General features: G+C 50.7%; 55 protein-coding genes (2 of these 55 running past the window's edge). 39 read left to right on the forward strand and 16 right to left on the reverse strand.

The features are described 5' to 3' along the window. From BN2106_RS01385 to BN2106_RS01460, 16 genes are all read left to right on the forward strand, one after another. On the forward strand, positions 1-154 hold the final stretch of the coding sequence (locus BN2106_RS01385; protein ID WP_050696781.1) for a DUF7768 domain-containing protein. 413 nt of this gene lie to the left of the window's left edge; the window shows 154 of its 567 coding nt (coding positions 414-567); its start codon lies beyond the left edge, outside the window; it ends in the stop codon at positions 152-154. Positions 155-166: 12 nt separating this feature from the next. Then, on the forward strand, positions 167-436 hold the full coding sequence (locus tag BN2106_RS01390) for a hypothetical protein (RefSeq protein ID WP_050696782.1): 270 nt from the start codon (positions 167-169) through the stop codon (positions 434-436). Beyond that, positions 429-1,019, forward strand: coding sequence for a hypothetical protein (locus BN2106_RS01395; RefSeq protein ID WP_050696783.1), 591 nt, complete (start codon positions 429-431; stop codon positions 1,017-1,019). Before BN2106_RS01390 ends, BN2106_RS01395 begins: the two co-directional genes overlap by 8 nt. Further along, the gene (locus tag BN2106_RS01400; protein ID WP_050696784.1) at positions 1,012-2,844 is read left to right on the forward strand and encodes a VirB4 family type IV secretion system protein; all 1,833 of its coding nucleotides are present in this window, start codon (positions 1,012-1,014) and stop codon (positions 2,842-2,844) included. Before BN2106_RS01395 ends, BN2106_RS01400 begins: the two co-directional genes overlap by 8 nt. A gap of 15 nt (positions 2,845-2,859) precedes the next feature. Beyond that, positions 2,860-3,903 (forward strand): amidoligase family protein, encoded by a 1,044-nt coding sequence (locus tag BN2106_RS01405; RefSeq protein ID WP_050696785.1) that lies wholly within the window; start codon positions 2,860-2,862, stop codon positions 3,901-3,903. Between the two features lie 17 nt (positions 3,904-3,920). Next, positions 3,921-4,424 (forward strand): gamma-glutamylcyclotransferase family protein, encoded by a 504-nt coding sequence (locus BN2106_RS01410; protein WP_050696786.1) that lies wholly within the window; start codon positions 3,921-3,923, stop codon positions 4,422-4,424. 4 nt (positions 4,425-4,428) lie between these two features. After that, complete coding sequence (locus BN2106_RS01415; protein ID WP_050696787.1) at positions 4,429-5,520, forward strand: M23 family metallopeptidase; 1,092 nt, start codon at positions 4,429-4,431, stop codon at positions 5,518-5,520. A 15-nt stretch (positions 5,521-5,535) separates the two neighbouring features. Continuing rightward, positions 5,536-6,465, forward strand: coding sequence for a DUF6329 domain-containing protein (locus BN2106_RS01420; RefSeq protein ID WP_050696788.1), 930 nt, complete (start codon positions 5,536-5,538; stop codon positions 6,463-6,465). Positions 6,466-6,481: 16 nt separating this feature from the next. Continuing rightward, complete coding sequence (locus tag BN2106_RS01425) at positions 6,482-6,736, forward strand: DUF6103 family protein (protein ID WP_050696789.1); 255 nt, start codon at positions 6,482-6,484, stop codon at positions 6,734-6,736. Positions 6,737-7,134: 398 nt separating this feature from the next. Then, positions 7,135-7,548 (forward strand): ribbon-helix-helix domain-containing protein, encoded by a 414-nt coding sequence (locus tag BN2106_RS01430; protein WP_195891748.1) that lies wholly within the window; start codon positions 7,135-7,137, stop codon positions 7,546-7,548. Between the two features lie 87 nt (positions 7,549-7,635). After that, entirely contained in the window at positions 7,636-7,923 is a 288-nt protein-coding gene (locus tag BN2106_RS01435; RefSeq protein WP_050696791.1) for a hypothetical protein, read from the forward strand. 122 nt (positions 7,924-8,045) lie between these two features. Next, the gene (locus BN2106_RS01440) at positions 8,046-9,800 is read left to right on the forward strand and encodes a hypothetical protein (protein ID WP_050696792.1); all 1,755 of its coding nucleotides are present in this window, start codon (positions 8,046-8,048) and stop codon (positions 9,798-9,800) included. Positions 9,801-9,870: 70 nt separating this feature from the next. Continuing rightward, entirely contained in the window at positions 9,871-12,663 is a 2,793-nt protein-coding gene (mobP3, locus tag BN2106_RS01445; protein WP_050696793.1) for a MobP3 family relaxase, read from the forward strand. A 14-nt stretch (positions 12,664-12,677) separates the two neighbouring features. Beyond that, positions 12,678-14,081, forward strand: coding sequence for a DUF3991 and toprim domain-containing protein (locus BN2106_RS01450; RefSeq protein WP_050696794.1), 1,404 nt, complete (start codon positions 12,678-12,680; stop codon positions 14,079-14,081). Between the two features lie 26 nt (positions 14,082-14,107). After that, positions 14,108-15,916, forward strand: coding sequence for a VirD4-like conjugal transfer protein, CD1115 family (locus tag BN2106_RS01455; RefSeq protein WP_050696795.1), 1,809 nt, complete (start codon positions 14,108-14,110; stop codon positions 15,914-15,916). A 14-nt stretch (positions 15,917-15,930) separates the two neighbouring features. Continuing rightward, the gene (locus BN2106_RS01460) at positions 15,931-16,185 is read left to right on the forward strand and encodes a helix-turn-helix domain-containing protein (RefSeq protein ID WP_050696796.1); all 255 of its coding nucleotides are present in this window, start codon (positions 15,931-15,933) and stop codon (positions 16,183-16,185) included. Between the two features lie 173 nt (positions 16,186-16,358). Here the strand turns inward: BN2106_RS01460 and BN2106_RS01465 are convergent, their stop codons facing one another. From BN2106_RS01465 to tet, 3 genes are all read right to left on the reverse strand, one after another. Continuing rightward, entirely contained in the window at positions 16,359-16,682 is a 324-nt protein-coding gene (locus BN2106_RS01465; RefSeq protein ID WP_050696797.1) for a helix-turn-helix domain-containing protein, read from the reverse strand. 62 nt (positions 16,683-16,744) lie between these two features. Beyond that, the gene (locus tag BN2106_RS01470) at positions 16,745-17,077 is read right to left on the reverse strand and encodes a winged helix-turn-helix domain-containing protein (protein WP_050696798.1); all 333 of its coding nucleotides are present in this window, start codon (positions 17,075-17,077) and stop codon (positions 16,745-16,747) included. A gap of 18 nt (positions 17,078-17,095) precedes the next feature. Continuing rightward, positions 17,096-19,066 carry a tetracycline resistance ribosomal protection protein gene (gene tet / locus BN2106_RS01475; protein WP_050696799.1) on the reverse strand — a complete coding sequence of 657 codons (1,971 nt, stop codon included), beginning with the start codon at positions 19,064-19,066 and terminating at the stop codon, positions 17,096-17,098. Positions 19,067-19,838: 772 nt separating this feature from the next. On the opposite strand from tet, the gene BN2106_RS01480 reads away from it, so the two are divergent. The 16 genes from BN2106_RS01480 (at position 19,839) to putP (ending at position 35,638) form a co-directional block, all read left to right on the forward strand. After that, on the forward strand, positions 19,839-20,252 hold the full coding sequence (locus BN2106_RS01480; RefSeq protein ID WP_050696800.1) for a sigma-70 family RNA polymerase sigma factor: 414 nt from the start codon (positions 19,839-19,841) through the stop codon (positions 20,250-20,252). Positions 20,253-20,843: 591 nt separating this feature from the next. Beyond that, a complete protein-coding gene (locus BN2106_RS01485) occupies positions 20,844-21,245 on the forward strand; it encodes a type II toxin-antitoxin system PemK/MazF family toxin (RefSeq protein ID WP_050696801.1) in 402 nt (133 codons plus the stop codon). Positions 21,246-21,258: 13 nt separating this feature from the next. Then, on the forward strand, positions 21,259-21,633 hold the full coding sequence (locus BN2106_RS01490; protein ID WP_050696802.1) for a recombinase family protein: 375 nt from the start codon (positions 21,259-21,261) through the stop codon (positions 21,631-21,633). An 11-nt stretch (positions 21,634-21,644) separates the two neighbouring features. Next, entirely contained in the window at positions 21,645-21,800 is a 156-nt protein-coding gene (locus tag BN2106_RS16370) for an SHOCT domain-containing protein (protein WP_195891749.1), read from the forward strand. Between the two features lie 91 nt (positions 21,801-21,891). Continuing rightward, on the forward strand, positions 21,892-22,056 hold the full coding sequence (locus BN2106_RS15945) for a hypothetical protein (protein ID WP_154666379.1): 165 nt from the start codon (positions 21,892-21,894) through the stop codon (positions 22,054-22,056). Beyond that, complete coding sequence (locus BN2106_RS01495) at positions 22,026-23,600, forward strand: recombinase family protein (RefSeq protein WP_050696803.1); 1,575 nt, start codon at positions 22,026-22,028, stop codon at positions 23,598-23,600. The genes BN2106_RS15945 and BN2106_RS01495 overlap by 31 nt, the downstream gene beginning before the upstream one ends. Continuing rightward, the gene (locus tag BN2106_RS01500) at positions 23,597-24,460 is read left to right on the forward strand and encodes a recombinase family protein (protein WP_050696804.1); all 864 of its coding nucleotides are present in this window, start codon (positions 23,597-23,599) and stop codon (positions 24,458-24,460) included. The genes BN2106_RS01495 and BN2106_RS01500 overlap by 4 nt, the downstream gene beginning before the upstream one ends. 5 nt (positions 24,461-24,465) lie before the next feature. Beyond that, the gene (locus BN2106_RS01505; protein ID WP_050696805.1) at positions 24,466-26,115 is read left to right on the forward strand and encodes a recombinase family protein; all 1,650 of its coding nucleotides are present in this window, start codon (positions 24,466-24,468) and stop codon (positions 26,113-26,115) included. Between the two features lie 183 nt (positions 26,116-26,298). Next, the gene (locus tag BN2106_RS16655) at positions 26,299-26,478 is read left to right on the forward strand and encodes a helix-turn-helix domain-containing protein (protein WP_050696806.1); all 180 of its coding nucleotides are present in this window, start codon (positions 26,299-26,301) and stop codon (positions 26,476-26,478) included. Positions 26,479-26,533: 55 nt separating this feature from the next. After that, on the forward strand, positions 26,534-27,721 hold the full coding sequence (locus BN2106_RS01515) for an ABC-three component system protein (RefSeq protein ID WP_050696807.1): 1,188 nt from the start codon (positions 26,534-26,536) through the stop codon (positions 27,719-27,721). A gap of 10 nt (positions 27,722-27,731) precedes the next feature. Continuing rightward, complete coding sequence (locus BN2106_RS15950; RefSeq protein WP_207641685.1) at positions 27,732-28,220, forward strand: three component ABC system middle component; 489 nt, start codon at positions 27,732-27,734, stop codon at positions 28,218-28,220. Continuing rightward, a complete protein-coding gene (locus BN2106_RS01525; RefSeq protein WP_050696809.1) occupies positions 28,217-30,133 on the forward strand; it encodes a DUF3732 domain-containing protein in 1,917 nt (638 codons plus the stop codon). Before BN2106_RS15950 ends, BN2106_RS01525 begins: the two co-directional genes overlap by 4 nt. 265 nt (positions 30,134-30,398) lie before the next feature. Continuing rightward, positions 30,399-31,157, forward strand: a complete 759-nt coding sequence (locus BN2106_RS01530; RefSeq protein ID WP_050696810.1) for a carboxymuconolactone decarboxylase family protein — start codon at positions 30,399-30,401, stop codon at positions 31,155-31,157. Between the two features lie 284 nt (positions 31,158-31,441). Beyond that, positions 31,442-33,154, forward strand: coding sequence for an ATP-binding protein (locus BN2106_RS01535; RefSeq protein WP_050696811.1), 1,713 nt, complete (start codon positions 31,442-31,444; stop codon positions 33,152-33,154). 33 nt (positions 33,155-33,187) lie between these two features. Then, on the forward strand, positions 33,188-33,799 hold the full coding sequence (locus BN2106_RS01540; RefSeq protein WP_050696812.1) for a TetR/AcrR family transcriptional regulator: 612 nt from the start codon (positions 33,188-33,190) through the stop codon (positions 33,797-33,799). A gap of 300 nt (positions 33,800-34,099) precedes the next feature. Further along, positions 34,100-35,638 (forward strand): sodium/proline symporter PutP, encoded by a 1,539-nt coding sequence (putP, locus tag BN2106_RS01545; RefSeq protein WP_050696813.1) that lies wholly within the window; start codon positions 34,100-34,102, stop codon positions 35,636-35,638. Between the two features lie 184 nt (positions 35,639-35,822). Here putP and BN2106_RS01550 read toward each other — a convergent pair whose 3' ends face one another. Further along, positions 35,823-36,053, reverse strand: coding sequence for a hypothetical protein (locus BN2106_RS01550; protein ID WP_050696814.1), 231 nt, complete (start codon positions 36,051-36,053; stop codon positions 35,823-35,825). A gap of 219 nt (positions 36,054-36,272) precedes the next feature. Between BN2106_RS01550 and BN2106_RS01555 the strand changes: the two genes are divergently transcribed. From BN2106_RS01555 to BN2106_RS01565, 3 genes are read left to right on the forward strand one after another with little or no spacing between them, the layout of a single operon-like run. Continuing rightward, the gene (locus BN2106_RS01555) at positions 36,273-36,839 is read left to right on the forward strand and encodes a hypothetical protein (RefSeq protein WP_050696815.1); all 567 of its coding nucleotides are present in this window, start codon (positions 36,273-36,275) and stop codon (positions 36,837-36,839) included. Continuing rightward, on the forward strand, positions 36,814-37,341 hold the full coding sequence (locus tag BN2106_RS01560; RefSeq protein ID WP_074017368.1) for a DsbA family oxidoreductase: 528 nt from the start codon (positions 36,814-36,816) through the stop codon (positions 37,339-37,341). The genes BN2106_RS01555 and BN2106_RS01560 overlap by 26 nt, the downstream gene beginning before the upstream one ends. A 41-nt stretch (positions 37,342-37,382) precedes the next feature. Beyond that, positions 37,383-37,577, forward strand: a complete 195-nt coding sequence (locus BN2106_RS01565) for a YwbE family protein (protein WP_050696817.1) — start codon at positions 37,383-37,385, stop codon at positions 37,575-37,577. 697 nt (positions 37,578-38,274) lie between these two features. On the opposite strand, the gene BN2106_RS01570 is transcribed toward BN2106_RS01565, so the two are convergent. From BN2106_RS01570 to BN2106_RS01610, 8 genes are all read right to left on the reverse strand, one after another. Next, positions 38,275-39,318: an aldose epimerase family protein gene (locus BN2106_RS01570; RefSeq protein ID WP_050696818.1), complete on the reverse strand. Its 1,044-nt coding sequence runs from the start codon at positions 39,316-39,318 to the stop codon at positions 38,275-38,277. Between the two features lie 39 nt (positions 39,319-39,357). Then, on the reverse strand, positions 39,358-41,244 hold the full coding sequence (locus tag BN2106_RS15485; protein ID WP_074017369.1) for a substrate-binding domain-containing protein: 1,887 nt from the start codon (positions 41,242-41,244) through the stop codon (positions 39,358-39,360). A 23-nt stretch (positions 41,245-41,267) separates the two neighbouring features. Continuing rightward, positions 41,268-42,470: a response regulator gene (locus tag BN2106_RS01580; RefSeq protein WP_050696819.1), complete on the reverse strand. Its 1,203-nt coding sequence runs from the start codon at positions 42,468-42,470 to the stop codon at positions 41,268-41,270. Between the two features lie 6 nt (positions 42,471-42,476). Further along, on the reverse strand, positions 42,477-44,270 hold the full coding sequence (locus tag BN2106_RS01585; RefSeq protein WP_242846226.1) for a cache domain-containing sensor histidine kinase: 1,794 nt from the start codon (positions 44,268-44,270) through the stop codon (positions 42,477-42,479). 1,292 nt (positions 44,271-45,562) lie between these two features. Next, positions 45,563-46,549 (reverse strand): galactofuranose ABC transporter, permease protein YjfF, encoded by a 987-nt coding sequence (gene yjfF, locus BN2106_RS01595; protein WP_050696821.1) that lies wholly within the window; start codon positions 46,547-46,549, stop codon positions 45,563-45,565. After that, a complete protein-coding gene (locus BN2106_RS01600) occupies positions 46,546-47,559 on the reverse strand; it encodes an ABC transporter permease (RefSeq protein ID WP_050696822.1) in 1,014 nt (337 codons plus the stop codon). Before BN2106_RS01600 ends, yjfF begins: the two co-directional genes overlap by 4 nt. Further along, positions 47,546-49,069: a sugar ABC transporter ATP-binding protein gene (locus BN2106_RS01605; protein ID WP_050696823.1), complete on the reverse strand. Its 1,524-nt coding sequence runs from the start codon at positions 49,067-49,069 to the stop codon at positions 47,546-47,548. The genes BN2106_RS01600 and BN2106_RS01605 overlap by 14 nt, the downstream gene beginning before the upstream one ends. 142 nt (positions 49,070-49,211) lie before the next feature. Next, positions 49,212-50,261 (reverse strand): ABC transporter substrate-binding protein, encoded by a 1,050-nt coding sequence (locus BN2106_RS01610; protein WP_082236312.1) that lies wholly within the window; start codon positions 50,259-50,261, stop codon positions 49,212-49,214. Between the two features lie 686 nt (positions 50,262-50,947). Here BN2106_RS01610 and BN2106_RS01620 point away from each other — a divergent pair. Together BN2106_RS01620 and BN2106_RS01625 are read left to right on the forward strand one after the other, a co-directional pair. Beyond that, positions 50,948-52,897, forward strand: a complete 1,950-nt coding sequence (locus BN2106_RS01620; protein WP_050696825.1) for an HD-GYP domain-containing protein — start codon at positions 50,948-50,950, stop codon at positions 52,895-52,897. 60 nt (positions 52,898-52,957) lie between these two features. Next, positions 52,958-53,437 (forward strand): YbhB/YbcL family Raf kinase inhibitor-like protein, encoded by a 480-nt coding sequence (locus BN2106_RS01625; protein WP_050696826.1) that lies wholly within the window; start codon positions 52,958-52,960, stop codon positions 53,435-53,437. Between the two features lie 267 nt (positions 53,438-53,704). Here the strand turns inward: BN2106_RS01625 and BN2106_RS01630 are convergent, their stop codons facing one another. Together BN2106_RS01630 and BN2106_RS01635 are read right to left on the reverse strand one after the other, a co-directional pair. Further along, a complete protein-coding gene (locus tag BN2106_RS01630) occupies positions 53,705-54,445 on the reverse strand; it encodes a class I SAM-dependent methyltransferase (protein ID WP_050696827.1) in 741 nt (246 codons plus the stop codon). Continuing rightward, a complete protein-coding gene (locus BN2106_RS01635; RefSeq protein ID WP_207641686.1) occupies positions 54,432-55,349 on the reverse strand; it encodes a LysR family transcriptional regulator in 918 nt (305 codons plus the stop codon). The genes BN2106_RS01630 and BN2106_RS01635 overlap by 14 nt, the downstream gene beginning before the upstream one ends. An 80-nt stretch (positions 55,350-55,429) precedes the next feature. Here BN2106_RS01635 and BN2106_RS01640 point away from each other — a divergent pair, with 80 nt between their 5' ends. Beyond that, a complete protein-coding gene (locus BN2106_RS01640) occupies positions 55,430-56,005 on the forward strand; it encodes a chromate transporter (protein WP_050696829.1) in 576 nt (191 codons plus the stop codon). Further along, positions 56,002-56,565, forward strand: coding sequence for a chromate transporter (locus BN2106_RS01645; RefSeq protein WP_278275340.1), 564 nt, complete (start codon positions 56,002-56,004; stop codon positions 56,563-56,565). The genes BN2106_RS01640 and BN2106_RS01645 overlap by 4 nt, the downstream gene beginning before the upstream one ends. Positions 56,566-56,607: 42 nt before the next feature. Here the strand turns inward: BN2106_RS01645 and BN2106_RS01650 are convergent, their stop codons facing one another. Next, positions 56,608-57,333 carry a MerR family transcriptional regulator gene (locus BN2106_RS01650; RefSeq protein ID WP_050696830.1) on the reverse strand — a complete coding sequence of 242 codons (726 nt, stop codon included), beginning with the start codon at positions 57,331-57,333 and terminating at the stop codon, positions 56,608-56,610. A gap of 189 nt (positions 57,334-57,522) precedes the next feature. Further along, positions 57,523-57,671, reverse strand: partial view of a hypothetical protein gene (locus BN2106_RS01655; RefSeq protein WP_195891750.1) — the 3' portion only. 235 nt of this gene lie beyond the right edge of the window; 149 of the gene's 384 nt are visible here — the last part of the coding sequence; the start codon falls outside the window, past its right edge — the gene reads right to left on this strand; it ends in the stop codon at positions 57,523-57,525.

Genomic DNA, 57,671 nt, shown 5'->3' on the forward strand with positions numbered 1-57,671 from the left:
AGGCGGCAAGCCGATGGAGTTTGATATGATGGAGCAGGCCGTCGAGTATGCTGACCAGCTCAATAAAAACCTCGCTACCATGAATGTACATTATTACCCCAAGGAAATGGAGCCGAAGCTGAGTCAAGGTTCCGGTTTTTCTATGCGGATGTAAAGGAGGTGCCTCATGTATATCTACCCCGACCACTTAAGGGCAAAGGCAACCCTCTGGCTGTGGCAGCTTCGGGATATCGGCATCATCGGCGTGGCGCTTCTTCTCTCTGTGCTTGCAATTTCCCAGCTTGGACTGGCGCTTCCCATCGTGATGACCGCCGTCTACGCCTTTTTAACCATACAATTTGAGGACACAAGTATTCTGGATTTTCTCCGGTATGCCTGTGCTTTTTTTATGACCAAGCAGCAATTCTACGAATGGAGGTATACGCCAAGTGAGTAAAAAAGCAAAGCAGGAGGCAAAACAGCGAGCCTCCACCCGTCAGCTCATCGGTACCAAGGCTGTCACCGATTACAGCCTGCAGACCTACGGTCATGGCGAGCTGGTGTATTTTATCATCAAGCCCAGCAACATCTCGGTGCTGTCCGAGGCCAGCATTAGCACCCGAATCTATGCGTTGATGAACGTGCTTAAAGGCATCGCCGAGATTGAACTGATGTGTTTAAATAGCCGGGAAAACTTCGAGGACAACAAACGGTTTCTCCGCAGCCGCATTGAACAGGAGCAGAATCCTGTGGTGCGAAAGCTGCTGGAGCAAGACCTGTCCTTCCTTGACAGGATACAGGTACAGATGGCGACCGCAAGGGAGTTTCTCATTCTCATTCGCCTGCGGGATGAAAAAGAAAAAGAGGTGTTTCCGTATCTGTCCCGCATCGAAAAGTCCTTGAAAGAGCAGGGCTTTTCCGTAAAGCGAGCCGATAAGGAGGACATCAAGCGCATCCTTGCGGTCTATTTCGAGCAGAACGTCACGACCGAAAAATTTGAGGACTTTGACGGCGAAAGGTGGGTGATTTTTAATGAGTAAAAACAGAAGAAAAACAGCAATGCAGGAACCGGAGGATGTGCGCATCCAAGGATTTCTGGATATGATCGCCCCTTCGGTCATCAAATTCAACACCGACCACTTTATCTGCGGGAACACCTACCGCTGTGTGTGGGCGCTCAGAGAATACCCCACTGCCACTGAGGAACAGGCAATCCTACGGCATTTGGGGGAAAAGGATGGCGTTACCCTGCGCATCTACACCCGCCATGTCACCCCGGTGGAGGAAAAGAAAATTATCAGCAACGCTGCCAATAAGAACCGGCTGAACAAATCCAACACCAACGATTTACAGCAGACGGTTATGGCCGAAAGCAATCTGCAGGATGTGGCCACCATTGTGGCACAGGCGCACCGGAACCGGGAACCCTTCATCCACTCGGCTGTATATATTGAGCTGTCCGCACACGATTTGGATCAGCTGAAGCTCCTCCAGACAGAGGTGATGACCGAACTGATCCGCAGCAAGCTCAATGTGGACAGGCTGATGCTCCGACAGCAGCAAGGCTTCCAATGCGTGATGCCAAGCGGCTTTAATGTGTTTCGTGACCAATTTGAACGGGTGCTGCCTGCCTCCAGTGTGGCCAACCTCTATCCCTTCAATTATTCGGGCAAAACCGATGCCAATGGTTTTTATATTGGCCGTGATAAGTTCGGCAGCAATGTGCTGGCAGACTTTAATAAGCGAGCCGATGACAAAACCAACGCCAATATCTTAATTCTCGGAAACAGCGGTCAGGGTAAATCTCATCTGCTCAAGCTCATTCTCACCAATCTCCGGGAATCCGGCATGAATGTGTGCGCCCTCGATCCGGAAATGGAGTACGAGGATCTGACCAATAACCTCGGCGGCTGCTTTATCGACCTTATGTCCGGTGAGTTTATCATCAATGTGCTGGAACCGAAAACATGGGATGAAAACGGCAGCCCGGAGGATAAGGATGCGCCGCAGACCTTCCGGATCAGCAGCAGACTCAGTCAGCATATTTCCTTTCTCAAGGATTTTTTCCGCACCTACAAGGACTTTTCCGACCGGGAGATCGACACCATTGAAATCATGCTGCAGAAGCTGTACGCCAAGTTCGGCATCAGCGATGGGGCTGATTTTGACCGGCTGACAGCTACCGATTATCCTATTCTGTCCGATTTGTATGGGCTGATTGATGACGAGTACAAGGCCTATGATGAGAGCCAGCGGCAGCTGTATACCGCCGAGCTGCTCCAGAATATCCTGCTGGGGCTGCATTCCATCTGCAAGGGTGCGGAAAGTAAATTCTTTGACGGACACACCAATATCACCGATTCCAGCTTTGTCACCTTTGGTGTGAAAGGACTCTTGCAGGCCAGCAGGAGCCTGAAAAACGCCCTGCTGTTTAACATTCTGTCCTACATGAGCAACGAGCTGCTGACCAATGGCAATACCGCCGCCAGCATTGATGAGTTTTACCTGTTCCTCACCAACCTCACCGCCGTGGAATATGTCCGAAACTTCTCCAAGCGTGTGCGTAAAAAGGACTCGGCGGTGATCATCGCCAGTCAAAATCTGGAGGACTTCAATATCGAGGGCATCCGGGAATACACCAAGCCCCTATTCAGCATCCCAACTCATCAATTCCTGTTCAATGCCGGGAATATTGATGCCAAGTTCTACATCGATACCCTGCAGCTGGAGCAGAGCGAGTACAACCTGATTCGCTACCCCCAGCGTGGCGTGTGCCTCTACAAATGCGGCAATGAGCGCTACAATTTGATGGTTCACGCTCCGGAGCATAAATCTAAGCTGTTCGGAAAGGCGGGCGGGCGTTGATGGGAGGTGAAAGTAATGGACATGAAAGCCCAGCGCTTCGGCATCGAGGTGGAGCTGACCGGCATCACCCGCAAGGAGGCTGCCGATATTGCCGCTGCCTATTTCGGTACCAGCAGCCGCTATCTGGGTGCAGGGTACGACACTTATGCAGCGCTGGATAATCAGGGCAGGCAGTGGAAATTCATGAGCGATGCCAGCATTACACCACAGAGAAAAAACGGCAGGCAGACCATATCCGCTTCGGATGAATACAAAACTGAGATGGTCAGCCCCATCTGTTATTGGGATGATATTGAAAAAGTGCAGGAATTAGTGCGCAAGCTGCGGGAGGCCGGTGCCATCTCCAACAAATCCTGCGGCATCCATGTTCATGTGGATGCTTCACCCTTTGATGCCAATACGCTGCGCAACATTACCAATATCATGGCGGCAAAGGAGGATTTGATTTACAAGGCTTTGGAGGTATCGGTGGCAAGGCAGCATCGCTGGTGCCGCCCGGTGGACAACCGTTTCTTAGAGGAACTCAACAGCAGGAAACCCCGGACACTGAATCAGGTCAGCCGTATCTGGTATAACGGCGAGAGCCGAAGTCATTATCACTATGATGACAGCCGGTACCACTGCCTCAACCTCCACTCGGTGTTCCAGAAAGGTACGGTGGAGTTTCGCCTGTTTAACGGCACAACCCATGCCGGAAAAATCAAGGCCTATATCCAGCTCTGCATGGCCATTTCCGCACAGGCGCTCAATCAGCGCTGTGCCAGCCGAACCAAGACTCAGACCACCAACGAAAAGTACACCTTCCGGACATGGCTGCTGCGTTTGGGGCTGATCGGCGATGAATTTAAGACCGCCCGTGAGCATTTGCTTAAGGCGCTGCCCGGTTGCATCGCTTGGCGTGACCCGGCGCAGGCCGAGCAGCAAAAGGAACGAATGCGGCAGAAAAAAGAAAAAGAGCTGGAGCAGGCACGGCAGGCTGCTGGCGAAGCTGATCCGACTGCTCCCGAACCGATCGAAGCCGAGGCAGAAGATGCCCCGGCTTTTACTATGCGAATGTGAATGTCAGGAGGATGAACATGAGTAAAACCCGTCTATATATCGCCTACGGCAGCAACCTCAATCTGCCGCAGATGGAGTACCGATGCCCCACCGCCAAGGTGGTGGGAGCCGGTGAAGTCAAAGGGTATGAGCTGCTGTTCCGGGGCGGCAGCCGAGGTGCGGTGGCTACCATTGAACCACTGGAGGGCAGTTCTGTGCCTGTGCTTTTGTGGAAGATCAGGCCGCAGGATGAGCTTGCCCTCGACCGCTATGAGGGATACCCCAATTTTTACCGCAAGGAAAGGATGGAGGTGGAGCTGAACGGCAAGCCGGTGGGGGCAATGGTTTACATCATGAATGACGGCAGAGAGTTCGGCACACCATCGGACTTCTATCTCCATACCATCGCCGAGGGCTATGAAACCGCAGGCTTTGATACGGATTTTCTGGATCAGGCGGTGGAGAAATCCATCCGGCTGGCGCAGGAGAAGCAGGCTATAGAGGATGCGCAGTTTAATCTTTGGGAGCAGAAATGGTGGTGATTCAATGGCTGTACCTGTAGCGGCAATCGCAAAAGCTGCGGCTGCCCTATTGTCCAATGAGAAAACACGCAAGGCTGTAGGCTGGGTGATTGCCGCCATCCTGTCCCCGGTCATTTTAATTGTTGTGCTGGTCTGTTCTCTCCTGTCCGGCACAGCCGACCACAACAATTCTGCTGTGGATTTGACCTTTTATGGAGGAACGATCAGCTCACAGATGCCAGCTGACTACAGAAATTACATTGAGGATATGCGAGGCAGCTTCTCCGATTTGGACAGCGCCGTGTCGGAGATTGCGCCAATGATAGAAAGCGGCAGCATCGACAGCACCCGCATGAAAGCTATTTTTTACTCTCTGTTTTTCGGCGCTGAAAATCTCCGAATGAACCAAAATGACTACCGGGAATTTGCAGATGCCTTTGTCCGTTACGAGGAACGCACCCGTACCGTCACCGATGGGGATGGCAATGAAACGGAAGAAACCTACATGGTAGCCATCCCCCTTTCCAACCTCAATGCGATTTATGGGAACCTTGAAAGTGCTCTTGGCAGAACCATTACAGAGGAAAACCGCATCAATGCGGCTCAGATTTACAGTCGTGTGCTTTACGGTTATGGCCTGCCGAGGGATGGAAGCATCGGCGAGGACGAATGGCTTGGTGGTGTGTTTGACGGCGAAATCTACACCGGTGGCGGCGACTTCGCCAGCCCCCTTGGAGCAGGCTGGCGCAGTATGGTCACCTCGGAATTTGGCTGGAGGCCGAATCCCTTTGGCGGTGGCGGCGGTGAGGGTCACTCCGGGCTGGATATGGGCGCACCAAAAGGCACACCCATACAGGCAGCCCGCACCGGCGTGGTCAGCTATGTAAAGGACTCCGGCAGCAGCGGCTACGGCTATCACCTCGCCATTGATCATGGCGATGGCATGGTCACCCTTTACGCCCATTGCTCCAAGGTCTATATTCGTTCCGGGCAGACTGTGCAGCAGGGCGATGTCATTGCCGCCGTAGGCAGCACCGGTCGAAGCACCGGCAATCACCTTCATCTGGAGGTGCGCATTGGCGGCAAGAAAGTAAATCCAAGACAATTTTTGCCGTAAAGGAGGCGGTAGGATATGCAAGCTATTTTTGAAAGAAAACCCTCAGACTTCTGTTTGCAGGACTTTGAGGTATCAAAGACCATTCGGCTTCCCGTTGAAGTCTTTGAAGATGTGCTGAAAAATCCCATTCGGGATTACGATTTTATTCGGGAAAATATAGACCTCATGCACAGTGATAATAACGGCGTATATCACTGTCTGCTGCTCATCGGCGAGGGCAAAAATGACGGTCTGCTGGTGGAATCGGAGGGCTACGGCTACTGTCGGTACGCCTCTTATGTTCCGGATGCTTCGGCGCTGACTTCCCCGGCATTGCAGCAACTGAACGAGCTGATGACAGCCACAGTGGATTACATCGTGGAAACCGGAACACAGAATACTACCGAGGGAAACTGGATTATCAGCTTTGATGAGCTGGCGCAACAAACCGGCTTTGAGCATGACTTTAATAGTATGGATACAATCATGGATATGCTCCATGAGCGAGAGGAAGTGGCCGATGTAGCGTTGGGTGACAGCAGCATTGATGTGTGCTATTACCTCGACTTCTGCCCCAATTACAGTGGCCAACCGGAGGAAACTGTGCCGGAGCCTGCACTGGCAGCGCCAGTCACCACCCTGCGGGATTTACTTCGCACTCGCTGGGAGGACATTCACCTCATGCATAAGGAAGTAGAGTTAGAGGTGCCGCATACCATTGTGGAACTGGATGAACGCACCCTAACCGCTGCCGGTAAAGAGGCGTGGCAGGATGTGCTGAACGCCGAGGTGGCCAAAGTATATACCGGATACTACGGTTTGCAGATTGAGCTGGACAAGGTAAAGCCCTCTCGTTTAGAGGAATTCTCAGCCATGCTCGCCGGGTATTGTCCGGTATCGGATTATGAAAAATGGGTAGCAGAAGAAGCCGAATCGCCTACCCAATCACCTGAAATGAAACTGTGAAACGGAGGAAAGTACGATGAAAAAGGCAACACTGACCGTCAGCTTTGACTGCGAAAAGCTGGATGCCCTAACTTTTCACATGGGCAAAAAGGATGCGGATTTGCAAACAGAGCTGGAGGATACCGTCCAGAAACTCTATGAAAAGCACGTTCCGCAGGCCACCCGTGAATACATTGATGACAAATTGTCTCGTGAAGCTGCTGCCAAATCCAAGCCCAAAAGACCGGTGCGCCCTGCCACTATAGGCAGTTCTGAAAACAGCATGGGATAGGAAGGCGATGCTGTCCCGGCGTGTGGGCGGCTGTGTCGCCCTGTGTGGCCTTTTGGCAGGCCGGGTGGCATCCTTATGCCCCCACCCCGGTGAAAGCGCCCTGTTGCCCCCGTGTGCAGAGCATCTGAAAAGCACCAAATACGGTGATGGAACACTCAAAGCAGGGGCGTTCCGGTTGGGTCGAAAGTGGTGCAGGTTAAAGGGTTTATGCTGCTTTGGCAGCATAAACTCCCTGAACACCGACCGGCAAAGCCGTTCGGGGATTGCGAAGTGACATAACTTTCTGCCCGAAACCCTGATTTGTTATGCCGGTTTCAGAAAAATCCAAGGGGAACCGGGCATTTGTGAGGATTATTCTGCATACCGGGGCAAGAAACCACAGGAAAAGGAGGTCTTGCATGGCAAAGGAACCGGAAAAGGTGCGCACCGGCTTTTACATCGAAAAGGAAGTACTGGATCGGTGCGATGAGCTGCTCACGCAGGCCAATGTGAAATCCCGAAATGAATTTGTCACCGAGGCTCTGCGGTTTTACTGCGGCTACCTCACCTCGAAACAGAACGAAAATTATCTCCTGCAGAGCCTGTCCTCCGTCCTCATCAGCACCATCCGTGATACCGAAAACCGTCTGGCGCGAATGGATTTCAAAATCGCCACCGAGCTGTCCAAGCTCTCTCATGTGGTAGCACATACCCATGCGATTGACGAGCAGGCACTTTCAAGTCTACACTTAAAATGTGTGGAGGAAGTCAAGCGGATCAACGGTGCGGTTGATTTCGAGGATGCCTACAACTACCAAAAGCGGCGGGTCTAAAATACATGATTTCTTTGTTTCTTTTGGGTATGGACTAAGGCGAATTATTCGTTTATGGTGTGTTGCGAAAGGAGATGAAAATGCACAATGGAAAAAAGTAAAATCTTTGAAATGGCAATCCGTGAACTGACGGAAACAGCAATCAACAAACGCAAAGAAACACTGGAGGACAATGAGCTGCAGCTTTATACCGAGGTAAAGACTCTCAGCGCTCAGGCTCGTGATATTGTCAAAATGCTACCGGAGGAACAGCAGAAAATCCTTACCGATTACTTTGAAAAAACCAATCTGATTGCCGACCATGAATGCCAGCACCTCTATGTGCAGGGCGCAAAGGACTGTGTGGAGCTGCTCAAACAGCTTGGTGCGCTTTAAGGAAACATAGGTGGACGGCCTCTGCGGAGCAGGGGCTGTTTTACATATTAGGGATGAATTTTTTCGTGAGGAGTGGTACAATATGTATTACTTAGTTTGAAAGCCCAAAGGAGGTATTGTTTGTGGTCAACATGGTTAATTTTTTAATGATTAACGGCAACATTCAGCCTGTTGATATGTTTGGATATATCGAAAATGTTGTAACAGAGCTGCAAAAAAAAGGATTAATAACCAAAATTGAATACAGTCCTGCACAATGCGACTTTGGTGATGATTCTTGCTTAATTGAAGTTGAAGATACATTTTATGTGGCAAACTTTATTTATTCAAAAGACGACAAGGAGAATCATTGGCAAATAGCATTTGAGTATGGAACATATAATTCATGCAGCCAACTTCAAATTAAAATTTTGTCTGCAGATTATGAATTAAATGTTGCAGATAATTATTTAGAGCAATTGAAGTTTGCCATCAAACTATTAGTAAAGCCAAATTGGGAGAAGATTATTTGGTTGATGGACAAGGATTCGGAACAATTATCAATCGCTCTTTATCCACGCATTTATAGAGTTGAAAATTTGGCCAGACAACTTATAAGTGAAATAATGACGAAAGAATACGGGTTTGAATGGTGGGATACTTACGTTCCTCTCACGATTAAAAATAAGCATATGGGGCGATTGGGTGGCTACAAATCAATTACGCCGGGCTTTGCAAATGTTGATGAAAGACTGATGTCTATTGACATTGGCGATTTAAATTCAATTATTACTCTGAAAGAGAAGAAATGGAACCCTGCTTTCATTCCGGAGATAAGCAGTTTTCTAAATGAGCAATCAGATATGAAGCTGGAACGGATGAAAACACTTTTATCAGCCCAAATGATTGTGTCTATTGATTTGTGGGTAGAGCAATTTTCTAAGTACTTGTCTGAAGATTTTATAAAAGACTTTAAAACATTTGAACTGAATCGCAATCATATTGTGCATAACAAATTGATTGATCGTTCTGCCTATGGCAGCATCTCTAATTCGATTTCTACTGTCGAAGCAGAGCTTATTAAAGCACTTGCAAAAATTGAACAAGTGGTAGTTTCAAAGGAACAGCGAGAGGCAAGAGAACAACAACGGGCAATAGAGCAAGAAGAAATGGAAGTCGCTTTAAAAGATATCATGGAATCGGAAGCAGGAGTAAAAATAAGGAATTCTCAAGAAATTATCGAAGTATATGAAGAACAACTTTTTATTTTTCATTCGGAGCTTCAAGAATATTTGAGATTCCGAAACGATTTGGAGATTGGGGAATATAAATCAATCGAAAATGATACTGGAATCTTATTTGAAATACGTTATAAAGTTAATGATGAGAGTGCTATTGTTAGCTATTCGATTGAGTGTATGGATGACTCTCAAGGTTCCGAGAGTGTAGTGGCAGTTAATATTATGGTAGGAGAAAATGTCTTTTCTAAAGACATCGCATACACAAATGGTGAAATATCATTTAATTCACATCAAAGTTGCTATATGCCAGAAACTCAAGACTCAATTTCAATGGAAGATTTGTCAGCACTCAAAGAAGGGGCTGTAGATTTCCTCAATGAACAGTTTGAAAATCTGCGTGAAAAGGTTGATTCTGAGATGTTCTCCATAATCAAGGATGGAGGTAGTAGTCCTTTAGCAGAATTTTCATGTTGGGAATGTGGAGAGGAATACATTTGTATAGATGAAAACTATGGAGCACTTGGTCAGTGCTTAAACTGTGGCGAGATGAATGATATCTGTTTTTGTGACAGATGTGAGTCTTATTTTGAAGGAACGGCAGATGAAGATGGGCCAAATTTCTGCGAAAATTGTTTAGAGGACTTTAATAAAGAGTGAAATTATTTTTAGGGCGATCACAACCGTGGTCGCTCTTTTCTTTTGCCCAAAACACAGAAAGGAGGCCGCCATGCCAAAGATCATCTTCACCTCGCAATATATGCGGGATGCTCCGCCAGCCCAGCTTGAAAACTATGTGAAGTACATCGGAACCCGTGATGGCGTAGAAAAGATTGATGAGAGCAAGCTGCTGCTTCCGGCTACGGTAAAACAGCAACAGCTCATCAATCAGCTCATCCGGGATATTCCCTCTGCCAAGGAAATGCTGGAGTATGCCGACTACTGCGAGAACCCTACCATCGGCAACGCTACTGAGTTTATTTCTCTGGCACTGGAGCAGAACCGGGGCCTCATCGGCAAACGGGAAAACTATGTGGATTACATCGCAGGCCGCCCTCGTGTGGAGCGCATCGGCGAGCATGGCCTCTTCACCGATGCAGGCGTTCCGGTGGTGCTGGCACAAGTGCAGGAGGATGTGTGTGGTAACAAAGGTGCTGTCTGGACTCATGTTATCAGTCTGCGCCGGGAGGATGCCGCAAGGCTTGGGTATGACAGCGGAAAACAGTGGCAGGATTTGCTCCGCAGTAAAAAAGCCATGCTTGCCAAGCACATGAAGATCGACAGCGAGAATCTCCGCTGGTATGCCGCCTTTCACAATGAAAGCCACCATCCCCATGTGCATCTCATGGTCTACTCCGCCAAGGACAATGACGGCTTTCTCACCCAGCCAGCTATCGAAGCCATGCGCTCAGAGATGGCGCATGATATCTTCCGTCAAGACTTCGCTCACATTTATGAGCACCAGAATGCCGCCAGAAGCGATCTCAAGCAAGGTGCTGCCGATGTAATGACCGAACTGCTTTCACAGATGCAAAATCATGTCGGTGAAAACAAAGCCATAGAAGCGGATCTGCTGTTGTTATCAAGACGGCTTCAAAACACGGGGGGCAAAAAGGTGTATGGTTATCTCAAAGCAGATGTAAAAGCCATTATCGACCGCATTGTGGATGAGCTTGCCAAGGAGGAACGAATCGACAAGCTGTACCGGGCATGGAACGACTGGCAGAATGAAATCCTAAAGACTTATTCAAATAAGCTGCCGCCCCTGCCGCCTCTATCCCAGCAGAAACAATTTAAGAGCATTAAAAACATGGTGATTGCCGAAGCGTTGAAGCTGGGTGGTCACCATGTTTCATTTGAGGATGAGGCAATGCCGGAACCGGAGCTGCCGGAGCCTGCCGATGTTCATGTGGATGATGCTTTTATGGAGCCTCCCGATGCGGCCTTTCATGCTGAGTGGAGCGAGCAATACAAACTGGCGAGGCAATATCTCTATGGCAGTGGGGATGTTCCGCAGGATTTTAGTGAGGCATACCAGCTGTTCCTTTTGGAAGCGGAATCCGGCAATGCCCTTGCCATGCATGATCTCGGCAGAATGTTTGCGGATGGCTTGGGGCGTGATATTGATTTACAGTCATCTCATGCTTGGTACGAAAAAACTCTGACTGCTTTTTTATCCGCAGAGGAAGAAAAGCCCAAGACCTATCTGGAATATCGCATCGGAAAAATGCACGCCTCCGGTCTTGGCACTGTGCAGGACTATGAGCAGGCAGCCTCATGGTTTCAGGAAGCGGTGGATAAGAACCACAAGTATGCCCAATATTCTCTCGGCTCTTTGTATTACCGTGGTCAGGGTGTTCCGCAGGATTATGTAAAAGCGCTGCAGCTCTACAGTCTGTCTGCCGCACAGGGCAACCCTTATGCGGATTATGAATTGGCGAAGATGTATCGGGATGGCGTTGGTACCACAGTGCGCCCTGAACTTTCCTCCCAGCATTTCAAGTCTGCCTTTACCGGGTTTTATCGTCTGGAACAGGAAAGCCATGATGATAGGCTGCAATACCGCCTCGGTCAAATGCTCTACACCGGAACCGGTACGGACAAGGATGTGCAGGCGGCGGTTTCCTATCTGGAGAAATCGGCGCAGCTTGGAAATGTCAATGCACAGTATCTGCTGGGTAAGGTGTGTCTGGAAACCGGCATCGGTGATCCGGCACAGGCGATAGTTTGGATGAGCAAGGCAGCGGAAGCCGGAAACGCCGGAGCGCAATATGCCCTTGGCAAGCTGTACCGGGATGGCGCTCATGTGGAAAAAGATATTCAAAAGGCAGTGGCCATGTTCACAGCCGCCGCAGAACAAAAAAATGAGTACGCCGCCTATCAGCTTGGCAGGCTGTATCTCGCCGGTACAGATACCCCTAAGAATGTTCCGGAAGCGGTCAAGTGGTTCACGCTCTCCTCTGATCTCGGCAATGCCTATGCGCAGTATGCTCTGGCAAAGCTGCATCTTGCCGGTGAGGATATGCCCAAGGACGTCAGTGAGGCAATTCGGCTGTTCACCTTATCGGCAGAGCAACAAAATGAGTTTGCGGCTTACCAACTCGGCAAGCTCTATCTGGGGGGCGAGGATGTGCCAAAGGATGCGAAGGCTGCGATCCGCTGGCTGACCGCCTCCGCCGAAATGGGAAACCAGTTTTCGCAGTATGCCCTGGGCAAGTTGTATTTCTATGATGGCGATGTTCCTCGTGATAAGGAAAAGAGTTTGTACTGGCTGGGACTATCTGCAGCGCAGGGCAATGCTTATGCGCAGTTTCTCATCGACAATATCAATGCCCAGAGCAATCCATCGGTGCTGTTGGCAGCCACCAGACTGTTTCGCCAGTTGGAGAACCTGTTTCATGAGGACTATCGCAGAAGCGCCGGTGTCGATCACATCGACCGCAAGCGCAGAGGTCAGCTGCAGGAGAAAAAACAGGCGCAGGGTCACAAGCGTGATGACCATGCACCGCAAATTCATTTATGATGGGAGGTTTTATTTTGTCAGGCTATATCTATTTTACAGACGAGCAAAAGGAGCGAGCGAACTCAGTGGATTTGGTGGACTTCCTCCAGCGGCAGGGTGAAAAGCTCCTGCCCTCCGGCAGAGATAAGCGGCTGGTCAGTGACCACAGCATTACTGTTCGTGGTAATCGCTGGTACGATCATTCCGCTGAACAGGGCAGCTATGCCATTGACCTTGTGAAACGGCTCTACAATCTGCCCTTTCCGGAGGCGGTCAGCCTTCTGCTGGGCGGCGAGCAAGGAGTGGAATACCGACAGCACAGCGGGAACAGAGAACAGGAGCAGCGAAAACCCTTTGCCCTTCCGCCAGTGCACACCGATATGCGCCGGGTATTTGCCTATCTCATCAAGCAGCGCTGTATCAGCCGGGAGGTGCTGTCTGAGTTTGCCAGAGAAAAGCTGCTGTTTGAGGACGGTGAGTATCACAATGCTGTGTTTGTCGGCGTGGATGAAAATGGTGTGGCTCGCCATGCTCATAAAAAAAGCACCGCCACCGGCAGCAGCTTTCGCATCAATGTAGAGGGCAGTGATCCGGCTTATAGCTTCCACTACCTCTCGAAAAATCCCTATCCACACCGGCTGTTGGTATTCGAGGCTCCCATAGATATGCTTTCATACATCAGCTTGCATCCGCACAACTGGAAAAGCGCCAGCTATGTGGCGCTGAACGGTGTGTCGGAAAAGCCCATCCTCAAACTGCTGGAGTTATATCCGCAGCTCGACCATGTGGTGCTGTGCCTCGACCATGATACCGCAGGCATCGAAGCTGCCGAGCGCATCTACGACACTTTGATAGAGCAGGGTCAGCCTGCAGTAGGTCAGGCACAATCCAAATATAAGGACTGGAATGAGGATTTAAAGGCAAAAAGTGGATTTACTCCTATTCCTGCTGAAGAACATCCTCAACTGTTACTCCGGGACGAGATATGTAAAGAAATCAATCGGTATGCACGAGAGCATCCAAGTGCTGACTGCTCCGCTATTGTGTTCCGAAATATCCTGCAAAACTGCAAAGATAATCCTCAGCATATAAAAGATTCACTGATAGAGCTGGCCAGTCTTTCTGTGCTGGCCGCTTCTAAGGAATACAAAAGCATCGGTCACAGCCGGGATTTATCTACTGTGAACAGCCGCTTGAACTATGGATTTAAACCTTACCAAAATCGTGGCAGGCTGGAAAACAAATTGAGCGACATCAGAAATACTCTGGTGCCGCTTTTTTCATGCTCCCAAATAGAAACACAGTATGAAAAACAAAGCCGTGCGGAGCACTATGAACAGCTGGCATCCGAATGCTTAAAGGGCGCTGTCCTTGCGGAGCTTTCCATTCAGCAAGCGGCAGAGAAAAAACAAGAGCAGTGCGGCCTGTGTTTGTCATGAGCCGTCTGCCGGAAAGGAGAACCCCTATGCCCTCACAAGTAACTATCCTAATAGCAGTGGTCGCCGTGATGTTCTCCGTCATCGGCGGCCTTTCTCTTTTAGCACACTATTACACCCTCAGTGGCATCAAGTCCAAGACGGTGGGTGACGGTCAGCACGGTACCGCCCGTTTCGCCACCGAGGGCGAGATTAAAAAGACATACACACATGTACCCTATGAACCGGAGAAATGGCGGCGTGGGCAAAATCTGCCCGCTTTGCAGGGGCTTGTGGTAGGCTGCAAGCAAAAGGCAGGCGCCACTATCGCCCTCATTGATGACGGCGACATTCACTGCCTCATGATCGGTGCTGCCGGTGTCGGCAAAACCGCCAACTTTTTATACCCCAATATCGAATATGCCTGTGCTTCCGGTATGAGTTTCCTCTGCACCGACACCAAGGGCGATCTGTTCCGCAACTACGCAGGTATCGCCAAAGATTACTATGGCTTCAAAATTTCCGTATTGGATCTGCGCAATCCCACACGCTCGGACGGCGACAACAATCTGCAGCTGGTCAACCGCTATATGGATGCCTACATGAAGAATCCCGATAACCTCGCTCTGAAAGCGAAAGCTGAGAGGTATGCCAAAATCACCGCAAAGACCATCATCACCAGCAACGGTGAGGATGCCAGCAGCTACGGTCAAAACGCCTTCTTCTACGATGCCGCCGAGGGATTGCTAACATCCGTCATCCTGCTGATTGCGGAATACTGCCCTCCGGAGAAGCGGCATATCATATCGGTGTTTAAGATGATACAGGATTTGCTCGCTCCCTCACCGGTGAAGAACAAAAGCCAGTTCCAGCTGCTGATGGACAAACTGCCCTCCGACCATAAGGCAAAATGGTTTGCCGGTGCAGCCCTCAACACCGCCGACCAAGCAATGGCCTCGGTGCTGTCCACCGCCATGTCCCGCCTCAATGCGTTTTTGGATTCGGAAATGGAGCAAATTCTCTGTTTTGACAGCTCGCTGGACACCGAAACCTTCTGTAAGGAGAAGTGCGCCATTTTCATTATTCTGCCGGAGGAAGATAACACGAAATATTTTATGGTGTCTCTGTTCCTGCAGCAGCTCTATCGGGAGATGCTGACGGTGGCTGATGAATACGGCGGCAAGCTCCCCAACCGGGTGATGATCTTCGCTGATGAGATCGGAACCATTCCAAAAATTCAATCGATGGAAATGATGTTCTCAGCCGGACGTTCTCGCCGGATTTCTATGGTACCGATCATTCAATCCTTTGCACAGCTTGAGAAAAACTACGGCAAAGAGGGCAGTGCCATCATCATCGATAACTGCCAAGACATTCTGTTCGGCGGCTTTGCCCCAAACTCTGAGAGTGCAGATATCCTCTCAAGGGCGCTGGGCAACAAGACCGTCATGTCCGGGTCTATCAGCAGAGGAAAAAATGATCCCAGCCAAAGCCTGCAGATGATCCAAAGACCGCTGATGACACCGGATGAGCTTAAAACACTTTCCAAGGGTAATTTTATTCTGGCCAAGACCGGCTGCTACCCTATGCGCACCAAGCTGCCGCTGTTCCTCAAATGGGGCATCCGCTTTGAGAAACCCTTTGAGGTTGAGGAACGTGCAGCCCGAAAGGTTGCCTACGCCGACCGCTTCGAGCTGGAACAGGAAATCATGAACCGTCGCTGTGCCTATGATGAGGATGACTTTGCGGAATTTCCCGAACCACCCGGTGGTGACCGCAGCGGTGGTACGCTGTATACGCCGGTGCAGGAGCATGAGTCGGAGACGGAGCCTCCTGCCATGCCTCTGCGCACCGATTAAGGAGGTGTTCATGGTTGAACTATCTTTCCTCACTCTATGCACAGGATGTCCCGCATCGTGCTGTTGCGGTCTATCGCTATTTGAAAGACCGGACAAATAAGGATGGAACCTGTTATCCTTCCATCGGCACTATCGCCAAGGACTTAAAGCTGTCTCGCCGCACCGTTCAGCGAGCCATCGCTGATCTTGAAAAGACCGGCCATCTACAAAAGGAACAGCGTTGGCGGGAAAACGGCGGCAAGAGCAGCCTGCTGTTTACGGTGAAATGAAAAAACACATACCCTGCCGCCAAGGGAGCAGTGTGCTCTCTTGATGGCATGAGGTATGTGTCATCATGGCCTATGCAGTGAACTTTTCACTCTAAGGATTTCTTTAAACACAGAGAAAGAACAATCTATCTTTATGGGATTATAAGCTACCTAAAGATAGAAGATGTGTCAAATTATTTAGCATCCAATAATGCTTTGATGATTACGATAGCCACTTTAATCTCCCTTTCATCGCACATATGAATCAGGTGGATGAGTTGTTCTTTTTCCCTGGTTTTATGCTGCATTTCAGGATAAAAGATTGTATCTGCTGATATTTTCAATGTGCATATGATCTTAGACAACACTTGGATGCTTGGGTATTTATTTTCGTTTTCAATAGCCATGATATACCGTGATGTAACCCCAACCCGTGTGGCAAGGTTGTCCTGCGTTAATCCTGCCTCTAACCGTGCGCTCTTAATTAATTTTCCTAAAGTTATAGGTGATTCACCCATCGGCACTTCACCTCCGAACAGTTGCCTGTTTATTATTAAAATGAACCCTCTTGATATTTTTACTAAGGTGCTAAAAATTTGTAGCCATAACCAACTAATGTTTGAATGTAGTTTATACTTGTAGAATTTATAGCCATCTTGCGCCGCAAATTGTATATAATATTTTCCACAGCGTGTTGATTACACACATACTCTTCTCCCCATACGGTCTCATAAATTTGGGATTTTGTAAATGCCCATCCCGGATGGATAGCCAAAAAGTACAAGAGATCAAATTCTTTCGTGGTGAGGTCTATGCGGTTGTTATTTATTAAAACACTGCGATGGCAAGGATTGATTACTAAATCCTTAAAACGCAGCTCTGATTGTAATGTTGCTTCTTTTAAGTTATCCACTTTCTCATTCCTCCTTGGCTACATGAATTTCATGCCAGATTGATGTCCCTCATTGCCTATCTCGCCATACGACTTATCAAAAAAGTGACGAGTTTTATCCAATCGATCATCCGGTTTTCTGGCCTGAGTAAAAGTTTCACCGGTGTTCTGCTGATACCCTGCCCGTTCTGTTAAAAAGACTCCACGACCTTTTGTAAGTTCCGAAAGCTGCTCTTTATAAAATTGTGATGTGCGAGCCGGAATTTTTCCTGATACTACGACTTCGTTGTGCTGTGTCTTTATTGATACAATATCTGCATGAAATTTTTTCAGATCATTGTAAACACGCGCGTTGCAATCTTGGGGAACATAAAGCTCAAATGACAGGCAGGGCTCTAACAACTCCGTACCTGACTGTTTTAGGGCTTGCTCAAATACAATAGGAGCTAAGTGCCGAAAGTCAGCAGGGGTGCTTACCGGACTGTAGTATACGCCATATTCAAAACAGACTTTAAGATCTGTTACTTCCCATCCATATAACCCCTGCTCACAACCATATCGAACACCTTCTTCAACGGCGTTCTGAAATGATTTATTTAAATATCCATAGGACACTTTGCTTTCATAGCGCAGTCCAGTTCCAATGGGAAGCGGTTCGATTGACAATCCTATGGATGCCCAAAAAGGATTAGGGGTGACCTCAATATGGGCAGTAAAGTCTGCCTTTTTCAAAGGGCGTTCTTTATAAATGGTTGTTACATTCTCGATATTGACCTGAAGATGGTATCGGTTTTGTAACAAAGAAACGATGACTTCCATTTGTACTTTTCCGAGGAATTCCATAATAATATCGTTGCTTCTGGAATCCAATTTATATTGCAAAAGAGGATCTGTTTCCGCCAGTTCCGATAAGGCTTCTAACAGAAAAGTTCTGTCGGAAGAAAGGACAGGGGAAATGTTCGCCTGCATGATCAGATTATTGTTGTGTAGAATCAAATTCCTTTCAGGAATTGTTCCTATGGAGTCCCCAATCTTTAGTCGCATTTCATTTGGAAAAATAGCAATATCACCGCATTCGACTTTTTCGGTTTCTACCATTTTTCCATTGCTTGAGGTCTCTAATTTTTTAATTTTTATACTGTCAGAATGATCTTGCAGGGTTAGTACGTCACGTGATTTAATGGAACCTCCAAAAATGCGCATATATGTGCGTTTGTTTCGATTATCATCTCTTTCAACTTTGTATACCAATGCAGCAAGATTAGAGTTGGGTGGAGACATAAATGGAGTGAATTCCATGAGAATCGCATCCATGAGTTCTTTCGTGCCAATATGTTTCAGAGCACTGCCGTGGTAAACAGGCAAAAGAGTACCATCATTTATATTTTTTCTTCTGCTCTCTAACAGTTCCTCCGCCGTAATGGGCTGATCCATAACATATTTTTTTAGCAAAGCATCATCCGTTTCAATAATCGTGTCTTTAAATTCTTCAGACAACGGATTCAGAGTTTTGGGCAAAAGAGAGATTCTATTTGTAATGCTCTGCATGATAAGAATATGAGAGGACAATTTAGCTCTGATATCCTCATAGAGGGAATCAAAATCAATATCCGGTTGATCGATCTTATTAATAAAAATCAAAGCAGGAAGTTTCCTTTTTCGTATTGCATCGAAAAGGATACGTGTTTGTGCCTGAATGCCGTCTTTGGCAGAGATCAGCAAGATAGCGCCATCCAACACATTCAATGAGCGCTCTACCTCTGAATAAAAATCGATATGTCCAGGCGTATCAATCAAATTGACTTTGACATGGCCCCATTGATAAGATGCTATGGATGCCTGAATTGTAATGCCCCTTTGCTTTTCAAGTGCCATAGAATCTGTAATCGTTGAACCCCTGTCAACACGCCCGGACTCAGTAATGGTACCGCTGGCATAGAGAATACTCTCTGTTAATGTTGTTTTTCCAGCATCTACATGAGCCAAGATGCCGATATTCATTATTTTCATAAGTCACACCTCATATGATCGTTAAAAGATAAAAGTCCCCTGTGATTGAAATACTTTCATCACAGGGGACTGCTATCATAACAATTATGAGCACGACATTAAAAGCTGTTAGAAAGAGAATTCTACAGCAAGGCGGCATCCATAAAATATGAAAGTATTCTTAAATTAAGGTACAAAAATCAAACCTATTACAGATGTAATAAGGCCAAATCATTCGTACCTACCATCATTCAGTTGATTGTTATTTAAGAATACCTTGCCGCATAGTAGTTAATCTCCTTTTAGTGCTTTTCTCATATTACCCTATGAACACTGGATTTGTCAAGTTCACTTACAGCTACCAAAGTGACTATAAGCAAAAAGGATATAAAAAAGATGTTAATGTGAAACAAAATAGAATCAGACATGAAAAGTACTCAATAAAATGGACTTATGGATATAAATCACATTTAAAAGGATGGTGATCTTATGTGCTGGTCAATCCAGATTGCACCGCTGCTAATTTATTGCAGCGATATTAGGTCGATTATGTAGCTGCTTTATATAGCTGCTATCAATTAAAAAAAGGCAATGGCTTTCATCGGAGCCATGTGCCTATCAACACGAACCAGTAGAACAGGTTTGCTACGAATTAACATATAAGAGTATACAAGCGGACTTTCACGTTCGTAAGTATACTCTTTTTTTACTGCACAAAATTATTTCCCGGTGTCGGTCACCGCCTCTTGTCCTTCGTTTTCGCCACTCAACGAAAATCAAGGAGGACAAGAGAATGTCAGAGAATAAAAAATACACCATTATCGTAAAAAAGCAGCGTGTAGAGGTCAGCGAGGCCGTCTACCGTGCCTACCATAAAGAGCGTGAGGCAGAGCGCTATCAGAACAAACTGATCCGCCAGAATGAGCTGTCATTGGAACGGTTCCATGAGGACGGTGTCAATATCGATTATCTCATTGTTTGTGTTCAAGCAGATATTGTGGACAAGCTCATTCATCAGGAGCAGCTGGAGTCGCTGTGGTCAGCGCTACAGTACCTGCCGGAGGATGAGCGCCGCCTCATTGATGAACTGTTTTTCAACGAGAAAAGCGAGCGTAAGCTGGCTTCAGAGCTTGGTGTTCCTCGCATGACACTCAGCGATAAAAAGCATCGGATACTCGGAAAGCTGAAGAAATTTATGGACAAGTAAAATTTATTCCGTCCACCCCCCTTACTTTTTCCTTTATAGAAGTGAGGGGGATTTTTTTATCTCTCCCATGCTCTTTGAAAAACACCGGCCTCGCCGGTCATATCCAGCAGCTTAAATACGTTAGCTGTTCATCCCGAAAGGGAAAAGCGGCTCCGGAGGACACGCCAAGACCATCTGCGGATAGGTCAGAGCTATCCGTCAACACGATAGCATCAAAGGTGTCGAGCGAGAACTGTCCGTCCGAAAAGCAATCTGTGGTAGATTGCCCCGCCATGACCTGAACAGCCTATCATGATACTTCTGCACAGCCTCAGCCTCACGCAAAGGGTGCAGCCGCCGGAGAACCCGGCGGGGGTGAAATTCCCATGACAGCCACCAACCAAGGCTGGTTTAAGCTGACTGCCCATGCAGGACAAGCCCGTTCTGCGCTCCGGGAAGTCGTGTCGAATAGGAGCAAGCGAAAACGAAGAACAAGACGGCTTTATGCCGGAAAATATGAGGGCAGCCGCCCTGCCGGTACAACCGATTACACTCGGCGGCTGTCCTTATCCTTCTGGTATAAAACAAATTCACGCAAAGGAGGAATGTGAAATGCGTATTTACAAAGGCGATATTTTCTATGCAGACCTAACTCCAGTCGTTGGATGCGAACAGGGTGGGGTAAGGCCTATTTTGGTAGTTCAAAACAACACCGGAAACCGCTACAGCCCCACTGTCATCGTAGCCGCTATCACCAGCCGCACCGGGAAGCAGCATCTCCCTACCCACATCAGGTTGGGCGAACCGCAAAACGGTCTGCGGCAAAATTCATTGGTGCTTTTGGAGCAGGTGCGAACCATTGACCGTTCCCGCCTGCGTGACTACATAGGCACACTGACCGACCGGCAGCTCAGGGAGGTGGATGAAGCCTTGGCTGTCAGCTTCGGGCTGGGGCTTGCTGAAGAACCGGTGCAGAAAACAGAGGTAGCGCCGGTATTAACCGCCAGTATGTAAAGGAGGATTTTAGATGGAACAGAAAAACGCTTGGATTTATTGCCGCATTGATGCGCCGGAGGATACACATGGCGCTTTGAAAGGCCAGTATGAGCAGTTGGAGCGCTATGCTTCACAAATGGGATTTGCCGTTGTCGGCTCCTCGCAGGATTTAGGCAGCGGCCTTGCGATGGATCGCCCCGGCCTGCTGGCTGTTCGGGAGGCTGTAAAGGATAAGGATACTCAGGTTTTGCTGGTGACATCCATCAGCCGGATCGGACGGGATGCCGCAGGGGTTATGGAATTCATCGGAGATCTGAGCAGTTGTGGTGTTCGTATCTTTTCTCCGATGGAGGGAGAAATCAGGCCGCAGCCTTTCAGCTTTTTGTCACAGTTCAATTTGAATTAGGAGGGATCGCCATGAAGAGTACAGCCCCTGTCAATGAAGTCCGCTATCTGATGGCGCATAACTTCCTGTCCTATCTTTTGGAGCATGGGAAAATCACCTTAAAGGAATTCCATATCGCCGACCAATATGCAGTGGAAAAATACCGACCCAAGCTGCGGATTATTTAGTGAATTTTGTGATAGCTTTCGGTGCATCTCTGTGGTAGTGTATGTGCTAATACCCACAGGGTATTGAACTCACACGAAAGGAGAATTCACAATGAAAAAGCAAGAAACCATGAGGATTGCTGTTTACTGCCGTGTGGCAACAGAGGCACAGCTGACAGACCAAAGCTCAGAGAAAGAGCAGATCAAGCGGCTGCAGCAATTCCTGAAAGAACAGGAGGTGCAGCCATGCCGCAGGTACAGGTTATTGAACCGGTAAACGCCATTTTTCAGTATGCCCCGCCCAAGCTGCGTGTCTGCGCCTATGCCAGAGTCAGCAGCGACTCCGCCGATCAGCTGAACTCCTTTTCGGTACAGATGGATCACTACCAGAACCTCATCGCCAAAAATGAGGAATGGGAGCTGGCGGATGTTTACGCCGATGAGGGCATCACCGGAACCCGGTCGGATAAGCGGGAGGAATTCCAGCGGATGCTGTCCGACTGCAGAAAGGGCAAAATCGACCTCATCCTCGTCAAATCGGTCTCCCGGTTTGCACGAAATATCCACGACTGCCTCGCCGCTGTCCGGGAACTGAAAGCCCTCGGCATTGAGGTGGAATTTGAGGAAGATGGCCTGAAAACCGCCGATATGCACGATGAGATGATCATCGGCGCATTCAGCGCCATCGCACAGGAGGAATCCACCTCAATCTCCAACAATATGCGCTGGAGCTACGCCCGGAGAATGCAAAACGGCAGCTTCACCTGTTGCTGCGCCCCTTACGGCTACGACCTTATCGATGGCATCCTGATCCCCAACCCCAAGGAAGCCCCTGTGGTGCGCCGGATTTTCGCAGGCTATCTCTCCGGCAAAAGCATGGAGCAGATTGCAGATCAGCTGAATGCCGATGGCATCCCCTGCAAAAACGGAGAAGTAAAATGGCTCTACACCGCCATCAGCTATATTCTTAAAAGTGAGCGCTACATCGGCGATGCCCTGCTGCAAAAATCCTACACCACCGACACGATGCCCTTCAGGACGGTACGCAACAAGGGTGAGAAAGACCGCTATTACATTACCGGCTCCCATGAAGCAATGATCAGCCGCACTGTGTTTGAGCAGGCGCAGCAGCTCATGAAAGCCCGAAACGCCCTCTGTCCCCACAAAGGATACGGCAGGCAGTATGTGTTTTCTCAGAAAATCCGCTGCGGCAAATGCGGTACGAACTTCTCCCGCAGGGTGACCAATGGCAAGGTCTACTGGATGTGCCGCAGACATTTCCGCAGCAAGGAGCTGTGCGAAGTCAGGCAAATCCGTGAAGATGCCATCATACAGGCATTTAACCGGATGTATAACAAGCTAAAACAGAACAGCGGCTACATTCTTACCCCGGCGCTTAGTCAGCTGACTGACCTCAAATCCAAAATCACCATGAGCGATGGCAAGATCGGCTCCATCAACAAAGAAATAGCGGAACTCACCAAGCAGAGTCTGGTACTCAATCGTCTTCGGACGAAAGGTTACATGGACTCTGTTATTTTTATGCAGAAAACCAATGAGATCAACCAACAGCTCGACTTGCTCAAGCGCAACCGCCGCAGGCTGATGGAAAGCGATGCGGATGACCAGATAATCTGCGACTGCCGCTTGTTGATCGGCATCATGGAACAGGGTGCGCCTTTCCTCGCTGACTTTGACGAAATGCTGTTTTACAGCATGGTGCATCACATCGTGGTCACCGAGCAGGACAAGCTGCGGTTCCATTTGCTTGGCGGTTTTACATTAACCGAACCGCTTCCGGGGGAGGTGTTCGGACGATGAAAAAGAACCGCTATCTCCCCTTTGGCTACCACATCCAAAACGGTGTGCTGTGCATCCATAATGCCGAGGCCGCTGTGGTGCGCCAGACCTTTTTGGATTATCAAAGCGGACAGTCCTACCGGTTGATTGCTGAAAAATTGACTGCCAAGAAAAACCCTTATTTAGAGAACCGTACCGACTGGAACAAACACATGGTCAAGCGGATGCTGGAAAACCCCCGATACTGCGGCGGCGATCATTTTCCAACGATTATCCCCTCCGACACGTTCGGGGCTGTAGCCGCCCTCATCGGGCAGAAAGGCCAAGGGGAACGTATCCCCGATGAACTGGATATCATCCGCAGAAAAGCGATTTGTGCGGCTTGTGGAGGCAAATACAAAAGGGATGGCAGAAGCAAGAAGTATGAAGCGTGGTGCTGCTCCGCCGAGGGGCGCATAACACCAAAGCGCATCTCCGACCAAATCCTGCTGGACAGCGTAACGGCGGCTTTGAATATCATCATCGCCGATCCGAGTCTGCTGGAGCCTTCCCCAACGCCACAGCATCCCCATTCTCTGGATGCCACCCGGACAGAGAATCAGATCAACCGGGAATTGGAAAAAAGCGAGGTGGACAGCGACTACATCAAGCTGCTGATTTTCAGCTGCGCCGCCGCAAAATACGATACTTGCCCTGACCGGGAGCCGGAATACTTAACCCGCCATTTGAGGTCGGTATTTGAGCAGGAACAGCCGCTGGAGGCTTTTTCTCCCCGGCTTTTTGAGGCCACCATCAAACAGGTTCTCATCGAACCCGATGGCGGCCTAACCCTTCGCATGAACAATCAAATACTCGTCCACTACGGGGCAGGAAAGGAGTAACCGATATGCAGACACAAACCATCGCCCCTATGCAGAAGCGGGTGGATCTGATTCCTGCCAATGTGCTGGTGGGCAAAGCCAGCACCAGAAAGAAAAAGCTGCGTGTGGCGGCCTACTGCCGGGTCAGCACCGAGCAGGAAGAACAACAGTCCAGCTACGCTGCGCAGATTGCTTATTACACCGACAAAATATCCCAAAACAAGGATTGGGAGCTGGCCGGGATATTTGCTGACGAGGGCATCACCGGCACCAGCACCAAAAAGCGTGACGAGTTTCTCAAGCTCATGGCGCTCTGTGAAAAGGGCAAGATTGACATGGTGCTGACCAAATCGGTCTCCCGATTTTCGAGGAACACGCTGGATGCCATCACCTACATCCGCAAGCTCAAAGCCAAGGGCATCCCGATCATCTTTGAAAAAGAGGGCATCAACACCATGCAGATGGCCAGCGAAATGGCGCTGTGCTTTCTCAGCGGCTTTGCACAGGCCGAGAGCGAGTCCATCAGCCGCAATGTGACATGGGGCAAGCGCCAGAGCTTCAAGAACGGCAATGTGCCGTTTCAGTATAAACGCCTGCTGGGTTACGAAAAAGGTGAGGATGGCCAGCCCAAGGTTGTGCCGGAGGAAGCGGAAATGGTCAAGCGAATATTTCGCAGCTATTATGCCGGAGCCAGCATCAGCAAAATCAAAAAGTCGCTGGAAGCGGACGGTATCCCATCTCCCACCGGCAAAGAGAAGTGGTCGCCGGGTGTTCTCCAGTATATGCTCCGAAATGAGCGCTACATCGGCGATGCCCTGCTGCAGAAAACCTATGTGGTGGATTGCATTACCAAGGAAACCCGAAAAAACAACGGTGAAATCCCGCAGTATTATGTAACTGGAAACCATGAGCCGATTATTTCAAGGGATTTATTCAATCTGGTGCAGGAAGAAATCGCCCGGAGAGCCGGAAAACGCAAGGTAGCGCAAAAGGCTGTGAAAACAGAGAGAGGAAAATACAGCAGCAAGTATGCGCTGACCGAGCTTCTCAGCTGCGGTGACTGCGGAACTCAGTACCGCAGGGTCACGTGGGCGAGGGGCGGCAAGAAAAAGGTGGTCTGGCGGTGCATCAACCGCTTGGAATACGGCACGAAATACTGCAAGGAGTCCCCCACCCTTGAGGAAAGCAGACTTCACACTGCCATCGTGGCCGCCCTGAATTGTTTGGATAATGATAAACTGGATGTCATGGAAACCCTCCGAGCCGGTCTGCAGCTTGCCTTGGGTACGCAGGAGGGTGACAGCTTCAATGAGGGTGCCATCCAAAACCGCATTGCGGAACTGCAGAGCGTGATGATGGATTTGGTGGAACTCAGCTCCAAGTCCAGTGCCAGTGCAGATTATTTCGATGCCAAGTTTGAAGAAATCTCCACCGAGATCAAGTCGCTGCAGGAGCAGCTGGGCAAACACAAGCAGCAAACACTGATCACGCAAAATACCAAGGCCAGAATAGGCGAACTGCTGGCCATCATGGAGCAGCTCGACCTGAGCGTTAAAGAGTATCGTGACGATGTGGTCAGGGCGATCATCGCCAAGGTGGTGGTTTTATCCGCCGACCGCATCCGGGTCACCTTTGATGGCGGTGTAGAAATGGAGATGGAACTGCCGGGTGAATGAAAATGGCATTAGAAGCCGCCACAAAGCTGGCGGTTTTTCTACTTTGGTCGGAACTTTCGCTGTTTTTCAATTGGTTTCACCATAATACTGTGAATATTTCCATATTTTACACTAAACAGATTGCTTTATTCGCTACTGCGATATATAATATATACAATCTTTATTTTGAAAAGGATAGTTTTAATGGACTATATCACAGTGAAAGATGCCGTTGAAAAATGGGGAATCACACCACGCCGGATACAGGTGCTTTGTGCGCAGGGCAAAATACCGGGCGCTGTTCGGTTTGGGGTTGCTTGGGCGATACCTAAGGATGCAGTGAAGCCTAAGGACGGTCGATGTAATAAAAAAAAGCCAGAGTAGATTAATGTTATATAAAATTAATCATGTATAATATTTTTGTGGAGGGAGTGACATCATGACTAGCCATCAAGCATCAGAACAAATGATAGGTTATCTTTATCAAGCTAGGTATGCATTGTACCTTTTATTAAATAATGATGATGAGCAATCAGAAATTAGTATTGAAAAATTTGATGATGTAAGCTTTGGAAACGGTGATACTCCTGAAATCATGATTCAACTCAAGCATCATGTAAAGGCTTATGGCGATTTAAATAACGCAAGTACAGATATATGGAGAACATTAAAAGTTTGGATAGATGCTATTAGTAAGCATCCAGATTTATTGTCAAAAACAAAATTTATGATAATAACTACTGCTTCGGCGCCAGAGGGCACAGCAGCATATTATTTGAAAACTGAATCACAAAAAAGGGATTCTCTTTTGGCTTACAGCATATTAAAAAAAGTTGCGGAAGAATCTCAGAACAAAGGTCACCAAAGTTATTATAAAGCATTTACCAGTATGCCAGAATCGCAAATTCAGCAATTGTTAGATTGTATTTATGTAATTGACAAGAGCAGCAATATTGTCGATGTTGAATCTGATATAAAAAAAGCCATTAGATATAGTAGCCTTCCTCAATATATTGATAAAATATGTGAACGTTTGGAAGGTTGGTGGTACAAAAAAGCAATAGAAGCTTTATGCTCAGAAACACCAATATTCATATCTCAGAGTCAAGTGCGTTCACACATAGTTTCTATAGGATTGGAATATGCACCCGACAATTTGCCTATTGATGTGGACGAATCCGAAAACTTCGAATTAGATGAGTTGTCTCCAAATGATCAAATATTTTATGAACAATTAAAGCTGATTTGCTTAGGAAGCAATAGACTGAGAATGGCAATTAGAGATTATTATCGTGCCTTCAAACAGCGAGCAAACTGGGTCAGGGAAGAATTGTTATATACAAATGAGCTGGACAAATATGAAAAAAAACTTATTGATGAATGGGAACATTCATTTTATGCAATGCAAGACGACTTGTCAGATTATGGAGATCAAATTACAGAAAATACTAAAGTATTAAATGCAAAAAAACTCTATAAGGAAATTGAAGAAAAGGATATACGTATTAGAGATCGCTGCAGTGATGCATTTGTAATGAGAGGCAGTTATCATATCTTAGCGAATCAGCTTAGAGTAGGATGGCATATTGATTTTTATGAGCGTTTGGCGCAATTATTAAAGAACTGAGGTGATTTATTTGAGGAATTGGGGGCTTAGGGCAAAGGAAGTCGCTTATTTACTTAATCCGGCGTTTTGTGGTAGGTTATTATACAGTTGCATTAAAACATATAATGAGATAACAAAAAGAGCTTTTCCATTTCCTCTTATTTATCTGATTCTTCCATTGATACTTCATAAAAAAACTAGAGAGTGCATATCAAGTCGTACACAATTGATCATATGGCAACAACGATATCCTGAATTATTGATAGGTTTTGCAGAGAGAACAAAAGATATGGTTCAAATAACCAATGAGGCTATGGAGTTTTTGCTCCAAAGTGGTGTCGTACTGTTAACGAACGCTGCAGAGCTTGAAATATCTCAAACGAGCCGACCACTCAGTAAGACAAAATATGTTAATGACGAAATCAGAGATTGCCTTAATAAAAGCGAACACGTTGCAAAATGGTTTGCTGCAGCAGGAAAAGTTGAAACAGTATATGTTGGTTTGGGGGTAAGACCATGATGCAGATACGAGAATTAGTCATATACGGATTAAATGGACAAGTAAGGCATTTGCCATTTCAATTAGGAAAAGTGAACATAATATCCGGAAAATCGAAATCCGGAAAATCGGCTGTAGGCGACATAATTGACTATTGCCTAGGCGGGAGTTCTTGTGATATTGCAGATGGCGTAATTAGAGAAAATGTGTCGTGGTATGGATTGCTATTGCAGTTTGATAGCGAAAGAGTGTTTGTAGCTCGCCAAAATCCGCCTCCTGGTCAACAGTCGACGGGATTTTGTTATATTGAGGTCGGAGAAAAGATTGAAGTTCCTGAAAAATGTGATTTTGTTTCCAATACTAATGTTGCTGGATTGGAGGAGGCCTTAACTAAGAGATTAGGCATTTCTGAAAATCTAAATATACCGCCGGACGGACAAAGCCGTGATCCTTTAGCAGCTAATATTCGACATGCATTATACTACTGCTTTCAAAATCAAGATGAGGTAGCAGCAAAAACTTTTTTATTTCATAAGCAGTCAGAGGATTTTATTACGCAAGCCATAAAAGACACTTTGCCATATTTTTTAGGTATAGTGAATGAGGAAGCGTTAGCCTTAGAAAATGAAAGAAGTATTCTAAAAAGAAGATTAGCAATTGAAAGACGTAGGCTAGAAGAAAATAGAATGCTTCAAGGAGGAGGCTTGCAAAGAGCCATTTCGTTAATATCTGAAGCAAAGTATGTAGGTCTCGTATACGATAATATTGAAGTGGATTATGATAGTTACGATTCTGTCTATAAAGTTTTAAAAAACGTGAATGAATGGACTCCTGTAAATGCTGAAACGGTTGGTATGGATCGTTTAAGCTTTTTACAGTCAGAACTAAAAAAAGCCGAGGATGAATTAGAACAACTGAATCAGGATATTAGTAATGCAAAAACATTTGCGGGAGAAACAAGCGGCTATGCAAATGAAGTCGAGCATCAAAAAATTAGGCTAAGCTCAATTGGTTTATTCGAGCAACTTGATTTTAGACCGGATCATTGCCCCTTATGTGCCAATGAACTAGAAACACCTTTACCAAATATCGACATGATAAGAACCGCTATAAAAAACCTAGATGACAATATACAAAATGTTACCCGGGAAAAACCGAAATTACGAAAATATATTGACTCCCTTGAATCAGAGAGGGAAAAAACACGGCAAGACATTATCCAAGTAAAGTCTGAAATTGATGGCATTTATACTCAGAATCAGGATGCCATTGCATTAAAAGATTTAAATTCTAGGCGTGCAAAAGTAGTTGGTAGAATTAGTCTATGGCTGGAAAGCGTAGAGCAACATGATGACTCTACAGGTAAAGAAAAAGTCATAAAAAAGATTGAGGATAGAATATGTGAAATTAATGAAACGTTAGATAAAGACTCACTAGAAGATCGTAAGCAATCTGTATTATCACGAATATCTGTAGATATGACTGAATGGGCTAAGGAGCTGAACTTAGAACATTCGGATAACCCATATCGTCTAGATATGAACAAAGTTACAGTTATTGTCGATAAAGCTGATCGCCCTGTTCCTTTAAAACAGCTCGGCAGTGGATCAAATTGGGTTGGGATACATCTAATAACTTACTTTGCGTTACATAAATATTTTATTACGCTTAAAAGGCCAGTGCCTAATTTTATATTTTTGGATCAACCTTCACAAGTATATTTTCCATCTGAGTTAGATGAAAAAAATACAGATTGGAATATGGTTGGCACCTTATATAACTTTATATCCGATAGGGTATCGGAACTAAAACAAAAGCTTCAAGTCATAATAGTAGATCATGCTAACCTCAAAAATGAAAGTTTCCGTAACTCTGTTATTGAAGATTGGTGGAATGAAAATAACTTGATACCGGAAGATTGGTACAAAAAATAGATTATTAACAATGCTTTTGGCCTGCATCTATTTTGTACTAACGACACAACTTAACAGTCCTGTTTTTTATTGTAAAGATAAAAGACAGGACTGTTTTCATTTTCAAAACATCCGTAAGACACAACAGGAGTGGAAATACGCAAGCCCTTCGCAGATATAAGCCACGTGCGATCCTGCAACAAAAATAAAGTTTGGAAAAGCGCTTGACTTGGAGTGTACTCCAGGTGTTAGGGTATTGTTAAAACAGGATGAAAGAGGGTTGCACATGGACTTAACTGAATCTGCAAAAGCGTATTACGAAAAGATGTTTCCCGGTTGTTCCTTTCCTTTTCAGGTGACAGATCCGGAATTTATCGAACGGTTCGGCAACTTTGCCTTTGATGAAGTGGTAAACAGCGACCATATGGACGGCAGAACCCGCTTTCTCGCTATTCTGGCCTCATTGCTTGGGTGCCAGGGCATCGAGGTGTTTCAGGCTCTGCTGCCCGCGGCGTTGCATTTTGGCGTCACCCCGGTGGAAATCAAAGAGACCGTCTATCAGGCGGCGGCCTATCTGGGAATCGGCCGGGTGTTCCCCTTTTTGGAGGCGGTCAATGCGGCATTGGAGGCCGAAGGAATCCCGCTACCTCTGGAAGATCAGGCGACCACGACCATGGAGACCCGTTTAGATGCGGGTATTCAGGCTCAGGTGGATCTCTTTGGCGAGGGAATGCGGGAATTCTGGAATTCCGGCCCGGAAGAAAGCCGCCACATCAACCGCTGGCTGGCCGCCAACTGCTTCGGCGACTACTACACCCGCCGAGGGCTGGACCACAGGCGGCGGGAACTCATTACATTCTGCTTCCTGGCCGCCCAAGGCGGGTGTGAACCCCAGCTTGTCAGCCACGCCGCGGCCAATCTGCGGCTTGGAAATGATAAGGTGTTCTTGATCCGGACCATTTCCCAATGCCTGCCCTACATAGGCTATCCGCGCAGTCTCAACGCCCTGCGGTGTGTGCAGGAAGCCGCAGCAAAGAAGGATTGACAGGGATACACGGCGCCCGACTGATCTCCGGTGTTTTTAATAGCTGACTACAAAAGCTGGCGGCGTTGGGTTTCCCGCCGATTTTCCAGCGGAATTCCAACCGCAAAACAGGGGGATCATGCGATTGAAATATAGCGTTCCACGGACTTTTAAACCTCCGGATCCAGGGAGCCAAATTTCCGCATCTTCCGCTGTTCTATTGCCATTTTCATCACCTTCTGCTATACTTTTCTATAAAGTTCTATGAATACCTAATAAAAGAACGGAAAGCGTAGCTGATATAGATGAAAAAGTGGTTGAAGCGCCTGTCGCCAGGTTTTCTGGCGATTTTATTCTGTCTTATCAGTATTTTTGCCCTGATGACCATGCTCCACATGCAGGGCAACGCCCGGGTCATCAACTATACCGGAATCGTCCGGGGTGCAACGCAGCAGCTGGTGAAACAGGAAATGAACAGCTTTCCGAACGATATGCTGTTGGCTCACCTGGATGGGATCGTTTCTGAGCTCTCCACCGGCGAAGGGGAAAACGATCTGATCGTTCTTCCTGACAAGACCTATCAAGCGCTGATTCAACAGATGCAGCAGGAATGGAGCGAATTGAAGGTGGAGATCGGCCGGGTGCGGGAGGGCCAGTCCTCCCGGCAGCTGTACGAATTAAGCGAATCGTATTTCGATCTGGCAAACCGGGCCGTGTCGGCGGCGGAGCGGTATTCAGAAATGTGCGTTACCCATTCCATCGGCGTGCTGTTGTGTCTCAACGGTGGGTTTATCATCTTGTTTATTCTGCTCCGGGTGAGCGAGTCACGGCAGAAAAAGGCCAAAATGGCCCTGGACCTGGCGGAAAACGCAAGCCGGGCGAAAAGCGAGTTTCTCTCCCGAATCTCCCATGAGATTCGCACCCCCATGAACGGCATCACGGGCATGACGGCAATCGCCCGGCGGTTTGTGGACGACCCGGAAAAAATGACGGATTGCCTGAACAAAATTGATCTTTCCGCAAGCTACCTGCTGTCTTTACTGAACGATGTGCTGGATATGTCCAAGATTGAGAGCGGAAAGATTCAATTGGATGAACAGCCCTTCGATTTGACAGAGCTGCTCAATCGCATCCAGGGAATGTTTTGGCAAAAAGCAGAGGACGGCGGCGTCATACTAAGTATGCGCTGCGAGGAACTGTCCGTTCCCCAGGTAATCGGAGACAATCTTCGCATCAGTCAAGTGCTGATCAATCTGGTGTCCAACGCCATGAAATTTACACCGCCGGGGGGCAGCGTAACGCTGGAAGCACGGCAGACCGCAGCGGACGAAAAAACGGTCAGCCTGGAATTTACGGTTACTGATACCGGCATCGGCATCAGTGAAGCATTTCAACAGCGCATCTTCGATCCATTTGAGCAGGCGCAGCCCGCCACGGCGCGTCAATACGGCGGAACGGGCCTGGGGCTTGCGATCAGCAGCAGCTTCGTAAAGCTCATGGGAGGAACCATCACTGTACACAGCAAACCGGGGGAAGGCACACAGTTTGTTGTCTCCCTGACACTCCGGCGGAGTTTTGCCGGCACTGCCGCCGGGCCGCAGACCGGCAAGGACGGGACCGTCTGCGACCTCACGGGTGTTCGTATTCTTCTGGCGGAAGATAACGCCATCAATGCGGAAATTGCCACACTGCTTCTGGAGGATGTGGGCGCCAGAGTGGACCACGCCGGGAATGGCAAAGCCACCGTTGATCTATTTTCCGTGTCGCCCGCGGGAACCTTTTCCGCCATTCTTATGGACGTACAGATGCCTGTGATGGACGGACTGAAGGCCACCCTTGCGATCCGCGCCCTGAATCATCCGGACGCCGGGCGGATTCCCATTATTGGCCTGTCTGCCAATGCATTTCAGGAAGACATGAAAAAGGCGCGGGAACACGGAATGAACGCCTATTTAGCCAAGCCGCTGGACCCAACCCGCCTGTATCAGACACTGGAACAGGTCATGATCAGGGAATAATGGAAACCGCAAAGACGGACGGGAGGATACGGCATGGCCAAAAAGAAGGCCCGCAACACGCGGGGCAAAATCATCAGCGCGGCGTGGAGTTTATTTTACGAACAGGGGTACGAGGGAACCACGGTGGAAGAAATCATTGAGCTGTCCCACACCTCAAAAGGCTCCTTCTACCATTATTTTGACGGGAAAGACGCTCTTCTCAGCACATTGAGCGATCTGTTCGACGAAAAATACGAGGCCTTACAGGAATCTATGGACCCCTGTATGCCCGCCATGGAAAAGCTGCTGTTTCTCAATGCAGAGCTGTTCGGCATGATTGAAAACAGCGTATCCACAGAGCTCTTGGCGCGGCTGCTCTCCACCCAGTTGGTCACCAATGGGGAACGGCACCTGCTGGACCACAAGCGCATCTATTACCGCCTTCTGCGGCGAATCATTTCCGACGGGCAGGCAGCTGGCGAACTGAACACCCGGCGCAATGTAAACGAGATGGTCAAGCTGTACGCCCTGAGTGAACGGGCGCTGATGTACGATTGGTGCCTTTGCGGCGGGGAATATGCCCTGCGCGATTATGCGTCCCGGGTCTTCCCGTCCTTTTTGAGCAGCTTTTTACCCGGCACACCGGAACAAAGCGCTGCCTGGTAGTTTCGTCCGGCCTTCCATTCGGAAACCGTCCGGCTGTGTTATTCGCAACGCCAGCCCTTCTTCGCGTTATTTCTTCTTTTTTATCGGACTTGTTTTGTCAATCCGATCAATTATCGTCTACTCTTAAACCCTCATTAAATCTGAGAAATTTTGATATATTTATAAACAAAGTACAGACTATGGTCTGTACTTTGTTCTGTATTGTGGTCTGTTTTTCGTCGTGTTAAGATAATAACACGTATGGCTCCGCCGGTTTCCTGTGCGGCATGGCTCCGGCGGACAAAATTGGAGGGAGAACAAATGACCACAGCACAATTCTGCATCATCGCCACAATTGTTGTCTATCTGTTGGCGATGATCTACGTCGGCTTCTATTTCAGCCGAAAGGGCGGCAGCTCGTCGTCCAACGAATTTTATCTGGGCGGGCGGCGGCTCGGCCCCATCGTCACCGCCATGAGCGCGGAGGCCTCGGATATGAGCAGCTGGCTGCTTATGGGTTTGCCGGGTCTGGCCTATCTATGCGGCATCGCTGAACCCGCTTGGACCGCCATTGGACTCGCGGTGGGCACCTATCTCAACTGGCTGATCGTAGCGAAACGCTTACGCCGCTATTCGACGCGGCTGGACGCCATCACCATCCCCGACTTCTTCTCGCGGCGCTACCGGGACAACCGCCATGTGCTTTCCTGCATCGCGGCGGTGGTCGTCCTCACCTTTTTCATCCCCTACACCGCCTCCGGGTTCAAGGCGGTGGGCACCCTGTTCAACAGCCTGTTCGGCGTGGATTATCATGTGGCGATGATTGTAGGCGCGGTCATCATCATCGGCTATACCGTCATGGGCGGCTTCTTGGCCGTGTCCACCACCGACCTGATCCAGAGCATCGTGATGACCGTCGCTCTGGTCGTCATCGTCTTCTTCGGCATCCAGCAGGCAGGCGGCTGGAACACCGTGGTACAGAACGCCAGCAGCCTGCCGGGCTATCTCAACCTGACGCAGGGCCACAACATGGCCGCGGGGGAAGCCTCCACCTACAGCGGGCTGAGCATTGTCTCCACTTTGGCCTGGGGTCTCGGCTACTTCGGTATGCCTCACATCCTGCTGCGCTTTATGGCCATCAAGGACGAAAACAAGGTGCGTGTTTCCCGCCGCATCGCCTCCGTCTGGGTGGTGATCTCCATGTTCATCGCCATTCTGATCGGCGTCATCGGATACAGTGTGTCCCTGAACGGGAAAATTCCCATGTTCGCCTCCACCTCGGAATCTGAAACGGTGATCATCCAGCTGTCCGGCCTTTTGAGCCAGAACGGCATTTTCCTGGCCCTGGTGGCCGGCGTGGTACTGGCCGGTATCCTGGCCTGCACCATGTCCACCGCCGATTCCCAGTTGCTGACCGCCGCGTCGAGCGTATCACAGGACCTGTTACAGGACTTTTTCAAGATTAAAATGAGCACAAAGGCCTCCCTGCTGGCGGCGCGCGGCACGGTCATCGCCATCGCGCTGGTCGCAGTGTTTCTCGCATGGGACCCCAACAGCTCCGTATTTACCATCGTGTCCTTTGCCTGGGCGGGTTTTGGCGCCGCCTTCGGCCCGGTGATGCTCTTCGCGCTGTTTTGGAAGCGGAGCAACAAGTGGGGCGCGCTGGCCGGGATGCTTTCCGGCGGCGTGATGGTCTTTGTGTGGAAATACCTCGTCCGTCCTTTGGGCGGCGCGTGGGATATTTATGAGCTGCTGCCCGCTTTTATCGTCGCAAGCATTGCGATCGTCGCGGTTTCGCTGCTCACCGCGCCTCCTGGTAAGGAAATCTGCGAGGAATTTGCCGCGATCAAGGAAGGGTAATCATTCTAAATACGTCATGTTATGCTACTAGGATGCAATCCGAAAAGCCGCGGCCGCTGCTTCCATTCTGTTTCATAAACAAAGCCGTCGTATTCCAAGGGAAAAGGCCATTGGAATACGGCGGCTTTTTATATACGGATTTCCACGCGTGGGCGCGCAGGAAAGTCCCGTCCAATCGATTGGATCAGCACCGATTGCACCCGGGGCCGCTCCATGGGAGCGCAATAATGCTCCACGCATAGATCTGCGGCGGGATGCTGTTGGTCATCACACCGTTGTACCGGATACTGACCACATTGCCCCGGCGGAACCAGCGCGCATTGGGCGTGATCACAACGACCTGCTGACGAGTTGCAAAATCCCATACGAGCAGACGGTCCCACTGTACCCCAATCACAAACGCATGCATTGTCATACCTAACCACCTCCTGTCATTCTACAGAATATGCCGGAAAGCGGTGGACGGGACCTCCTATAGAGATACTGACTGAGGTGTCGAATCCGCTCCGCATGGCAACGGAATGGGATTTCCCCTCTCGGTGGGTTTCTTTTTTCATGAAAAACGTTTAAAATAATACCAGAAATTCTATTTGTCCGCTATGCAGACAGATTGCCATATTAAGGAGGCAACTGCGTGATCGTGTTGATCGGCGGCGAAAGCCGCACCGGAAAAACTCTGCTGTCCCAGCGGCTGTTGGAACGGGTTCATTATCCCTGCACCAGCTTGGATCATCTGAAAATGGGTCTGATCCGCGGATGGCCGGACTGCGGATTCACTGCAAACGACGCGGATGACGTGATTTCCCAAGCGCTCTGGGGCATCCTAAAGGGGATGATCGACACCTGCCGGGAAAACAAACAAAACCTGATCCTGGAAGGCTGTTATTTACCGCCGGAAAGGGTCTGCAAATTGTCCGGCCGCGATATCATCGCTCTGTATCTGGGTTTTTCATCCGGCTACATCCGGACCCATTTTGATGATATACGCCGGTACGAAAACGTCGTTGAACAGCGCCTGTCCTCCGAACAACAGGAGGTCGAGGATTATATAACCGCGCACCGGGCGCTTCGGGCGCGCTGCATCGCCTGCGGACTGCCATATTTCTCCATACAGGAAAACTACGTGTTGGAAACAGATACTGTTTTACAATGGATTACAAAACAAATCGGAGGCCATGATGAAACTGGAAATCTACTTTGATTATCTGTGCGAATACTGTGAGATGGGCTGGCGCCACTGGCGCGAGCTGCTGCCCGGCTATCCGCTGATCACCCCTGTCTGGCGCCCCTGCGAGGCGCATCCCAGAGCCAGCGAGCCGTATTACGGGCGCCACAGCGACCTGGCCATTCAGGGAATGCTGCTGCTTCAGGAACAGGGCGGAGACGTCGCAGCATACAACGACCTGATTTTTCAGGCGGCCTGGCACGGCGGAAAAAACATCGAAGATCCCGCGCTTCTGGCCCATTACGGCGCGATGTGCGGCGTGTCCGAGCCCGTTTTTTACGAGGCGGTCCGCGGGGGCCGCTATCAGGCGGCACTGGAAGCGGCCAACCATCACGCCTGGGGCAGGCTGGGGGTTCCAGCGGTGCCCAGCTACCTTGCGGAAAATGGCCGCCGGTTGGACGCCCGGCTGGGTATCGGCGTCCCCAAAGCACAGTTCAAACAGTTTTTGGAGGAACTCTCGCGGACAAACGGCACTTAACCCCCGTTTCATACCAGCTTTTTCAAGTTAGGAGGATGCATTTGAACGGACAAAACCGGGACGACGTCAAAATCGGCGCGAAGGTCAGCGTCGTGTGCAAGGCCGATCAGCGGACCGGCAAACGGACCGAGGGCATCGTGGCACGGCTCCTGACAAAGAGCCGCTTTCACCCGCACGGCATCAAGGTCCTGCTGGAGGACGGACAGGTCGGACGCGTGCAGGAAATTCTTGAATAAATGTGCGCGGGGCGCATAGAGACTAAATGAAGAACACGCCGCAAAATGAAAGTGTGATGGCAACTCGTACAAGGAGATCGCTTTCAATATAAGAAAACGCCTTTGAAAATGGCCTGTTGATTCACGGCCAGATTCAAGGGCGTTTTTGTTTATTTCTCCTTAGAGCTATTTTTCAATGTGACTTAATCCTCAGCGAAAGCTGGGGAAGTAAGAAAAGCCCTGAAAACAACTCACTATCTCACATTAGTAATATTACTCGTTCCCACTCACTCTTCTCAGAAAGAGGATCTCCGGTCGGGACGCTCGCTAGAGGCTAACGCCTCGCTCGACGCTTTAAACGACCATCGCCGTTTTCAGAAGTGTAGAACAACCTATTTTAAGAATTGTCCACAAGGTAAAACCGGTTTCCGCCGCTTTTAGAAACGTAGAAAGACCTATTTTAAGCATGATTTGCAAGGTGAAAATGTTCCTCGCCGGAGGCGCGTTCCGACTGGAAGTCCGCGTTCCGACCGGAGGCCCGCAAAAGACGTTGCATATCCCGCTCCTTGCGAGGAGCGGCCAAAGGCTCTGCCTTTGGAAACCGCCGCTTTTCAGAAAAGCGGATAAACACCGTTCAGTAATAACCCGCCAAAGAAACAAAATAGGACTATCCTTATTTTTATAACCGAGTCTGCGCGTCTGTCTGAAAACGGAACACTCAGTCCTTGACCGCGAAGCAAAGCTTTGTCATATGGTCGTACCGCTCGCCCTTTTTCAGCACCGGGGACGGGAAGTTGGTGCAGCGCAGCGCATTCGGAAAATACTGTGTTTCCAGGCAGAGGCCCATGTTTTTCTCGTAGGCGACGCCCGATTTTCCCACCGGGCCGTCCAGCACGTTTCCGCTATAGAACTGCACACCGGGCATCGTGGTGGAAATGGTCATTGCAATGCCCGTATCCGGCGCGTACAGTACCGCCGCGGTATTCTCCTTCTCCACGCCGTCCAGAATAAAATTGTGGTCGTATCCCAGGCCGTTTTTCAGCTGCACACAGTCCGCGTGGATGTCGCGGCCCACCTCCTTGGGCTGGCGGAAGTCGAACGGCGTGCTGTCCACCTCCAGAATTTTTCCGGTCGGCAGGCAGTGTTCATCGTTCTCCGTAAACCGCGCGGCGGGAATTTGCAGCACATGATGCAGAATGGTGCCTTTTCCCTCTCCACTGAGGTTGAAATAACAGTGGTTGGTCAGGTTGACCACGGTATCCGCATCGGTTTCCGCCTCATAGCGGAGGATCAATTCGTTGTCGTCCGTGAGCTGGTAGGACATGCTGACATCCAGATTCCCCGGATAGCCCTCCTCCCCATCGGGAGAGCGGCGTCCAAACACCAGCCGCCCGTCCTCTACGGTGTATTCCCATACCCGCTTGTCAAAGCCGCGCAGGCCGCCGTGCAGATGGTTTGGGCCGTTATTGACCGCCAGACGGTATTCCTTTCCGTTCAGGACAAACACGCCCTTTTCAATACGGTTGGCGTGGCGGCCAACCACCGCGCCCAGATAGCCGTCGTTTTTCTCGTACTCCGCCAGCGTGCGGTAACCCAGGCAGATATCCGTTAGCCTGCCTTCGCGGTCCGGAACCAGAATGGACGTAATGGTACAGCCGTAGTTCATCAAAGTGACGGACGCGCCGGCATTGTTTTCCAGCCGGAACTGGAACACTTCTTTTCCGTCCTCCGTCACGCCAAAGGGTTCTTTGGTTATCTTCATAACAGTCTCTCCTTTTTGTCTCTGCTGCCGTTGCGGCAATCAATATTTTCTGCTGCGTATGTAATCCTTCGCATTTTCTTCTGTAAAAACTTTTTCATCCGTAATGATGCGCAGAGGCAATTCCTTGCCCGCCATCAGGTCGGTGATGGCCTTCATCAGCTGCGGCCCCAGCAGCGGGCTGCACTCCACGACGCAGTTCAGCCTACCGTCCACCAGCGCCTGGAACGCCGTGCGCGCACCGTCCACGGAAATCAGCTTCACGTCCTTGCCCGGCTGAATGCCGTGCTCCTCCAGTGCGTCCGCCGCGCCCAGCGCCATATCGTCATTGTGGGAGAAAATCGCGTCAATGTCCCACTCGTGCTTCGCCAGATACTCCTCGATCACCTTGCGGCCGCCCTCGTAGGTATAGTCGCCGCAGCCGAAATAGACGATGTTACAGCCCGGGTACTCCTTGAGCACCTCGCGGAAGCCCTGGCTGCGGTCCTCCGTCGGAGACGCGCCGAGCGTCCCCTCCAACTCCATAATGCGCAGAGAGCTTTGAGGCGTTTCCAGCGTGCCGCCCAGCCAGCGCATGGCGCGCCGCCCCTCTTCGATGAAGTCCGCGCCGATAAACGTCATATACATATTGTCGTCTTTGGTTGTGACGCGCCGGTCGGACAGCAGCACCGGAATCCCCGCGTCGCGCGCCTCCGCCAGCACCTCGTCCCAGCCGCTGTCCACAACGGGGCTGATCACGATAACGTCCACATCCATTTTGATAAACCGGCGGATGGCTTCAATCTGCCGGCCCTGATCCTGGTCCGCGTCCTCATACAGCAGGCTGACGCCGAAATCGCGGGCCGCCTTTTTAATCGACTCCGTGTTGGCCAGACGCCAGGCGCTCTCCGTGCCGACCTGGGCATACCCGACGGTAATCGCCCTTTTCGTCGCCTCCGGAACCTGGTTCAGGCTGGCTTCGTAATCGTCCGCGTTCTCCTTGGTGATGTTGTGGCTGCGCAGGATAACCTGCTTGGGCACGCCGCTGACGTTGTTGAGGATTTCCAGCGCATACTGCACCGCCTCGCGCCCGCCGGTCGGGCAGGTGATCGTCTCGTCAATCATCCCGCGGCGCACCAGATTCACGCCGTCGTCCTCGCCGGTGAAGCCGTCCACTCCTACGATGCGGATATGGTCGTATCCCAGCTGTTTGACCGCATTGTATGCGCCCAGCGCCATATAGTCGTTGTGAGCAAAGATCACATCGATGCCGCGGAGCCGCGTACCGAAGGCCTTGACGATGTCCTCCGCCGAATCGCGCGATTCGCTGACCACCGCCACATGCTCCACCTGGATATCGCCTTCTCCGGAAATCACACTGCTGAAGCCCTCGCTGCGGTCGATGCTCGCCTGGGAGGCCGAGCTGCCGCACAGCTCCAGTACCGAGCCGCTTTTGCCGTTCATCATGCGCAGTGCGGCTTCCCCCGCCTGCTTGCCAATGGTCTTGTTATCCGGCCCGATAAAGAGGGAATAGTCAAAACCTTCCACCACGCGGTCCAGCACGATGACCGGGATCGACTGGTTGTACACATTGCTGACCACCGGTGTGATTTTCTTAACGTCGCACGGCGAGACAATCATGAGGTCGATGCCGTAATCCAGCAGACGCTGGATATCCGTCATCTGTTTGGCGCTGTCGTCCGTCGCGTCTGTAAAGACAAGACGGACATTGGGGTACTTTGCGGCCTCATCCTGTATTTCCCGGGTAAGGACCAGCCGCCACGGTTCACGCATGTTCGCCTGCGATACACCGATTACATAGTCGATCTTATCCGGTTCCTGACGCGCCGCGCATGCCGAAAACATGGAAAACAGCAGTGCGACGGTCAGCAGGCAGATCCCGCCGCCTTTCCAGATGCGGCGGCGGTGCCTGACCAAACTTTCTTTCATTGACTCCATTCGTCCGCTGAGCTTCATTTTTTCTGCAGCCCTTTCTTATATTCCATGGGAGAAACGCCCAGCACCTTCTTAAATGCGCTGCTGAAATAATGCTGGCTGGAATAGCCCACCCGCTCCGCAATTTCATACATTTTGAGGTCCTCGTCCGCCAGCAGCTCGATCGCCTTGCGGATGCGCACCCGTGTGATATAGTCCATGAACGTGATACCCGTGCTCTGCCGGAACACGCGGCTGAGATGCTGCGGCGACACGTGCGTATAGTCCGCCGCGTCGGTCAGGGAAAATGCCTCCATCGAGAAATTTTCCTCTATGTAATGCTTGACGTCCCGCACCAGCTGCGGCGTCTCCAGCAGCGCCCGCATCTCATCCATGGCCGCCTCATATGCGCCGGGCAGGTCCGAGAACTCCCCCGCGCCCTTGTGCGCAATCGCCACATCCACAGGCAGATACTGCTGTAACAGGCGCGACAGCCGTTCGCCGGCCGCGAGCCATTCCTCCCGCGGCGTACAGGCGGTAATCAGCACCAGGTCGCCGCCCGCATTGCGGCAGGCGGAAACGGGCTGGAACGATTGAAACACTTCCTCCGCGATATTTTCCGCGGCGTAGAACAGCAGGTCGTCGTCCCACTCACCGCCGATCTCCGCGTTGTCCTTGTCCTCCAGATGGATCAGCGTGACACCAAAGTCCTTTGGAAGTTCCAGGCTCAGCGCGGCAATGCGTTCCTCGACCTCCGTCTCGCTGAAATGGCCGCCCAGCCATCCCTCCAGAAATTCCGCGATCAGCGCCGGGCGGTTTTTCTCCACCAGTACCCGCGCCCATTCCAGGTATTTCACCTGCTTCTTGCGCCGGCCCAGCTGCTCCTTGGCGCGGTCCACCGCGTCGTAAAAGGTATTCTCCATGATGGGCTTGAGCAGATAGTCAAACACGCCCAGACGCAAAGCCTTCTGGGCGTACTTGAAATCGTCGTACCCGGTGATCACGATGATCACCGCATTTTTCAAAATTCCTTCCAGCTTTTCAATGAACTCCAAACCGTTTAAAAACGGCATGTTGATGTCCACGAACAACAGGTCCGGCAGGTGCTCCGCCGCAAGCTCCAGCGCCATTTCGCCGTCCTCCGCCTGCGCGACCACCTCGATTTCCGGGTCCTTTTTCAAAAAATATGCAATTCCCCGGCGAATGATGTCCTCATCGTCCGCAATCAGCGCCTTATACAACTCCCATCACTCCTCATCAAAATCTTTCACTTCTTTATCCCTGGGAAGCGTAATCGTCACGCATGTTCCCTCGCCCAATTGGCTTTCCACGCGGACGCCGTACTGTTCCCCATAACAGAGCTGGATGCGTTCCCGGATGTAGAACATGCCGAAGCTGGTCTTCTCGTCCAGCTCCGAATGCTCGCTCATCCGGCGGTTGAGTTCCTCCACTTTCTCCTGCGGCATGCCCGCACCGTTGTCACGGATGGTCAGGATCATGCTTTTTCCCCGCGCCTCCCCGCTGACATAGACGGTACCGCCGCCGCGTTTTGCTTTAATGCCGTGATAAATGGCGTTTTCCACCAGAGGCTGCAGGATCAATTTGGGGACTTTATACGGGTACAGGGATTCTTCCACATGGATTTCATAATTAAGCCGGTCCTTATAACGGATTTTCTGGATGTATAAGTAGTTGGAAACGTGCGTGATCTCCTCCTGCACGGTGATGATGTCGTTGCCGTGGCTCAGGCCGATGCGGAACATATTGGTCAGGGCGTCCACCAGCTTGACGATATCCTCCGCCTCATAGTCGCGGGCCATCCAGCTGATGGTGTCCAGGGTATTGTAAAGAAAATGCGGTTTGATCTGTTCCTGCAGCGATTTCATTTCCGCCAGGCGCTTGTTTTTCTGCTCCACGTAGACCATGTGAATCAGATTGTCGATCTGCTCGATCATATGGTTGAAGCTCCACCCCAGCGCGCCGATCTCGTCATTGTAGGGGCTGTCGAACCGGACGCTGAGGTCGCCGGACTCCGCGCGCTTCATCAGCTGCTTCAGGCGCAGGATCGGCTGGGTCATCGTGCGGCCCATATGGAACGACACGGTAACGATTAAAATCAGCGAGATGATAATACTCGCAATTAAAATATATATGATGGTATTGACGCCGGCCATCACCTCGTCCATGGAAAAGACGCCCACCGTGCGCCAGCCGGTATAGCCGGACAGCTCGCTGCGGATCTGGTAGCTGCCGCCCTGGATCCGGGCGTTGACCGGCATGTTTCCGTCCCGCAGCCACTGCGGATTGACGCGGTATACAACGTCGTTGACCGGCGTATAGACGATGTTGTCGTTCTCGTCCGTGACAAACACAAACCCTTTTTCTCCAATGGTCGCGCCCTTGATCGACTTCTGGATGATATCGTGCCGGATATCGAACAGAACCACACCCAGCACTTCCCCGGTATGCGGGTCCTGCACCGCCTTTGCCAGGGAGAACACGTCGTCGACGCTGTAGCTGCGGTTGGTCACGATGTTCCGCCCGGTGACGACGCTGATCAGCTGGATTTCGTCGGGCGCCCCGGCCGCCTGCCGGTACCAGGATTCCTCCTCGAATGGATCGCGGGAAATGCGGGACATGCCGGTACTGACGTACATATCGTTTTTGGACGCGACCAGAATCCCCGCTACCTCGTGATGGGACCCCGCAATGTTTTCCAGGATCGCGCGAATTTTCGCGGATTCTGTTTGCCAATCCGCATCCAGATCGGACCGCATATGGAACAGCGGGGAATCCTTCAGGTCCATCTGGATATAGTTGGCCATCTTTTCAATGGTTCCCACATAGACATCCATGGAATTGCTGACTTGATGGATCATCTGCGCCGTATGCTCAACAGCGGTCTTCTGCGCCTGGTTCAGGAACACCGAGCCGCTGACAATGGAGAAGATAATAAAGGGAATGAGCGCTATAAAGATATTGGACATGGTCATTCTGCTGCGCAGGCCCACGTTTCGGAAGATTTGCTTGAATTTTCGCACCACATTCACCTCATTTAACTGAATCGCACAAATATACTATTTCTTATTATATAATACTAGCAAGATTTTCGCAATTGTTTAGCAATTGTTAGAATTTTCCTTGGAAAAAAGCAAAAAAGCAGGGATGCTCTCCGGGCGTTCAGAACGCCCGGACGCAGAGCAATTGGCCCCACGACCGAAACGCAAAGCATTCCGGGAGCATCCCCATTCGTCTTTGGAGGACTTGTACACAATATGTTTTTCCGCTTTTCTGAAAAGCGGGACCTGCGGTCAGCCCGCGCCTATGGCGAGGACCGCTTTTGCCTTGCAGGTAATCACTAAAACGCGTTTTCCCGCTTTTCTGAAAATCGGGACCTGCGGTCAGCCCGCGCCTATGGCGAGGATCGCTTTTACCTTGCAGGTAATCGCTAAAACGCGTTTTCCCACTTTTCTAAAAAGCGGCGGTTTCCAAAGGCAGGGCCTTTGGTCGCTCCTCGCAAGGAGCGAAACGCTCTTTCTGAGAAGAGCGAGTGGGAACGAGTGATATGGTTGTTTATGAGGCATTCAGCTGCCTCTGAGGCCTTTTGTTCCCCGGCTTTCGCCGGGGAATGTACGTCGCTTTGAAAAGCGACAGCAAAGACTGTTTACTTTAAAAAAGTAAAACAAATTTTATGAAAACAATTTTGTGCATTGCGGAAGCAATGGGGCTTCTTTACTCTTGGAAAGCAAAAGAAGCTTTGTTGCTTAAGCAACATATTTAAAAAACTTTATGACATCACGTTTATAGTTGCATTGTTGTTTAATCAACATGCACTTTATGGTTTTTATAAACCGATGGCAAACTAATTGCACATGCAATATTTATTGCTTATTCGCTTTTGAAAAAGCGGGAGAAAACCACTGGTTTGTCCTCGCGCCGGACGGGCGGTACCTTTCCGTCTTGTCGGAAAGGTACCAAAGACCGCGAAAGGGGGACGCGAGAGTGGGCTCCGGGGTACTTCGACTCACGCCCCCCTTTCAACCTCCGGTATCCCCATGGGGATGCTTTGCCAAAGGTCGGCTGAGCGTTTTCTTTGGTTTTCAGCTTTTTGTTTTGGCCTTCTGCATTTGTCAGTTGGACTTTATCATTCTACTTGAGAGCGTTATTTGGTGGAACCTCTGCGTTTTTTTATAGCATTCAACCTCATGGGAAAGTCACCGTAGGTGCGAAAGACGTTGCACGTCCCGTCGCGGGTATCCGTGGGATTGTGCTTGAGTAAGCGTCCGCCCGCGCCGTCCCGACCGGAGGTCTCGTGCGTGCAGGTTCAACCTGCTCAGCCTGCTGCCTTGAGTTTTTCCGCGCGGATGGCGATGAGGCGCTGAATGATGATAAAGACGCAGAGCAGGCCCGCGATGGTCACCTTGGTCCACCAGGTATTCAGGTTCTGATAGGTAACAATCGTCTGGATCACACCCTGGATCAATACGCCGACTGTGGTACCGATCACGTTGCCGACGCCGCCGGTCAGCAGCGTGCCGCCGATGACAGCGGAGGAAATCGCGTCAAGCTCCAGGCCGACGTTTTGGAGGGAGTTGCCCGCCAGGGTGTAAAAGCTGAACACTACACCGGCAAGCGCCGCACAAAAGCTGCTGATTGCGTAAACGGAAACCTTGGTGCGTGCCACCGGCAGTCCCATCAGGACCGCGGACTGCTCATTGCCGCCCACCGCATAGACAGTACGGCCGAATTTGGTCAGCTTAAGGACAAACAGCGCGACAATCAAAACCGCGACTGCGATAAAGACATAGAAGTAGATTCTGCCGCCCAGAAACGTGATTTTGGAGAGTGCCATTGTCTTGTAAAACTCGTTGGTAATCGGGATGGACTCCGTGCTGATGACCGCACACATGCCGCGCATGAAGAACTGGCCCGCCAGCGTCACGATAAACGGCTGCAGTTTGTAGTAATGGATCATGAAACCCATCAGTGCGCCGAACGCCAATCCGATCAACAAAACCAGCGGGATCACCACAAACGGCGGCACGCCCATGCGCAGCAGGAACGCCGAAAACACGCAGGTGAACGCGATGGTGGATGCAATGGAAATATCAATGCCGCCGGTCAACAGTACAAACGTGATGCCGATGGATGCAATGATCAGATACCCATTGTCGTTCAACAGGTTGAACAGGGTTGAAAAGGAAAAGAAATTATCGTACGCGACGGAAGCCGCGCCAAACAGGACGATAAAGAGCACAACTGTGATCAACAGAGAGATATTCTTAATAGAAAATTTCTTCTTGGCTTTCTGTCCATTCATGCCTGCTTCACCGCCTTCCGGAAATTCAGTTTCTTCGCAATGGACTCCTTAAACGCCTTGGACTGGAACAGGCAGATCACAACAACGATGATGGATTTGACCACCTGGGTGATCTCCGGCGCGACGCCCATTGCATACACGGACGTGGTGATACTCTGAATGATCAGCGCGCCAAACAGGCTGGCCGGGATGGAGAAGCGGCCGCCGTTGAGGGACGTGCCGCCGATGGCGACCGCGAGGATCGCGTCCATCTCAATAAACAGGCCCGCGTTGTTGCAGTCCGCACCCTTAATGCCCGCACTCTCTATCAGGCCGGCGACTGCCGCCATCATGCCGCAGAAGGTGTAAACCATCCATTTGATGCGGTCCACGTTGATGCCCGCGAAATGGCTGGAGATCGGATTGACACCCGTGGACTCCAGAAACAGGCCAAACGCGGTCTTCTTGATGAACAGCATCACCAGCAGCACGACAAACGCCACGATGAACAGCGGGAACGGCAGTCCCAAGATATATCCGCCGTTGATGAAATAATACGCATCGGAATTTACTGTAACAATTTTACCATTGGTAATAAGCTGTGCGATGCCGCGCCCGGCAACCATCAGGATCATGGTCGCCACGATGGGCTGGATTTTGATCTTGGACACCAGCAGGCCGTTCCACGCGCCCGCCACGATGCCCGCGAGGATTGCCACAAGGATGGCAACCGCCACATTTCCGCCGCCTGCCACGATGGTGCATGCGACTGCGCCGCTGATCGCCATGACGGAGCCGACGGAAATATCCGTTCCGCCCGTCGCAAGGACCATGGTCATACCGGTCGCCAGCAGCATCAGCTTGCTGCCGTTGCGCAGGATATCGATGATTCTGCTGTACAAATGGCCATCCACAATTCTCATTTCAAAGAACGAGCCGCCCGAGACAATCCCGTTGACCAGCAGGATCAACAGAAAAATGACGATGGGCCAGAATACCTGATATTTCGACAGCTTTTTAAGCCGGTTCATTCTCCGCACCTCCCGCTATATAATGCATGATCGCCGCTTCGGAAATCTCCTGTCCGTTCAGCTCCGCGACCTTTTTCTTATCCCTGAGAACAATCATGCGGCCGCAGCAACGCAGCATCTCGTCGATTTCCGAAGAAATGAAGATGACCGCCATGCCCTGTTCCGCAAGCTGGACCACCAGTTTCTGGATTTCCGCCTTGGTACCGATGTCGATACCGCGGGTCGGTTCGTCCAGCATCAGCAGATCCGGGTTCGTCGCCAGCCAGCGGGCCAGGATGACCTTCTGCTGGTTGCCGCCGGACAGGTTCCGGATGAGCTGGTCCGCCGACGGGGTCTTGATTTCCAGCTTTTCGATGTATTCGTCCGCGATCTTCTGCGCATCCGCGCGGGAAATTGCCTTGAACATGCCGCGCTTGGCCTGCAATGCCAGAATGATATTTTCCCGAATGCTCAGGTCGCCCACGATGCCTTCCGTTTTCCGGTTTTCCGGGCAGAAGGCAAACCCGCTGCGGATTGCCGCCAGGGTTCCTTTGTTGTGCAGTTTATGTCCCTTGAGGTTCATTTCGCCGCCGGACATATGGTCCACACCGAAGATCAGGCGGACGATTTCAGAACGGCCGGAGCCCAGCAGGCCTGAAAGGCCCAAGACATCGCCCTTGTGGATATCCAGGCTGATGCCCTCTATGCTGCCCGCACTGGTCGCATCCTTGAGGGAGAGCAGCGCCTCGCCGGTCGCTTTGACACTCTTTTCGCTGATAAACCGCTGGTTCAGGTCCCCGTACTCCTTGCCGATCATTTTGGCGACCAGCTGTACACGCGGCAGATCGGCGGTCGTATAGGTACCCACATAGGTGCCGTTGCGCAGCACGGTGATCGTATCCGTCACCTCGTAAACCTGATCGAGGAAGTGGGTGACAAAGACGACGCCCAGGCCCTGTTTTTTCAGCATCCGCATGATGTCGAACAGCTTCTCCACTTCTACGGTGGACAAACTGGAGGTCGGTTCATCCAGGATCAGAACCTTTGCATCGATGTCCACCGCACGCGCGATGGCCACCATCTGCTGAACCGCGACGGAATAGTTATCCAGATTCTTTGTCACGTCGATATGTAAGTCAAACCGGGCAAGCAGCTCCTTGCTTTTCTGGTTGATGGTTTTCCAGTCGATGCGGCCGCCCTTTTTGGGCTCGCGGCCGATATAGACATTTTCCGCAACTGAAAGATTCGGACACAGGTTGACTTCCTGATACACGGTGCTGATGCCCACGTTTTGCGCTTCCTGCGGCGTGCGGGGGGAAATCTCCTCGCCGTCCATCAAAATGGTGCCGCCGTTCCGTTCCTCAACGCCCGTGAGGACCTTAATCAGCGTGGATTTTCCCGCGCCGTTCTCTCCCAGCAGGGCGTGTATTTCCCCGCGCTGTAATGTAAACTGCACGTCGTTGAGCGCAACGACGCCGGGGAAGGTTTTTGATATATGCGACATTTGAATTAATGCCGTTTCGCCACTCATGGCAGACCCTCCTTTAAGATTGCAAAATCCGCCTCCGTCTCAGTCGGCGGGGCGGATTTTACAGAGTCGGTAAAACTTACCTGTTATATGGAATGAAGAAGAAAGAAAGTGAAGGAGTAATCAATTTAATGGGATCTTATGATTAATATACGCGGGTCTTGATATCTTCCGCGGCAGTATCCTGACGATAGATGCCCTCTTCGGATTTTACCCACTTCTCAACGGCTTCGCCGTCCTTGAGCTTCTGGCAGGTCTCGAAGAAGATCGGTCCCAGCAGCGGGTTGCACTCAACGGTGACGTTCGCTTCGCCGGCAACCATCGCCTCAAAGATGCCCTTGACGCCATCGCAGGAAACAGTTACCACATCGGTGCCCGGCTTGAGGCCCGCTTCTTTAATGGCCTCGATTGCACCGAGAACCATGTCGTCATTATGTCCATAAACGCCCTTGATATCGGCGCCGTAGGTCTTCAGGAAGGATTCCATGACTTCTTTGCCCTTTGCACGGGTGAAATCGCCGGTCTGGGATGCGATGATTTCAATGTCCGGATACTCTGCGGCCATCTGATCCTCAAAGCCCTTTTTGCGGTCGTTTGCCGCGGAAGCGCCAACGGTGCCTTCCAGCTGTACGATCTTACCCTTGTTGCCGAGCAGCTTTGCCATTTCGTCCGCTGCGTTTTTGCCCTCTTCAATGAAGTCGGAGCCGATAAATGTTGCATAGAGGTCTTCCGGAACGTCTGCCATACGGTCTACCAGGACGATCGGGATTCCTGCGTCCTTCGCCTCGGTGAAAACCGCATCCCAGCCGGTCTCAACAACCGGAGCCAGGCCGATGACGTCAACGTCCATATCGATAAAGGATTTGATTGCTTTGATCTGGTTTTCCTGTTTTGCCTGTGCATCTGCAAACTTGAAGTCGATGGTATCCACATTCTGGCCTGCATAGAACTGGATGGAAGCGGTTTCCGCGTCACGCCAGCCGGATTCCTGTCCGATCTGTGCGAAGCCGACCTTCAGCTTGCCGTCGTCGGTCTCTTTGTCGCCGCCGTTGTCCGGTGTAGGATTGTTCTCAACCGGTGCGGATGAGGGATCATTGGTTGTTGGTGCGGCGGGCTCGTTGCCGCAGCCTGTAAACGCTGCACCCAGCATCAGTACGGAAAGCATTGCCGCGACGATTCTTCTTGTTGTCTTCATAAAATTTGTCCTCCTTAAACGAAATCCTCTTTATTTTCGGTTCAGGCGTTCTCTCGATCCGCCTTAGGGCCGTTCCCCTTTCGATGTCTATATTCTACTGCGCGCGGCAGGTAAAGTCTTTACGATAACAAAACCTGAATTTACGATTTTTTAGCACGCTTAAAAAGAGGATTCGGTGAAAAAAGGCGCCAAAAAGCGCGGCACACCGCTGTACGCCGCGCTTTTTTCCATGTTTTCCAGTTTGAACCCAAAAATCGTGTCAGGAACCTCAGCGGCTTCCTATTCATTTAAAAACACGAGTCTTTTCTTCCTATCCCCGGCCGCCGCCCCATGCAAACCGGGACGGTACGTTTGTTTTTCCAGCACAATCGGGGAAACAGATGGACGTAAATGATACCCGCTCCATTGAAATGGGGCCAAACCAGCCCGTCCATTCCACAGAATTTTAATAAACCTGTGCGATATGACACATCTTACCTTGTTTTGTCAACCCTGTTTTGATTTAAAATTGACTTTCTAACGGTTTCGTTTTAGACTATTATATAAGTATTTTTAACAAAGGGATCGACCGATGGGATTCTGACGGCGATTCGGTAACCATCCGTTACCGTGAAAGACAACTGTTCCGTATCCTTTTCTATTTCATTGGTTGGGAATACGATAGAACCGCAAGGGGGACATAAACGATGTCAGAAGAATCTCATGGATTTTGCACGCGGGAAGCCTGGACGGAGTGGCTTACAGACTACAACGCGATTATTTCTGAACTGAACGAACGCAGCTATGCATTGGTGCAAAGCGAACTACCCGCGGATGAGTGGATTGCCCTTTATCAGCACAATTCCGCGCAAATCCGGGAAGCATACTGCCGCAACGAACAAATGCTGGACCGGCATATCCGCTGGTTTACCCGCACGCCCGGCAGGTGGACAAGGGAAATCGCGGATCCGTTGCTGGCTGCTCTGTTCCGTTATATCACCCGTATACAGGATCTGGGCGCCGCCCATGAAATTGCGGAATCCCTGCTGGACTTTTACGCGCCCCTGTGGGACGAGCCCTCGCGGATGAAATGCTACCTGGTGCGTGCCTTCTGCCTGGCATTCCTGGACCCCATCCATCTGTTGGACGAGGTCGACGCCGACTGCACCCGTGCCAGAGAAATTTACGAGCGGCACTTTTTCAATCTGACGCCGGAGGACCGGAGCATGGGATTATCCATCTATGATCTCCTGTTTGACCATATGCGGACCCTGCTCAAACTGGGCCGGGCCACCGCAGAGGGATTGGATCGAATGATCGAGTGCCATGACGCCGCCGTCCGCGCCACGGAAGTCGTTATAGCGGAAGACCAGGGCTATGAATTCAATACCATTTTGCCCGACTTTGATCACTATCTGGGATTTGCGGCCCTATGCCTTTCACCGGAAGACTGCACCCCGGACCAGGCGAACGCCATCTATCAGGCGGCGGAACGCCGGTACCGTTCCTGTAAAACGGAACCTGGGCACTCGGAATTCTACCGGGTCAGAATTGAACTGGTCTATGGGATGGCCCAACGCCTTGTGGGACTGTGCAGCGATCAAGCCGTATTGGAACGCATCCGCACCTATATGGGCAGCTACGCCCAATCTCTATTTGACAGCGGTACATTCAGCCAGCACGCAATAGAGGCGGTTGAAGCCATTCAGCTTTCCATTGAGACGCTGACCCGCGGCGGTAAGTATGAGCCGGCGCTTTACCGCACCGTGCAGTCGTTTTTTATCCGGTATTTTTCCACGCGTCCATATACCTCTTTGGCCGACTACATCTGCGCTTCTTATAATTACTGCTACATCCTCACGGTGCTCTCCCATCAAACCGACCGACAGGAGCTGCTTCGATCCCTGTTAAAGCTGACCATGTTCCGGCAGGTCCAGACCGCCATGCATTCCATCATGGTGGCGGAGCTGGCCGGAGAGATTGTGGATACCCTTGTCCGCCGCAAACCGGAACTGCTGGTGGGACTGCCGGGCGCCAGTTCGGCGGCAGAGGTCCAGGCGCACGCACAGGAGTATCACCGTTACCTCTATTGCGGGGCACTGCTCCACGACGTCGGCAAATTGGTCTGTTCCAGCGTCATTAACGCGCAGTGCCACAGGCTGGGCGACCTGGAGTTCCGGGTCCTTAAAATGCATCCCATCACCGGCAGGGAGATGCTTGATCATCTGCCCGCACTGACGGTATTCCGGGATATCGCCTTCGGCCACCACAAGAGCTTTGACGGCTCCGGCGGCTACCCGGCAGAATACAGCCGTACCACCTCCCCGCAGAAAATCTTTATCGATATCATTACCGTCTGCGACAGCCTGGATGCCGCCACCGATAACCTGGGACGCAACTATGCCGCCGCCAAGGACTTCTCCACTGTGATGGACGAGCTGCGCGGCGGACGGGGGACGCGCTACTCCGGGGATATCGTCGACCTCATCGACCATGACGTGAGCCTGCAAGCCCGGCTGCGCCATCTTTTAGAGGAAGGCCGGCGTGAGGTCTATTACACCGTACACAAAACCATTTTAGAAGAATCTACCGGCCAACACAGTCCAAACACCCATACATGGCAGTTCGATCTGAATCTGCCCGCCTCCATTGACTGAGCCGCAAGAGCCGCATACAGCGCCGGTACAAGCCCTATGCGTAAAACGAAAGGCGGTATTATGCAACCATTACTTTTGACAAGCCCTGCGTTCTCTGAAGGCGGGTGGATTCCATTGGACCACACTGCCCGGGGCAAAAACCTTTCCCCCGCATTGCGGCTGAGCGGCCTGGACAAAAGGGCTGTCTCTCTTGCCGTTACGATGGATGACGCGTCCCATCCGATTTTTCCCAATTATAACCACTGGGTACTATGGAACGTCCCGGCCCGGGAGGCGCTCCCAGCTGCAATCCCCGCCGGTAAAACGGTTCCCACGCTGTCGGGCGCGGTTCAAGGCATCGCATATGGGAGGAACCGGTATAAAGGCCCAAAACCGCCGTTCAAAGCCGTCCACTCGTACACCTTTACCGTTTATGTGCTGGACTGTACCGTTTCTCTGCCGCCGCACTGCAAACGAAAGGACCTGTTGGCGGAAATGGAAGGGCATATCCTGCAAAAAGCGACGCTGACCGGAAAATTCCAGAGCGGCAGGCGGGAATGAATGATTTGATTTAAAACATCGTTATACATAAAAACAGGCGTATTCTCTCATGAAAGACAGAACACGCCTGTTTTTTATGTGTAAAAATGATTCATAACCTTTTCTAATCAATTGCAGTGGGACTTCCTGGGGGGATCCCGGTCATTTTAAAATCATACCCATTCTGTAAAGCGAAAAAACAAAGCAGAGCGATTAAGACAGCCGTAACCAATATGATAAGGATTGTCCATTGCAAATATTTATCTTTCATTTTCAATTACCCTGTTTTCATACCTTCCGCGCCTTCCGCGCGGAGACAATCAGCATCATCGGGCGGCGCATTTCATCCTTCATGCCTTCGATATGGAACATATGCGCCGGCGGCTGCGGCTCCACGATGCGCTGGATCGCAAACCCATTGGTCAGCAGGCCGTCCAGATAGGTGGTCAAGGTCTTGTGGTACTTGGTCACCTTTTCGCCCAGGAACGTCGCCTCGCGCTTCCCCTCATAAAAGTAGTTGTCCACGGGGAAATGCAGGATCGCGCCGGTTTCATCGTAATACCAGTCCTGTGTTCCGTAGGCGGTGAAGACCGGGTGCTCCGCCGAGAAGACGAATACGCCGCCCGGCGCAAGGCACGAATTTACCTTCTTTGCGACCGCGTCAAACGACGGGACATAGTGCAGGGCCAAGGAGCTGACAACGATGTCAAAGCTGTTTTCCGGATAGTCGATATCCTCAATCGGCATACACTGATAGCGCACCTGCGGAAATTGGGTCTTTTCCCGGGCAACTTCGAGCATCTTTTCCGACAGGTCGATGCCTGTGACGGAAGACGCGCCGTGCTCCGCCGCGTAGATGCAGTGCCAGCCGTAGCCGCAGCCGAGGTCCAGCACGCGCTTCCCGGCAAAGTCGGGCAGCAGCTTTTGCAGTGTCTCCCACTCGCCCGCGCCCTCTAATCCCTGCTGGGAACGGCTCATCTGGCTGTATTTTTCAAAGAATACCGGGTCGTCATATTTATTTTCTTTCATATGGGATTCTCCCTTCTTGTTCTACCATGTTCCAAAGTCGTTGCAGCGAACGGGTCTGATATTGGTTTCGATTCACCACAATGGTCAGGCTGTTCGTCAGGCACAGATCGGAAACCTCGATTTTTTGCATGCTTCCCCGTTCTATTTCCGGGGCAACAAGAATTTCCGGGAGGACGGCGATCCCAAGCCCTGCCTTTGCCGCCTCGATCAGCGGCTGGGAATCCACGCTGACCCACTGGGCAGACGCCTGATAGCCCGCCAGCGTCACCGCGGACTCAAACACCTCGCGGACCGCGCTTCCCCGCTCGCGCAGCAGCAGCGTTTCCTGCAACAGCTGTTCCAGCGTGCACACGGGGGAGCAATACCCCGGTGCGGCCACCGCCCACAGGGCATAGGAGGAAAACTGTTTGGCGATAAACTGGCCCTGCGCAATGTTCCCTTCGATAAACGCGGCATCCACCTTCCGCTGTTTAAGCAGCTCCAGCGCCTCGGACGCCCGGTTCACCTGCACACGGACGGGGACCTCCGGGCATTCCCGCCGAAACCTTTGCAGAATTGGGAGCAGCCAGGCCTGCGCGATGGTGATGCAGGAGGCGATCCGAAGCGGGGCCTCCTGCTCCAGGTGCTGGATTCGGGATTCCATCCGCTCAAATTCCTCCAGTATGGGGGTGACCTCTTGCAGCAGCCGTTCCCCGCTGGGCGTCAGCCGGACGCTCTTATGCAGCCGCTCAAAGAGCTTGGTTTCGGCCGCCTCTTCCAGTTCCTTGATGGCATGGGAAACCGCCGATTGCGTCAGGAACAGCCGCTCCGCCGCCTTTGTAAAGTTCCGCGTCGCCGCGACCTCCCGAAAAATGACATAATACCGTATCTGCATACTGCCCCTCTTATCATGAATTCTGTTCATGCCTGTCATCCTATTTTAGCATTTCACAAATGGCAAAGCAACCGGTATAATGGATTTACATCAATGGAAAGGAAGATTGTATGAAAAAACCCCGGCTTTACCTGTGGCTTTGCGGTGTAAACCTGCTGATCAGCGCCTTTACATTCGGCGGCGGATATGTCGTTGTGCCGATGATCAAAAAATATTATGTGACGCAAAAACACCTTTTCACCGAACCCGAATTGATGGAAATGGCGGCAATCGCGCAGTCGTCCCCCGGCGCGATTGCAATCAACCTGAGTATTCTGGCGGGAAAACGGGCCGCGGGCACAATGGGCGTGCTGATCAGCGGCGTCTGCTCGCTGATCCCGCCCATCATCATCCTGAGTTTTGTGTCCCAGTGGTACGCGGCGTTTTCCGCCAATCCGTACCTGGCGGCGGTTTTAAAGGGCATGCAGGCCTGTGTCGCCGCGATGATGGCAGACCTGATTCTGAACATGTACCAGGCGATCCTAAAGGAAAAATCCGCACTGCTGTGTTTTCTCGCGCCCGCCGCTTTTATCGCCTGCTTTTTCCTCAATATCAACGTGATCCTGATCCTGCTCGCCAGCAGCCTGATGTGCCTGCTGACGCTGTTTTGGAAGCTGCGCTTCGGAAAGGAGGAGCCTGCCGCGTGATCATACAGCTCATCTTTACCTTTCTGAAAATCGGCATGTTCAGCATCGGCGGAGGCTATGCGATCATCCCCCTGATTCAGGAACAGGTGGTTACCCAGCAGGGCTGGATCGGTGAAAAAGTCTTCACGGACATCATCACGATTTCCCAAATGACGCCCGGCCCGCTGGCGGTCAACACCTCCACCTTTGTAGGCATTCAGATTGCGGGCATCCCGGGGGCGATTGCGGCCACGTGCAGCTGCGTGATCTCCGGCGTGCTGATTTCCATTCTGCTTTATGAGTTTTTTAAAAAATACAAAAGCTCGCAGTATATTTTCCGCATTCTCAACGGGCTGAAGGCTTCTTCGCTGGGGCTGATCATGGCGGCGGGCCTGACCATCCTGCTGCTGACCTTCTTCGGCGCCTCCGACTACCACGACGTCAACCTTTGGAATGTAGACCTGGTCGCCGTCGCACTGTTCTGCGCATCGCTGTTCTGCATGCGGAAATGGAAGACCGGGCCGGTCTGCACGATGCTCGTTTGCGGGGTGGTCGGCCTGTTCGCCTATTCCATCTTTTAAACAAAACAGGGAGCCGGGCGATTTGGCCGGCTCCCTGCCTGTTTATTGATCCTCCGCTGTTTCCACACACCAATCCTTTTTGCCGCAATGCGTACAGGTCAGCTTCCTGGTCTTCGGCGTGTGCCCGGCAAAAAGGAATTCCCGGAATACAGGCCGAAACGCCGCGCCGCATGTGGGACAGAGATAGACGGTACTGCGGTAATACATCCGCGTCAGCAGCGTACAGATCGCAATGGCAATGGGAAGAACCACCGCGAACGGAATCCAGTTTCCATAAAAGCCCCAAACCATCAACGTAATCACCTCTGCAATGGTACACAGGCTTCCCCAAAGCACCATGGTCAAATGGACACGGCGCAGTTTTCTTTTTCTGTTTTCCATCATGATGCGTTCTATGTCGCTCTGTAAATTTTCCGGGATGGCCTGCGTCTTTTCCAGACAGGCCCGCGCGGCGGCGATGGTCTTCTTCTGCTCCGCTTTCTCCGCAAGCTCCGCGTCCAGCTGTTTTTCCTGTTCATCCAGCAGGAGCAGGAGAACCTTTTCCGGATGTTCGCTTTGCAGAATCCCTTTGATCGATTCCAGCGAAAGCCCCAGCGATTTCAGCAGACAGATCAGTTTCATCTGTTTCAAGTCCGCGTCCGTGTACAAACGCCGCCCGCCTTCCGTCAGCTCCGACGGATGCAGCAGCCCCTTTGTATCGTAGAACTGCACGGTCCGCACGGAAATGCCGCATTGCTTTGCCAGTTCCCCGGTTGTGTATTTCGACATAGAATTCACCTCCTTGCCCTTACCATACCGCATGACGCTGCGTCACAAGCAAGAGGTGACGCAGGGGGATTTTACTATTTTACCCGTTTTCGGTCCCTGACAGGCTTAAAATGTTTTAATAAACCATTTTTCAAGGAACTATAAAAGGCAGCGTAAGCAACTTGCTACACTGCCTGTTTTTTCATTTATTTATGCTTCTTTTTGTTTCAGGTGGTCTATGATCTCTCTGTTTGTTTTGCTCCTAATATCAACATCATCGACCCACTGATAAAGCGTGTCAACCTGCCAACCGATTTTCTTCACATCCCTGCGGATTTCAGAGACATTCAGCTCCAGTT

The sequence above is a fragment of the Anaeromassilibacillus senegalensis genome (genome assembly GCF_001261775.1).
GTDB classification, from domain to species: domain Bacteria; phylum Bacillota; class Clostridia; order Oscillospirales; family Acutalibacteraceae; genus Anaeromassilibacillus; species Anaeromassilibacillus senegalensis.

Coding starts and splice junctions, on each gene's coding strand:
- BN2106_RS01390 (WP_050696782.1), top strand. CDS start 167: ATGTATATCTACCCCGACCACTTAAGGGCAAAGGCAACCCTCTGGCTG.
- BN2106_RS01400 (WP_050696784.1), top strand. CDS start 1,012: ATGAGTAAAAACAGAAGAAAAACAGCAATGCAGGAACCGGAGGATGTG.
- BN2106_RS01405 (WP_050696785.1), top strand. CDS start 2,860: ATGGACATGAAAGCCCAGCGCTTCGGCATCGAGGTGGAGCTGACCGGC.
- BN2106_RS01410 (WP_050696786.1), top strand. CDS start 3,921: ATGAGTAAAACCCGTCTATATATCGCCTACGGCAGCAACCTCAATCTG.
- BN2106_RS01415 (WP_050696787.1), top strand. CDS start 4,429: ATGGCTGTACCTGTAGCGGCAATCGCAAAAGCTGCGGCTGCCCTATTG.
- BN2106_RS01420 (WP_050696788.1), top strand. CDS start 5,536: ATGCAAGCTATTTTTGAAAGAAAACCCTCAGACTTCTGTTTGCAGGAC.
- BN2106_RS01425 (WP_050696789.1), top strand. CDS start 6,482: ATGAAAAAGGCAACACTGACCGTCAGCTTTGACTGCGAAAAGCTGGAT.
- BN2106_RS01430 (WP_195891748.1), top strand. CDS start 7,135: ATGGCAAAGGAACCGGAAAAGGTGCGCACCGGCTTTTACATCGAAAAG.
- BN2106_RS01435 (WP_050696791.1), top strand. CDS start 7,636: ATGGAAAAAAGTAAAATCTTTGAAATGGCAATCCGTGAACTGACGGAA.
- mobP3 (WP_050696793.1), top strand. CDS start 9,871: ATGCCAAAGATCATCTTCACCTCGCAATATATGCGGGATGCTCCGCCA.
- BN2106_RS01455 (WP_050696795.1), top strand. CDS start 14,108: ATGCCCTCACAAGTAACTATCCTAATAGCAGTGGTCGCCGTGATGTTC.
- BN2106_RS01465 (WP_050696797.1), bottom strand. CDS start 16,682: ATGGGTGAATCACCTATAACTTTAGGAAAATTAATTAAGAGCGCACGG.
- tet (WP_050696799.1), bottom strand. CDS start 19,066: ATGAAAATAATGAATATCGGCATCTTGGCTCATGTAGATGCTGGAAAA.
- BN2106_RS01480 (WP_050696800.1), top strand. CDS start 19,839: ATGTCAGAGAATAAAAAATACACCATTATCGTAAAAAAGCAGCGTGTA.
- BN2106_RS01485 (WP_050696801.1), top strand. CDS start 20,844: ATGCGTATTTACAAAGGCGATATTTTCTATGCAGACCTAACTCCAGTC.
- BN2106_RS01490 (WP_050696802.1), top strand. CDS start 21,259: ATGGAACAGAAAAACGCTTGGATTTATTGCCGCATTGATGCGCCGGAG.
- BN2106_RS16370 (WP_195891749.1), top strand. CDS start 21,645: ATGAAGAGTACAGCCCCTGTCAATGAAGTCCGCTATCTGATGGCGCAT.
- BN2106_RS15945 (WP_154666379.1), top strand. CDS start 21,892: ATGAAAAAGCAAGAAACCATGAGGATTGCTGTTTACTGCCGTGTGGCA.
- BN2106_RS01495 (WP_050696803.1), top strand. CDS start 22,026: ATGCCGCAGGTACAGGTTATTGAACCGGTAAACGCCATTTTTCAGTAT.
- BN2106_RS01500 (WP_050696804.1), top strand. CDS start 23,597: ATGAAAAAGAACCGCTATCTCCCCTTTGGCTACCACATCCAAAACGGT.
- BN2106_RS01505 (WP_050696805.1), top strand. CDS start 24,466: ATGCAGACACAAACCATCGCCCCTATGCAGAAGCGGGTGGATCTGATT.
- BN2106_RS16655 (WP_050696806.1), top strand. CDS start 26,299: ATGGACTATATCACAGTGAAAGATGCCGTTGAAAAATGGGGAATCACA.
- BN2106_RS01515 (WP_050696807.1), top strand. CDS start 26,534: ATGACTAGCCATCAAGCATCAGAACAAATGATAGGTTATCTTTATCAA.
- BN2106_RS01525 (WP_050696809.1), top strand. CDS start 28,217: ATGATGCAGATACGAGAATTAGTCATATACGGATTAAATGGACAAGTA.
- BN2106_RS01530 (WP_050696810.1), top strand. CDS start 30,399: ATGGACTTAACTGAATCTGCAAAAGCGTATTACGAAAAGATGTTTCCC.
- BN2106_RS01535 (WP_050696811.1), top strand. CDS start 31,442: ATGAAAAAGTGGTTGAAGCGCCTGTCGCCAGGTTTTCTGGCGATTTTA.
- BN2106_RS01540 (WP_050696812.1), top strand. CDS start 33,188: ATGGCCAAAAAGAAGGCCCGCAACACGCGGGGCAAAATCATCAGCGCG.
- putP (WP_050696813.1), top strand. CDS start 34,100: ATGACCACAGCACAATTCTGCATCATCGCCACAATTGTTGTCTATCTG.
- BN2106_RS01550 (WP_050696814.1), bottom strand. CDS start 36,053: ATGACAATGCATGCGTTTGTGATTGGGGTACAGTGGGACCGTCTGCTC.
- BN2106_RS01560 (WP_074017368.1), top strand. CDS start 36,814: ATGATGAAACTGGAAATCTACTTTGATTATCTGTGCGAATACTGTGAG.
- BN2106_RS01570 (WP_050696818.1), bottom strand. CDS start 39,318: ATGAAGATAACCAAAGAACCCTTTGGCGTGACGGAGGACGGAAAAGAA.
- BN2106_RS15485 (WP_074017369.1), bottom strand. CDS start 41,244: ATGAAAGAAAGTTTGGTCAGGCACCGCCGCCGCATCTGGAAAGGCGGC.
- yjfF (WP_050696821.1), bottom strand. CDS start 46,549: ATGAATGGACAGAAAGCCAAGAAGAAATTTTCTATTAAGAATATCTCT.
- BN2106_RS01600 (WP_050696822.1), bottom strand. CDS start 47,559: ATGAACCGGCTTAAAAAGCTGTCGAAATATCAGGTATTCTGGCCCATC.
- BN2106_RS01605 (WP_050696823.1), bottom strand. CDS start 49,069: ATGAGTGGCGAAACGGCATTAATTCAAATGTCGCATATATCAAAAACC.
- BN2106_RS01610 (WP_082236312.1), bottom strand. CDS start 50,261: ATGAAGACAACAAGAAGAATCGTCGCGGCAATGCTTTCCGTACTGATG.
- BN2106_RS01620 (WP_050696825.1), top strand. CDS start 50,948: ATGTCAGAAGAATCTCATGGATTTTGCACGCGGGAAGCCTGGACGGAG.
- BN2106_RS01625 (WP_050696826.1), top strand. CDS start 52,958: ATGCAACCATTACTTTTGACAAGCCCTGCGTTCTCTGAAGGCGGGTGG.
- BN2106_RS01630 (WP_050696827.1), bottom strand. CDS start 54,445: ATGAAAGAAAATAAATATGACGACCCGGTATTCTTTGAAAAATACAGC.
- BN2106_RS01635 (WP_207641686.1), bottom strand. CDS start 55,349: ATGAACAGAATTCATGATAAGAGGGGCAGTATGCAGATACGGTATTAT.
- BN2106_RS01640 (WP_050696829.1), top strand. CDS start 55,430: ATGAAAAAACCCCGGCTTTACCTGTGGCTTTGCGGTGTAAACCTGCTG.
- BN2106_RS01650 (WP_050696830.1), bottom strand. CDS start 57,333: ATGTCGAAATACACAACCGGGGAACTGGCAAAGCAATGCGGCATTTCC.